The following is a 50,191-nucleotide window of genomic DNA, read 5'->3' on the forward strand; positions in this document are numbered from 1 at the left end:
ATTTTTATTCTCCATCCGCCCTGCAGAAATTTTTGTGGAATACAGTGCCCGGAGCCGGAGCGTTAAGAAACCATTGCTGTTTGAGATCCGCGTTTCCCAGCGGATCGAGTTCAATGGTTTTAGCGGAGGTGGAGGAAACGCCACAAAAATTTCTCCGCCGGCGATTTTTTTGGTTCGTTTTTTCATCGATGAAAAAATGAACAAGGAAAGATGATTAAGAAGCCTGAATATGAAACAGGAGACGATTTCCCCAACCGAGTTATCCCTTTTGACTTGACCCAAAAGAACCAAAAATTAAAGGCGATAAATGGGCCAAACACTGCAGACTGCAATTTTTGCAACCCGCTTTCCTCTAACAGAAATCTTCCCGGTTAGCTTTGTGAAGTAGCCCGGTTGATATCATCGACCGCGAACGGCTTTGATCCCGCACGATTGAAACGGTCCATACATAAATATTAAAAAATTTTAATATTATAGTTGCATTTTAATTGTAGTTCACGCATATTTTAAATGCGTTTTACGTTGGTCGATTAACAAAATCTAACATTAAGGGCAGGGCTTTTAAAATTGTAGTATATTTGTAAATTGAAAAATGTAACATCTATAAACGCGCATGCTCTTGTAGCATGTAGTTGAAACAGAGTACAACGGTCGAATATCGGCTATTACCAAACAGAGTTTAACCTCTAATAAAAACAAAACCTAAGGAGATAGAATCATGGGTCAACAACAACTCTTACTTATAATCCTCGTAACCATTATCGTGGGTATCGCCACGGTCGTGGCCATTAACACCTTCTCAAGCGCTGCAGATAGTGCGAATCTGGATGCCGTTCGTCAGGACATAGCTTCCATTGCTGCTTCTGCTCAAGGCTACTACATGAAGCCAGATATGCTTGGTGGTGGTGGTAAAGATTTTACTGATATGACGTTTGAGAACCTTGCATTTGCTGGTACCATTGTGGATGGAACACCCACTCAAGCTTACAATGAAAATGGTACTTATGTTTTGAGTGGAGGTGCGCAGGGACAAATAACTATCACCGCATATCCTTCAAGCCAATATGGAGCAAATGATACTCCACCTGTTACCAATACTTCAGATCCAATTTCGGCAACTATAATGCCGGATCAGTTAAGCTATTAGTACTTAATTAGCTGAAGGAATACTTAGTGTAAGGGTTTTCATGCTGAATAAAAGTATGAAAACCCTTTTTTATTTCTATTGTTTATGCTTATAAAAAAACGATTTAAATGGAATAGTTTTTACATCTGGATAATTATAGTGGTATTAGTAACTAGTTTTTCAATCACTAATGTCAGCTATTTCAATCAAAAAAAAATAGCACAAAGTGTTATTCTGTGCTTTAGTTCCATTCTCTTCGTCTATTTTCTCTATAAAACAAAACTTGTTGGACTAAACAGTAGGGTCTGGGTTGGGTTAACCATAATTTTAGTTTTTGGGACAGTCTCTTCAACATTAGCACCACTACCACAATGGGCTTTCCTGCAAGTGGGATGGTATCTATTGATAGGCCAATTATTATTCCTGTGTAGTTATCTATACCAAGAGGACAAAGAGCACTATATAAGAGTTGTACTAATCGGCCTAATCGCATTATGTGTGCTTTATTTGACAAGAGTATATGCCGATTATATAACAGGATTACTTAATGACAACTGGACCACCTGGCCAGAACAAAACAGGATTGAACTGCGCAAAAATGGAGTTCTTTTAAACCCTAGTGCGTACCTGGGATTTAATCACGTCCGGTTCTTTAACCATATCCAAACCTGGACGTTACCGTTGCTTGCGTTTGCTTACCTCTATTTCAAGGATAGAATTATTCCGGGACTACAGTACCTGTTACTGTTTTTTATCAGTTCTTGGTGGATGCTTGTTTTTGCAGCGGACGCAAGAGGCACCATGGTGGCTTCAACTTTGGGCTTGTTAACTATTGTTATTCTATTTAGAAAGAGATGTATTCCTGTTGCCAAAGTCTACCTGATAACAGCTGCAGCTGGGCTGGTACTCTATTTGTCTCTTTTTCTACTACCCCAAAATGGGGGGAGAGAAATATTGTCAAGGTTCGGAGACAGTGGCAGGCTGGATGTTTGGTGGTTTACCATTGAGCAAATTATGAAACATCCCTTTTTGGGGCTGGGGCCGATGCATTTTTCTTATATGGGAATTAATCCCCCGTGGTCAACGCCCCACAATTTTATTTTACAAACTGCGGCGGAATGGGGTATACCGGCTGTTATCTTAGCTACGGTGCTGGTTACAGCAGGTTTAGTTAAATTCATCAAACAAAGTCTTCATTTGTCTGAAAATGAAATGGATCCGCGATGGTTGATGTGGCGAATTGCGCTCATCGCTTCTATTACCGCTGCTTTAGCTCATTCAATGGTCTCCGGGATATTTAATTCATCACTCAGTCAACTGTTATTTACTATCATCGGGGGCGCAATTATTGGGGAATATTTTCTCTGTTCAAATAGGGAACTATTCAGAGAACGAACAAGGATTTCCTATATGACAATTATTATTATTGGTCTATTAGGGATAAATACGGTATTTGTGGGATACAGAGTGGCTTCAGATATCCCTCGTCTTAACGAACGAAAGAAGGAATTTTTCGAAAAGTTTGATACCCCATTCAAGTTATATCCACGTTTTTGGCATCAGGGCATGATTTATGAAGATACCGCCGATCTTAATAAAGATGAACCCCAACATAACTGAAATTGAAAATTCTAATTAAACCTGGATTAAATCCTGCTAATAATACTGGTTATTAAAATACAATTGAATATTATTTAGTAGATGATCTCTTAAACGTGAAGACTTATGGGTCAACAACAAATTCTGTTAGTAATCCTGGTTACGGTAATTGTGGCTGTTGCTACCATTATTGCCATTGATACGTTGCAGGAATCACGGAAAAGCGCCAACGAGGATGCCGTACAGCAGGATATATTGCTGATTCTCGGCGAAGCCCAGGCGTACTATTTCCGGAATGCTTCCCTGCAGGGAGGCGGCCGCAGTTTTGACAATATCGGGATCGGGGATATCAGCATCGGAGACTCTACGGCAAATGGCACATACGCCGTATCCGGTAGTGGAAATACGCTGACCGTGGAGGGCACCGGCACAGATGAAGGGGTATTCCTGCGGGCCATCGCCGAGCTGCAGGGCGATGATTTCCAGGTACAGTGGGAGTATGAAGAGTAAGCGGCATACTCTTGGTGGTTATGAGGCATCATATAATGTGAAACAGGAGATTATTTCCCAAAAATACTTGCGACAAATTCGGGATAAACAGCCCTCTCCTTTCAGGGAAAGCACTTTTTATTTGTAACAAAGCCATTTTCTTTGCATCATATCATATAATAAATCTACAATTAAACCTTAGAACGGTTATTATTGGTGAGCAGTGGGGTATCCTCTCGGTACTGTGAGTTGGCACGGGTTGGCAGAACTTTCAACCTGTAACCTTCAACATACAACCTGCAACCTTCAACCGATTTACAATCTTACAGATGGCACAATTCAGACTTAAGGCAACATCCGCCCAGGGCAAGATGATTAAAACGGAGTTTGAGGCCGACTCCAAAAAGGAAGCAGAAAAAAAAGTTGATAAAATCTCCCGCAACAACGGCCTGAAGGTCCACTCCATCGACAAGAAGGAGACCTATATCTACAAGGTCAAGAAGGGAGCAAACAAAGAGGTAAAGGGGGAACAGGAGGCCTACAGCAAGGAGGAACTGGAGAAGGCGCTGGTCAAGCTGGGCTACAAGGTCATAAGCATCAATAAAAAGTGGTTTGACTGGAAGGGCGGCGTTCCCCAGAAAGAGGTGGTGACGTTTATAAGACTCTCGGCCGACCTGTTGAAACAGCAGCTCAGCTTTGATGAAATTCTCAACCTGCTTCAGGAAGATACCCAGAACAAGCGGATGAAGGAGGTCATCCGGCAGATCCAGAAAGACCTCAAGGATGGGAAAGAGGGATCGGAGGTATACGGCAAGCATGAGGATGTATTCGGCAAATTTGCCGCCTACATGCTGAGCGTGGCGTCCACCAGTGGTAACATGGCGCAGGTGTTTGAAAGTACGGCCAAGTTCCTTGAGCGGGATGCCGAGTTTAAAAAGAATTTACGCCGCTCGCTCATGATGCCCACAATCACCGTGATTGCCGTTATCGGGGTGGTCCTGTTTTACGTGGGCTATATATTCCCCGAAATGGCGGGCGTATTCCTGGAGATGGATATCAACCTGGAGCAGCAGGCCCCGATGACGGCCGCCACGCTCGACTGGAGCGCGTGGCTGCAGAATAACTGGCTCCTGATCACCCTGGCGCATATCCTCCCGATTGCCGGTTTTGTCTATTTTATCAAGACGCCCAAAGGCAAGCTGCTGCTCGACAAGCACATCACCAAGCTGCCCGTGATGGGAGACCTGATGCACAAGACGAGTATTGAGATATTTTCACGGGTGTTCTATACCCTCTACAGCGGGTCCGGGCAAAATATTGAAGTGATCAAAGTGGCGGCGGAGGCGTGCCGCAACAAGTACATGGAAAAGCAGATAAAAGAGGTGGCCATCAAGATGATGCTGAAGGAGGGTGCCGGTCTGATCGAGTCGCTCAAGGCGACGGGGGTGTTCACTAATACCGCCATCAGCCGTTTTAAGCTGGGGGCCGAATCGGGGGCTCTCCGGGAAAATGCCCAGCAGCTGGCCGAGTATTATGAGATACAGACCACCTATAAGATGGAGTCTGTCATCGATCTGATCAGCCTGTTTGTCAACCTCTTCATTATGGTTGCGTTGATTGCCATTACCATCGTATCATCCGAGTCGGCATTGATTAAGCCGCAGTCAGGCATGTAAGAGGAACCTGAAACGATCTGTGCCTCTATTTTGCAGTCAAAAGATATTGACCATTCAATTATTCGGCAGGTATGGCCGGCTCTGCTTTAAAAATGGAATTTTGGATTTGTTAATGAACCATCAATGGGCAAGGTAAACACCCGCAGACATATCGGCAATATTCTGCTTAACCGCGGAGTCATAGACGAGGAGCAGCTGAATATTGCCAATTCCATCCTCGAGGAAGAGCCGGATTCAACCAACCGGCGGCTGGGACAGATTTTGTACCAGGACCTGGGACTGGATCGCCACCAGGTGATGAAGGAAATTGCCAGTATCTACGCCTTTGACGAGGTTTTTGAAGGAGTTCAAAGAATAGAACCCGACGTCATAGAGGAGATCAAGGAAAATATTGAGCAGCTTCCGCAGGAGATCATCGATGAGCTTGTCCACCAAAAGGCGGTGCCCCTGCAAAAAGATCAAAATGAGTTGACGATTGCAGCGGCCGATCCCTCCGATCCAACCCTTTCGAATATTATTTCGCGGCTGAATTTCAAGCATTTCGAAATTTTTTATTGCCGCTACGAACTTGTTGAGCAGATCCTGACCGAGGTCTACGAGCAGAAAAACGAATTCCTGGACCTGCTGGAAGAGATTGAATATGAAGAGCCCGACCTGCAGGAGTCCGACGAGGACCAGATCGACGAGGAGGAGATCGACGCGGAGATCAACCAGAGCATGCTCAACTCCCTGGTGGAGGGGATGCTCGTTGAGGCTGTGCGGCAGGGAGTCAGCGATATCCATATCGTGCCCACCGGTGCCGCATCAACCGACATCCGGTTCAGGATCGACGGAAAGCTGCAGATGTGGCATGAGCAGAAAAATGTGAAGCCGGAGGCGATATCCGCCGTGGTAAAAGACAAAACCAGGAATGTGGACCGTTTTGAACGGGACGCCTCCCAGGATGGATTTATCCAGCGCGTGGTTGACAACCACAGCATCCGGTACCGGGTTTCCATCATGCCGATGGTGGGAAAACAGTTTGAACGGAAATTTGAATCTATCGTAATCCGGATTCTGGATGATCGAAAAGTGATTACCGATCTCGAAAAACTCGGCCTGCAGACCAAGGCGAAAGAGGATTTTGTAAAAGCGATCGAAAAACCGTCCGGTATTGTCATTGTAACGGGTCCCACGGGCAGCGGTAAGTCCACCACCCTGGTTGCGGCGCTTTACTACGTGATCGACCCGGCTGTAAATGTACTTACGGTAGAGGACCCGGTGGAATACCTGATAGAGGGAGCCCGACAGCTGAAGCTCAGCAACCACATGACGTTTGACCAGGCGATGCGCGGTATTTTGCGGCACGACCCCGATATTGTGTTGGTCGGTGAGATACGGGACCTTAAGACGGCCGAAATCGCTATCAAGCTCGCGAACACCGGGCACCTTACCTTTTCAACCCTGCACACGAACGACGCCCCCAGTGCCATCTCCCGGCTCTACAAGATGGGCGTGGAGCCTTTTTTGATTGCCAATGCCGTAAACCTGATTATGGCACAGCGATTGGTACGGAGACTGTGCAGCAAATGTAAAGAGGAGTATGAGCCCCATCCCGAGACCGCAAAAGGGATCGGGTTTACCGAAGAGGAGATCCAGCAGACCACGTTTTATCGCGCAGTGGGATGCAATGAATGCAACGACATCGGCTACAAGGGCCGGGCGGCTATCATGGAGGCGCTCTATTTTGACAAGGAGATCCGCAGCATGATCCTGGAATCCGGCAGCGAAATCGACGAAATGGGCATAAAGGAATACGCGATGAGCCAGGGTATGCTGAGCCTGCGTGGTTCCGGGCGCGAGCGGATCAAGTCGGGGATTACAAGCATAGAAGAGGTCATGGCGATAACAATAGAAGATTGAGAAAACCTGGGCAGATGAAGCTGCGATGTTATATCGGCACCCCGGAAAGAAATACCCCGGGTTTTATCATGGAAACCGCATAAGTGCCAATATTATATTACATTAATGAAACCAAATTTAATTGATAAAATTGATCCGAATAGTTTTACTATTACAAAAGATGCGTGGTTATTTAACAAAGGCTTGCATAACCAGAGCCATAATCCATCCTGAGTTGTAAAATAGGGGTCAATTTAAAGAGCGAATATTATGATTGAAGATGGTCAAACCGAACGTGATGTTACGCCTGAGTACATCCGTAGATTTTTAAAGGAACCTCCCTTACTGCTGAGGAATTTTCATTACGAAGATACGATGGAGTTTTTAAACCTGGGGGTCGAAGAGCGATTTCTGCAGGATGATGTCATCATCAATGAATCCGAGTATGTGAATTCAGCCTACCTGATAGCAGAGGGGAAAGTGACTATCTGGAAAGATAATATACAGCTGGCGGTACTTTCGGAAGGAAACTTTTTGGGAGAAACATTTCTGTTCAGCAAAAACAACCGGATGGCCAAAGTGGTTTCGGAGGGGGAAAGCCTGCTGCTGCAATTCAAACGGTATGACGCTTTGAACTTCTTCCGTAAAAAACCTGAAAAACTCTTCAATATTTTCACCCGCAACATCATTGAAATTCAGCAAAAAAAGATTAGCAACATGAATGTCCAGCTGCTGAAGCTAAAAAAACGGCTGCTGAATGACGCAGGCTGGTAATCTCCTTACCGGCTGGAGTCTTGCCGGGCATCTCTTTTATATGCACTCATTTATTAAAACGATTTAACTTTTTTTATCGATTTTAAACAGTAACCTTTCTGAGTCGGGAAATTCCCTTAAAAAGGGTTGAACATTAGAGTTTTTTAATATTGTTCTTTTTTTCTATACTAGAGCGTACTCTTTTGAAAAACTGTCTGTAAATGAAAGTGTTCAATTTTACAATTTTTAGATACATCATCTTGTATTAACAAATATCGTTGGTTGTTTCGTAACCACATTTTGTTAAAACATTTCTTCAGACTGAAAACGGTATAACAAATAATAATCTATGGGACAGGCTATTGGTACAAATCGTCTGACAGAACTCATTCAACCGATGGCGCGGCAACTGTCGAAGACCGCAAAGGGACTGGAACGGCACCAGGAGATCGGGCGGATTATTGAAGACCAGCCCGATGAAAAGCGGTTGATCCTCGGCAACATCCTGGATGATTATCTGCTGGAGATGAATGACAATGAGGCCTCCGACATCGATCTTGGCGGACCGGGCTGTGGAGGGCAGATCTGGTACAGGATTCACGGCGACAAATCTCCGTCCGATAAAATTGACGCTCGGCTTGAGCTGGTCGAAACCGATTTTCTGCTGCACAACGCCATCATGCCGAGTCAGCGCAAACATCTGCTGGAAAACAAGAACCTCGATTTCTCCTACTCTATTGAGATAAGTGAGGATGTGAGCCAGCGCTTCAGGGCCGACATGTATTTTGACCTGGAGCACCTGGCATTAAACATGCGCAAGATTGAAAATGAAATTCGTCCTTTCAGGGGATTGAACCTTCACCCGGAAATAGCCAAGGCCCTCAGCCTGAAATATTACAAATATGGATTAACGCTCGTTACGGGAATTACGGGCTCGGGAAAATCCTCCACGCTTGACACGATCATCGATGCGAACAACCGCAGCATCGACTCGCATATTGTTATTATCGCCTCTCCGGTCGAATTGATCCATAAGCCGATCCGGTCGGTTGTCAGGCATCGCGAGGTGGGCAGGGATGTCGCCTCTTTCAAGGAGGGAGCGGTTCAGGCGCTTCGCCAGGATCCCGATATCATTGTGGTGGGAGAGCTCCGGGATCCCGAAACAATCATGACCACGCTTGAAATCACCGATTCCGGTCACAAAACATTTGGCACCCTCCACACCTCCTCGGCGATGGAGAGCATCGAACGGATTTTGGGCGAAGTGCCACCCAACGAGCAGAACCGGGTCCGCACCCGGCTCGCAGATGTGCTCACATGCGTGATCAGCCAGAAACTGATTCCCAGCCTGGATGGGAAGCGGGTGCTGGCCAAGGAGATTCTGCTGGTAAACAGTTCCGTAAAGGCGGCTATACGAAACAACAACGTCAACGAGATCTATCAGATGCTGATGGAGGGCGGTGACAAGGGGATGAATACCATGGAACAGGACCTTAAACGGCTATATGACGAAGGTAAAATTTCCAGGGAGGAAGCGATCAACAATGCAAATAACAAAAAGCGTTTGCTGCAGCTTCTTTCAGACAATGAGCTCTAAATTAAATAAAATGCAAATATTCTAACGGCGGCTCAATGTTCGGGAGCAAAGTATACACAGGTATCGTAATTGAAGGCAGCCAGTTAAAAATTGCCCGGGTTAAATCCGAGAAGGGCAAGGTACGCCTGGTTAAACTGGACAAGATCGGCTTGATTGACGAGCTGAAACCGGGAGGGTACGATTCCTCTGAAGGTCCGGAGGGCGGCGATTTTGAAGAAGATCAGGATGCCGATTCCATTTTTGGGCTGGGAGAACTTGAGGGGGATGGCGGCGAGGAGGAGCTTGAGGAGATCAACCTCGACGACATGGATGAGGAACCCGTGGAGGATGATGATATGCTGTCGCTGGACATGGTGGAAGAGGCCGACAGCGGCACGCGGTCAAATGAAGTGCTCCTGTATGAGACATTGACGGAGATCGACCCGGACAACCTCCGGCTGGGACTCAATGTGGAGGCCGGTGATACCATTTTCCAGATTATCAGGGATACCAATTTCAACGAAGTCAAGAAAAAAGACCTGATTGCCGATCTTGAAGAAAAACTTGAATCCATTTACGGGACCCCGAAATCGTCTGATCGATACGATTACGAGATAAGGGAGAACGGGTCGCTGCTGCTGGCTTCGACGGAGGAAGATCCCAAGCTGCTGGAGCTGGTGAACGAAACCCGCGAGCTGTATGGGGGCAAGCTTTTTATTGATGATATACTTCCGGACGAGGTCAGCCTCGTCGGCCTTGTAAAAGCGAACTATGAGCTGCAACCCGACCAGATAACCGGCATTATCCAGTTCGGTCCGGAGAGATGCCGTCTTATCTTTATGAATGGAGAGGAGGTCTGGCTGGTTTCGCCCATCATTAATGAAGGAACCAAAAACCGGGGATTCCTGAATACGATATTCAGCAAAATCCTGTTTCAGCTCGATACCGGTGAGGTCCCCAACCTGGATCGCCTGATACTGGCAAATAATACGTTGGGTACGGAGGCGACTGATTTTTTTAAGAAGAATTTCCCGGATGTAAGTGTAGAGAATTTTCGGTTCGAAAGCAGCAAATTTGATTATGGGGATCAGGACCCGGTAAGTGCCGACGCGTTTACCACGGCAATAGGTGTTGCCTGGGCCGCCTCGGGGGTTGACAGGGAGCATTTTCCCGATATTTCGCTGCTGCCTGGGTATGTCCTGGAGCGCCAGAAAATATTCAAGCTCCAGTGGCACGGCATTATGCTCCTTTTTCTCATATTCATGGCACCGGTCACGCTTAATTATTTTTACCAGCAAAATGCCCGGCAAATTCAGACGATGGAAAGTGATCTGACCCGGATCAACAGCCAGATCGAACAGGTAACACCCACTGTAAATGCCGCAAACAAGTTGAGCGACCAGCTGGCCATACTACGGGAAGAACTGGTATTGCTGGACACCCTCAGTCGCGGAACGCGCGAGTGGACCCGCAAGCTGCAGATCCTGAACAACGGGATGAGCGAGAATGTACAGGCGACCTGGTTTACGGGCATGCAGAACAACCAGGATGGTACCTCCCTGAATGGATATGCGCTGTATAGAAATCAAATACCGGACATCGTGGATATTTTTGCCGATGCAACGCTACTGAATGTCAGCATCGAGGAGATCCGGGAACAGGAGGTCTATCGGTTCTCCATCAGGATCAAAGAGTTCTCGGACGATAAAACCCAGTTTTCTCCACCGAGACCGGAAGACTTAAAAACAATATTGGGCAAATAGTTATCCACTGATCTATGTCATACGCATTACGGAATACACTAATTTTGTCGCTGGTTTTTTTGCTGATTACCGGTGGGGGATGGGCGTACATCGAATTTTTGCAAAAGCCCGAACTGGAGCGTCTGCAGGGGGAGATTACCGAAAAACGAACAGAACTCTCCAACAAGCAGCAAACTGCCAATCAATACGACATGCTCTCGGAACAGTACGAGAATGCCCAGTACTACATAAAAAACTATGACAAAGGGCTCTATTTCAGCAGTAATGAGGACAAGGTATTTGATTTCATCAACCAGCTAAACAGCGGACCCGCGGTGACCGACTTCTCATTTACATTTGTCGACTCAACAAGCCAGGGGCAGTTCGGGATCATCAATATGCAGATATCCGGGAGCGGATTTTATCGGAACGTGGTGAACTTTATCCGGAGAATTGAGCTGAGTAAACCGATCAACAAGATCGCCAATCTGAATATTTCACCGATCAATAACCTGGAGTCGTACGGACGTGTCAATTTTAACTTTGCGCTGGCAAGTTATTACAGCCGCAGCAGCATTGTTGACGCCACGGAACTAACGATATCGAATTCGATACTGGAATCTGTTTACAATCCATTTTATCCATTTATACGGGAAATTGAGCCCAATGAAGAGAACTTAATTGACATCGAAAGCAGCAGCCTGGTGGCATTGAGTTCAAACGCGGTGTTTGTCATTGATCAAAATGGAAGCATGCAAAAATTACAGGTGGGAGACAGGGTGTACCTGGGCAGGCTGGAAACGGTTAACATTCAACAACAATCGGCAATATTTGAGCTGAATAAAGGCGGCATCATAGAGCATGTAACTTTGGAGGTACAACAATGAACTTTAAAAACAGAACAATCTTGAGGTTATTAATATTTCCACTCCTTCTATTTTTTATGCAGCCGCACAACAGCCTGGCTTTGCAGGGGCAGGACCGGATTCCCCGGGAGTATACCAACCCGGACGAGGTTGTCACCTTTGACCGCAACACCCCGTTTCAACGGGCGATAGATGTGATCAACCAGTTTGCCCAGGAAAGGCTCAATAAAGTGATCATCGACAGGACGGGTACGGAGGGATCAATCGGCATATCTGTGCCGCCGATGCACTGGAGAGATGCCCTCGACCTGCTATTGCGGGTAAAAGACCTGGTTTTGATAGAGCAGGATGAGATTTTTGAGATCGTTCCCTATCAGGAGCCCGCCCAAGACCAGGGCCAGACCGCCCAGGGCGGAAATGTGGCTGTGCAAGCAGGACAGGGACAGCAGGGCGATGGTCCCGTAGCCACCATCGACAGCCGGGAGGTACGAATTAATGCGATCTTCTTCGAAGGCAGTCGCCGTGCGCTACAGGAAATTGGGGTAGACTGGTCTACACTGACCGAAAATGTACCTGCTAATCTGGGTAACTTTGTTGGCCAAAACCAGGGCGGTGGCGGTGGTGGAGGCGGCGGAGGCGGCCAGGGTGGAGGAGGCTCTGGAGAGCTTCCGGCCACTTCCGGCTTTGAGGACCAGTTCGTCTCTGTCAACTCCAAAGGGGCTCAAAATGTTTCTCAAAATGTGTTTAATGCCCTTATAAATTTTGGGCAGGTCGGGAATTCGGGCATCGAAGTTCAGGCCCTGTTCAGCGCCTTTGAGGCAGACAACCTGGGAGAGATCCTTGCGTCTCCGTCTGTCAAGGTGATGGACCGGCAGGAGGGGCGTATCCAGGTAGGACAAGATTTTTCTATTAAACAGCGTGATTTTGCAGGTAACGTTACGGACCAGTTCTTCAGCGTGGGTACGATCCTTACCGTTACCCCCACAATTATAGAAGAAAACGACACCACCGTTATCCATCTCGATATCCAGGCGGAGCGTTCTTCGGCCCAACCAGATCCCGTCAGCACCATTGTCAACAAGCAAACGGCCGAGACGCAGGCTATCCTCGTGGATGGGGAAGCGACCGCCATTGCGGGCCTTTATCGATCAGAAGTGGCGGAGGTGCGCCGCGGCGTTCCCATACTCAAGGATCTACCGCCCTGGCTGTTTGGACTGCGCTACCTGTTTGGTTTTAATTCCAAGGATTATCAGATGCGTGAACTGGTAATACTGGTACAGGCGGAAATTGAACCTACCATTGCTGAACGCTATGGTCGTGAAAATGCAAACAAATTTGATGTGCTCCACGAGGAACGGGAACGGATACGTAATGAAATCGAACGAAAAGACCAATACAGCCCGACCCGGATTGAGCAGCTAAACGCCGATGACGAGGATGAGGCCGAGGGGTCCGAAACAGAGCTTCCTGAAGAAACGATCCCTGAACAGGAAGAGCAGAATTCCCAAGAAGAAGAGGAGATGCCCGGACAGAAATCCCGTGAAGAAGAAACAGATGAGTATCTTGATCCTGAAATGGAGGCAAAACCTGTACCGCTGAACCTGGGAACGGAGCAAGAAAACAAGAACGAGGAGCAGTCTGAAGCCGGGGAAAGTCCTGTGGACGGAGACGGTGCGGAAAGTAGCCGGGCAGAGGCCGTAGAACCGGAACCGGCTGCCGATTCAACAGACGAGATTGCGGAGCCGGAGGGAGAGCAAGATACACGCCTTGATCCCCAGGGAGGATCGGCGGGGAACTACAACTACTTTATTGTTGCCGCCTCCTTTTTAAACAGGGAAAATGCCGTTGAATTTCAACAGGAGCTGCGGGAACAGGGCTACGATGCCGTGGTGGTAGAGGATCCCGATTCCAGTTACCATTTTGTAGCCTACAGCGGGCATCAAACCCTTGAGGAGGCCAAGGCGGAGCTTAATACGATCTGGGAGCGCCACAACGCTGATGCCTGGATTTTTAATGCGAGGTAAGAGTTTTAAGGGCTTGTTCAAATCGAGATTCCAGCTTTTTTCCCAGGTATTGGGATACCTTTATTAAGAGGGCTTTGCAAAACCCTCAATTCCTCGTTCTGAGGGAGTTGTACTCCCGTTTAAAGGTTAATAAGGTCGGTGGTACAACCACCTCCCAACAAAATAGCAGGTTCTGCAAAGGTCCCTCAAAAAAAGCAGGTGTCTCTTTTGGCTTGATTCAAAAGGAACCACAAAAAAGGCGGGGGATGGGGCATCCACTGCAACCTGCATCAGGCGTGGAAACCCGTTGGGACGTGACATGGTCGTGGATCTTGCTTCGGCCTCCGCGCTCCATTTAAGGCCGGAGACAGGTTGTTTTTTGTTGTTCCCCTCTTCAGTCAGAACTTCTGCCTGATGGGGCATGATGCTATTAGCTCGTTCATACGATCATCATCTTAAAATGGCCAGATCATCGGGATGGCAATCGTCGCAATAATCCAGAAGATAATATTGAGGGGAAGCCCCACCTTGGTAAAGTCTGTGAACTTGTAACTACCCGTGCCGTAGACAAGCGTATTGGTCTGATATCCAAAGGGAGTTATAAAACTGAGCGAGGCTGCATACGTAACGGCAAACAGAAACGGTTCCGCATTGACCCCGAGGGAGTCGGCTGTCTGGATGGCAATGGGGGCTAAAAGTGCGGCCGAGGCGTTGTTGGACATCACGGCGGTGATCCCCATGGTGAGCAGGAAGAAGCCCGACAATATAGCCCTTGGACCAAGCACGGATAACAGGCTGATCATCCCGTCGGCCAGCAGGGCTGCCGCCCCGGTTTTGTCCATGGCGGTTCCCAGTGGAATCACCCCGGCAAGCAGCAGTATCACTTTCCAATTCACCGCCTGGTAGGCCTCATCTGCGGAAAGGCAGCCGGTTAAAATCATGCATATCACCCCGGCGATTGCGCTCACCACGATCGGCAGGTAACCGAGGGCTGCCGAAAGAACCACCGCTGCAAGGATCGCCAGCGCTTTATACGTTTTTTCGGTTCTGTAGCGGTACACGCCCACTTCCGAGGCCAGCACGAAAGAGGGATCGGTATCGATCTGTTTTACGCGATCTTTGCTCATGTTCAGAAGCAGGGAGTCGCCCCCCGAAATGACCACTTTTTCGAGATCTTCGTGCATCAGTTCGCCGCGATGGCGGATGGCGAGCGGGACTGCTCCAAATCGGTCGTAAAAGTCGATTTCTCCCAGTGTTTCCCCGACCAGCGATGAATCCGGTGCGACGGCCGCCTCAACAAGGGCGTCGCGACTCTGTTCCAGGTCTACGTCCACCCATTTTTTGGGAGGCTTCAGAGAAATATCCTCCCGTTGCAGCAGCTTGTTGATCTCTTCCGCACTGCCGCGTATGCGAAGGATGTCGCCGGCCTTCAGGTACACTTCCGAACGCTGGGCCGATGAGTCTCTTCCGGGCTTAAATATTCGAAGCACATCTAGATCCAGGTGGGCCGTCAGCTCCTGTTCATCCAAAACGGTTCCCACCAGGTCAGAGCCTGGTTCGAGCACCACATCGGTGAGATATCCCTGCATCTTGTAGCCTGAGGTCAGCTCCTCGTTTTTTCGCCGGTTGGGAATCATCTTGATGCCGATCGTAAAAAGATAGATGAACCCGGCTGACAAAAAGAGAATTCCACCGGGAGTGAATTCAAACATGGCAAGCGGCTCAAGACCACGGTCCTCGGCAATAGAACTTACCAATATATTGGTGGAGGTGCCGATGAGCGTGCAAATACCTCCCATGATCCCGGCAAATGAGAGCGGCATCAGCAGTTTTGAGGGGCTGACATCAATTCTGGAGGCGATATCAATGAATACGGGAATGAAGATTACCACGACCGCCGTATTGTTGATAAAGGAGGAAGAGATGCTGACAAACAGGAGCATCCCGAGAAAACCCAGCCAGAAATTATCTTCCATCTGCCGGGTGAAAAAATCCCCGACTTTATTCAAAATCCCGGTACGGCGGAGCCCCTCGCTGAGCACAAACATGGCGGCAACAGTGAGCGTGGCGGGATTGCTGAAGCCGGAAAGGCCTTCTGAAGGGGTAAGTATGCCCGTAACCAGCAACAGGCACATGATAATTATTGCGGCAATATCAAAAGAGACATATTCTGAACTAAAAAGAAAAAGGGCAATTGCCAACAGGGAAAAAACAAATAATATTTCAAAACTCATATTTGGTTATTTGCTTGTTACCAGTTGCACACCGATGTAACAGGAAAATAGGAGTTAAAATTTATATACTCTCAAGCGTTTTATATTCAGGTTATTAGTTCATCTCCCTCAAGTGAATAATAGCTCTTCATCAGGTTGGCTGTAAGGCATGAATGGACCGGCAAAACCCCGATAATATCCCCCACATGTAGTTTTTTCATGAGTGGTGGGCTGCATTTCAGAATGCCGTGTTCCTGGGAAAGGTTCTTTATAAAAGCATTTTCAACGGGCTGGGACCATCTGTTGTTTTCTTCCAGCAGAACGGGAAGCCCGTATATGGTTTGACGATCCCATTCCAGTGTTTCTTTTGACAAGTGGACGGCACCCCCGTGAATAACGCATTCATTGCGCTGAGGATATGTCGCAACCACCGGCGCCGCCAACGCCACTGCAATATCTTCGATGGTACAGGCACCTGCTTGTACCTGCATCAGGTCGTAAAACACAAAGTTGCCCGGGCTGATCTCATCGATTTCCCCGAAATCATCGGCCACGGTGCATCCCGGGGTATCTCCAATACAGCAGGTCAGGTTGTTGAAACGATTTTTAAGGCGCTGTACCTGTAACACAACATCGGCGTATATCGCCTTGATTTCATTTTTGGAACGGGCAGAGTAGGTGTGACCGGGATGCGAGTAAAAGCCTTTGAGCGTCAGCAAATCGGAGTGTTTTATGAAACGGATCAACCGCGCTATGGAGTCTGTTTGTCCGGGCCTGAATCCGGACCGTTCACCTCCGGTATCAATTTCGATATAGACCTGGGCTGGTTCAGTCAGATGCTCCCTCAAAAACCGGACCGATTCGATATTTGCCACCAGCAGGCTAATGGCATTGATCTTCGCGGCCAGGGTATTGATGGAGTCAATTTCACGAATATTCACCGGGAACGCGACGGTGATATCCCTCCAGCCGTGATCGGCAAACAGGTGACCCATCTTGAATGACGAGACGGTGATGGCATCGATTCCAAACTCCCGGAACCACTCTCCGATAACCGGCGACTGGTGGGTCTTTACATGCGGTTTGAAGGCTAATCCGTGATTCCCGGCCTTTTCTGCCATACGCCTGATGTTTGTCTTACATTTTTGGGGATCGATAAGTAAAGTCGGTGAGCTGATCATGAGAATTCAAATGTTAAAAGAAGTTTTTTGGTAATGGGGATAAAGTCGTCCGACTTTATCCCGTTTTATGGTCGGTGGAATCAGGGGCATGCTCATGAATGTATGAGATTAGGTGCTCGGCGTCTTCTTTTGTTAGGGCAAGCGCCCTGCCGTGGACCTCTACCAGGGTTAATGGCCGGTCTGAGTCTGCCGGCATAAATTTAATATTCAGATCCCCCGGAAAAAAACCGGTTCCGAAAAATTGGGTGTTCGGTTCCGTATATACCGTTTCGATGTTGCCAAGTTTAAAAATGTCGCGGCTGACGACCCGATCTTTCCTCAAATAGGTAAGAATCAGCTCTCCGTTTTCAGTAGAGCATTCGATGGTGTGCTTGCCCTGCATCACTTTCAGACCGCTTAATACCGTACCCGCCAGCAGTCCAAATGCGATTAAACGGAGTACGCCTTCCCACACTACATCCTCGGCAACATGATAGGCACCCAGAAACAGCAGTGTACCCAAGGCCAGGGCGGAGGTTATCTGAATCCAGTAACCGGAGTATTTTTCTTTAATAATCATCTGAAAAGTAATTGAGGTGCAGCTGTCAATAAATTGGAGACACGGGATAGTTAAAAAAAACGGTTATATTAAAATGGGAATTTCACCCGCAGCCAACGTAATGCAAGGTACTTGACGTGGGGCTGCAAAGTTTTCACGTCACCGGCGGTTTTGCAAACCCTCTGGTAAATTAAACAACTGCAATGGATAAAATCACGGTACAAATTGATTGATTTTTATTGAAGTATTAGCTTGGTTTATAAAACATATAAAGAGGATATTATGGCGAAGAAGAAAAAAGGGACCAAGAAGAAGGAGATGTCAGAGGGCACTGCAATTGCAGTTGTGGTACTTGGATTGACTGTGGGAGGAATTGCAGTATATTATATATTGACGTGGCTGATCAGCCTGTTTTTCCCTAATCTGCTCAATTAGTATATACTTTACAGGGGCCTTTGCAGGACCTGCTATGTTGTTGGGAGTAGCTGTACTACCGGCCTTTGGGACCTTTAAACAGGAGTACAACGCCCTTAAAACGAGGAATTGAAGGTTTTGCAAAGCCCTCTGTTAATTATTTTCTATTTCTTTGCTGGATGCTTAAAACGAACAAGAGCCCTTCACAATATGCTCATTAACCAGTATGCGGGGGGGATATTAAACTGCAGTTCAACGCCGGTCTACAATATGTTGCGCCGGTGTTGAACTCGACGTCACTGTGAAATTAATTGCAAAACTCATTTGACAGGTCTGAATTTATGAACACAAATCCGGAAAATACGCGAACCGATAGGTCACTGCCGGCCCTCTGTTGGATTATTGCACTTCTTGTCGTTGTAATACCGTTGAGTTCGTGTAGCAGTGAATCGAATGATTCCGCCAGGTCTTCCCAGCATACTCCGCAAGAGCAATCATCGGGGGAATCGTCGCCGGATGAGCTTAATGCCCAGCAGTTGAGGACGGCTGCGCTTGAGGGAGAGATCGGGAAGGTACGCGCGGCGATAGAGGAGGGGATTGATGTGAATGCCTCCGATCAACGCGGCCGTACCGCCCTTATGCTGGCGGCCTTTAATGGACACACAGAAGTATCCCGGATTCTGCTGGAGGCGGGCGCCCGGGTGGAGGATAAAAATACGGAGGGGCGAACACCTCTGATCTTTGCTGCCAGTGGACCGTATGCTGAGACGGTTGAGCTTTTACTGGAGTGGGAGGCCGATCCCAATACCGCTGACCAGGTAGAAGGCTGGTCCGCTCTTATGTTTGCAGCAGCAGGAGGGCATGAGGAGGTAGTCAGTACCCTGCTGGAATATGATGCCGACACACAGCTGAAAGACAAGGATGGGGACACCGCCATAAAATTTGCCCGGGACAACAATCACCCGGAGGTGGTGTCACTTCTGGAGGAGAATAACACGCAGTAAATATCAGGAAGAGACCGGGGGGCTGTGTTTCTTTATGAAAGCCGGAATATGTTGATAGCGCACTCAAAGAGTTAATGTGAGGGGACGCCACAAAAATAAAAAATGAGTATCACTGTTTGGATGATCTCCGGATTTTGTTAAGTTCCCCGAAATCTGTTTATTAAGTTTATCTAACAAAAACAGGGAGGAATGGAACAAACACTCATATTTTGAGTTACAGGGAATGTAAACCTGAACATCACTTCTTGTCCTGTTATGGATATTACATCCTTTGATGATGACGACGTGCTTACCGATTATCTCACTGATTACCTGGATGGTAATTTAGACGCCACTGAAGTGGAGGTATTTGAAGAATACCTGGATCAAAATAAGCGAGAAAAGGAATTTACCTGTAAAGCCCGGAAGGGAAAACAAGCACTAAATTGGCTGGTAAAGCAGATGAATAATTATGAGAACATAGAATATAAACTGGCGACACAAATTGCTCTCGAAAAATTAAGGTCTGGTAAATCTGATACGATAAATCAGTAGGTAGAACGGCTGATTTATTCATTGACAGAGGGACTTGCCAACCTGTTCTTCATTTAAATTGTGCTCTCAGTATCTGGATGCGGCTGGTTTCATTCGCCAAAAGAGGGGAAGTATGCCGGAAGTTAAGTGTGGAATAGGTCCACCGATTGACTAACTTCCGCAGGAGTTTGGGATTTGTTTTGTTCGCACAAAGAAGGAATATTTTTGCCTGGGGAGCGGCTTTAATATTTTTGAGGAAGCCGTAACTCACGAACCAATTTCTTGGTGAGAAAAGCAGGTTTTAGTACTCCAACAACTGATTGATCTTTTCTTTCAGCCTGTGAGAAGCGAGATATCCCTCCTCCAGTCTCTTGTTGAAGGGGATGGGAGTGTCCAGGGAACCGCAGCGGATGAGGGGGGCATCCAGGTGTTCAAAGCACTGTTCATTGATCAGGGCTGAAAGCTCACTCATCGGTCCCAGGGTCAAGGAGGGCTCCTGTAGCAGCAAGGCTTTATTTGTTTTGATTATTGATGTCCTGACCGTTTCAAGATCAAGTGGATAGAGACATCGCAGATCTACAATTTCCAGTTCAACGCCCTTTCGTTCATACTCTTCGGCTATCTCGTATGCCCAGTGCACGCCCATCCCATAGGTTATAATGCTGGCGCTCGTCCCTTCTCTGCATATTGCGGCACTGCCGAGCTCTTCAGGTTGGCAGTGGTCATAAATTGTGGATTTAAGACTTCTGTAGAGCTTTTTATGCTCAAAAAAGAGAACGGGATTGGGATCCATCAGCGCACTGTAGAGTAGGTTTTGGGCATCTTGCACGGAGGACGGCACCACGATTTTCAGGCCGGCGTGCTGCATAAACCAGCCTTCCGGCGACTGCGAATGAAACGGCCCCGATCCCACGCCGGCACCGTGTGGAGCACGAATCGTAACATTGAGCGGTGGAGTCCATCGATAACGGGATTTTGCCAGATTATTGATCACCTGGTTAAAACCGCAGGATATAAAATCAGCGAACTGCATTTCAACGACCGGTTTGAAACCTTCCAGCGCCAACCCTATCGCCGTGCCCACTGCGCCTGATTCCATGGTCGGGGTATTGCGAATGCGCTCTTTGCCAAACTGTTCTACAAATCCCTCCGTTACCTTGAAGACGCCCCCGTATTCGGCAATATCCTGCCCAAGCATAATATAGGAGTCATCCTCCAGGAACGCCTGCCGAAGGGCGTTGCTTACAGCATCGACAAACCGTTGTTCAGATTGGGTTGCTCCTGGTTTAGCAGGGGAGGGAATTTCAGCCGAAGTAAAAACAGCAGCGGTCTCCTTCTCTTCATCAAATACGGGGTCATCCGCATTGAGAGCACGCTCCAGCTCATCCTCAAATAGTTGATCCACCTGGTCTGCAACAGCTGAAAATTCCTCTTCCGTGGTAACCAGTTTCTTGTTTTTTATCCATTTTTTCAGCTGGAGGATCGGGTCGCGCCGTTTCCATTCCTCAAACAGCTCATCAGGTATATAGGAGGTGCCCGAGGCCTCTTCATGTCCCCGCATGCGAAAGGTCTTGGCCTCTATCAGTACCGGCTGACCACGCAAGGCGGTTTTCCGGGCATCGGCCATTTCATCCATTACGTTAAAAATATTATTTCCGTCGATTTTGAGTCCCGCCAGTCCATAACCGATCGCCCGGTTCAACAAGTGCTGGCAGGCGTACTGTTCCGAGGTGGGGGTGGAGAGGGCGTACCCGTTGTTTTCGATCACAAAGATGACCGGAAGTTCCCAGACCGCCGCCAGGTTCAGGGCCTCGTGGAAGTCACCCTCACTGGTGGCGCCGTCGCCGCAAAAACTACAGACAACGGAACCGGTCTCTTTCATCCGTGATGCCAGAGCCAGCCCGTCCGCAACGGGCAGCGTGGCGGCCAGGTGTGAAATCATCCCCACAATCCGGTTGTCGAGGCTTCCAAAATGAAACGAGCGGTCTCGCCCATTAGTGAACCCGTCCGCCTTGCCGAGCAGCTGACAAAACAGCCTGTACAGATCGACCCCCCGCGTGGTAAACAATCCCAGGTTCCGGTGCATCGGCAGCAGATAATCTTCATCGCTGAGCGAGGCTGCCGCTCCTACGGAGATCGCCTCCTGCCCGATCCCTGAAAACCATTTGCTTATCTTTCCCTGCCGCAGAAGATTGATCATCCGCTCCTCAATACGCCGGGGCAGCAGCAGTTTTTTGTACAGTTCGACGGCCTCTTCTTTTGAAATATTTTTTGTGGGATGGATCATTTATTTAACAAAAAATTTCAGTAATTTGGATGCTGTTGGTCGGATCCGGTGGATCGACATATTCTGTTGTGATTCCGTGCTAATATGACCAGAATGATGAACAAACGAAATGCGGTCATTGAATTATATATCGGCTGCATCTGTTGCGGGGCATAGCGTATTATACATAAATTAGAAATTACAGAAACGTTACAACTGTTTGCGGCGGCAACTTCAGTGAAATGTTGAGAATAGCATTTCGGGAAGTTTTCAGTCGCATTTTTCATTTAGGGCACCTGCAGTGCACAACTTGAAAAGAATTTATTGTTAGATGGAAGCACTTGGTCGACAAATACTTGTTGAATATTATGATTGTGACGCAGAAAAGCTTAATGATGTCGATTTTATTGAGTCGGCATTCATTGAGGCTACGAAAGCCTCCAAAGCCACGATTATTACACACAATTTCCATAAATTCAGTCCCCATGGGGTCAGCGGTGTTATAGTTATTGCTGAATCCCATGTGGCCATTCATACCTGGCCGGAATACAAATACGCGGCTGTCGATATTTTCACATGTGGCGAAACGATCGATCCATGGATAATCCAGGAACACCTGAAGAATTCACTGGAGTCCCAAAACACGTCAAGCATGGAAATGAAGCGGGGGATGTTCAGGGTCAATCCCGGTGAGCGTCTCCTTTTTAAACCCAAATCCACACTTACAGAAAATTAACGGTTGTAATGAAAAAATCTTCACAGATGCAGGTTTCGCCACAGCTGATGGTTGACACGCCCAATATTTTTTGCCTGGTCAGGGGGGCATCGGAGGGGCGCACGCGGCTCAATGCGTTTGATAATGCCCTGCTGAACGCCGGCGTGGGCGATACCAACCTGATGCGCATGAGCAGTATTTTGCCGCCGGGAGCTGAGCAGTGTGCGATCCGTGATATGGATCTCCCGAAAGGTGGACTCATTCCGCTCGCCTATGCCACGATAGACTCTACCACACCCGGCCGCTTTATTTCTTCCGCCATTGCTGTCGGCATTCCTGAAGACCGCTCTGAACCGGGGGTGATCATGGAGTTTGAGGACCACAGCAAGCTGGAAAATGTGGAGGCTATCGCGCGCCAGATGGTGGTCGATGCGTTTGATTACCGGAAACGGAAGCTGAAAGAGATCAAATCGATCGGCATTGAGCACCAGGTCGAAACGTGTGGGGCCACGTTTGCTGCGGCTGTCTTGTGGTATGAGTAGTATGAGTAACAGAAAACTTGTCCAAAAAAACACTCTGATGCCCCGCTTTGTACCACGGGTGGGCTTCGAGTGACTGCTCGTCATTTCGTAAGAATTCTATAAATCCTAAAAAGACCGTTTGACGGATGACCACCTACAACGAGTATTACCATAAAAAGACCGGTTTAACAGTCGGGGTTAAGAATGTGCTTTTCTCGGAGCAGTCCGAATATCAGAAAGTGGAGGTGCTGGAAACCGACACCTGGGGCAATATGATGACGATCGACGGGATGGTCATGCTCTCGGAGAAGGATGAGTTTGTGTACCACGAGATGTTGAGTCATGTCGGGCTGTTTTCTCACCCGAAACCGGAACGGGTCCTGATAGTCGGCGGCGGCGATGGAGGCACGGCCCGCGAAGTGCTGCGGCACGACTCGGTTGTACAGGTCGATTTGGTGGAGATCGACAAGGTGGTGGTGCGCGCCTCAAAAAGATTTCTCCCGGAGGTGGGAGACTGGCAGAATCCCAGATTGAATGTCCTGTTTGAAGATGGCATACAGTTTGTCAACGGCGTCAAACTCCCGTATGATGTCATCATAATTGATGGCTCGGATCCGGTGGGACCGGCACAGGGACTGTTTGAGCATAACTTCCTCCGGTCGTGCCACAATGCATTGGCCGAAGATGGAGTGCTGGTCGCCCAAACCGAAAGCCCGTGGGTTAAATCCTATCACAGCAGCATAAAAAACGTATTCACCGCACTGGATGCTATGTTTGAGGTCTCAAAGATGTACCTGGCCTATATCCCACTCTACCCGGCGGGGATGTGGTCGTTTAGCTTCGGCAGTAAAGGTGTTGATCCGCTGACAGGGGATACAGTGCGACGGGTGGAAAAGGGCGTACGCCAGTTTGGGGAAAGGTTGAAATACTATAACAAGGATGTTCACATCGGCAGTTTTGCCCTGCCGAATTTTGTGCAGGATATTATCAGCTAAAAATAGTCATGCGTGGGAATAAAGAGGCGGTTTTGAACGATACCTTTTTAACCCAATATTTCTTTAAATAGACCTCAAATTACGACTCAAATCCTGCCTCTGAGTTGTGGAATTGTCGAACGCATCGTATTTATGTTCTTTATTCTTTAGTCAGAAAAGGGCAGTACGTTGCTTTATTATCCAGGTTCTTTTGCACAAATTAGCTGGCTCATGGAGCTTACAGATAAATATGTACTGGTGACCGGTGCCTCAAGGGGGATCGGCAAGAGTATATCCGCCAAGCTGTTGCAGGCGGGGGCAACCGTCACAGGTACGGCCCGCCGCTCCCCCTTTCCGGAAACGCTTGCACGGCACAGTGCATTTGAAGGTCTGCATGTAGATCTGGAGGATGAGGTTGAAACAGCCCGAATCCTTAAACCACTGTTTCAGCAAAGGCCGGCTCCGAATGTACTGGTTAACAACGCAGGTATTTTTGAAGATGCCGATTTGGGTTCGGATGACGACCGCTGGCTGCAGAACTGGGACAGGACGTGCCAGGTTAATTTGCGAGCACCCGCTTTGCTCTCAAAATGGGCGGTAAACTGCTGGATAAAACAGGGGGAGGGAGTGCTGGTCAATATAGCTTCGCGGGCGGCTTACCGGGGAGATACGCAGGAATACGCGGCATACGCGGCCTCGAAAGGGGGGCTGGTGGCCTTTACCAAAAGTATTGCACGCGACTACGGCACCAGAGGGATCGTCGCCTACTCTGTGGCTCCCGGATTTACAAAGACAGATATGGCCGCCGACTCGATTGAGATTTACGGGGAAGATTACCTGAAGGAGGGGATGGCCTTCGATGAGATAACATCCCCGGAAGAGGTAGCCGAGCTGGTCACGTTTTTGGCCTCCGGCAAAGTGAAACATATGACCGGCTCAACATTCCATATAAATGGTGGTTCCTACATGATCTGAATTATTTAATTATACCTAATAAAAGGTGCGGCGAACTGGCGGACCGTGCAGCACTTACTTTACGTAGCAAAATCGATATACAACTATGAGTGACTATAACTGGATTGAAACTTCTCAACCCGATTTCCGATTGCGTTTTGCCAATGAAAGAGACATCCCCTTGATCCATGCTTTTATAAAGGATCTCGCCGATTATGAGAATCTGGAGGACGAGGTCGTTTCCACAGAGGAGTTGTTGCGCCAAAACCTGTTCGGAGATCGATCGTACGCCGAGGTTATCCTCGGATTTGAAGAAGACCGGCCCGCCGGATTTGCCCTGTTTTTCCATAACTTTTCCACATTCGTGGGGAAACCGGGCATCTATCTTGAAGATCTCTACGTAAAAAAAGAGATGCGCGGCAATGGGTATGGCAAAGTATTTTTGAGATACCTGGCCCGGCTGGCCAATCACCGCGACTGCGGTCGGCTGGAATGGGCCGTCCAGGAATGGAATGAGCGTGCAATCGGTTTTTACGAGAGCCTGGGAGCACGCCAAAAAGAGGAGTGGACGGTCTACCAGCTTGCCGGATCCAGGCTGAAACAGCTGGGTAACTCTTTCGACAATCACCGTTAGGACGGGTAGCAGATGGATATAAAAGAACGCAAAAAGGATCATGTGGATCTGACCGTTTCGGGTGGAATGGGATACGACCGGACGGCGGGTTTTGAGCAGTTCGACTTCAGGCACAACGCCCTGCCGGAGGTGGATATCAGGGAGGTCAGCACCGAGGCCCGGCTGCTGGGACGTACGTTTTCATTTCCCCTGTTTATCTCCTCCATGACCGGAGGCTATACCGACGCAGGAGCCGTGAACGCCATTATCGCCGAATTTTGCGAAGCGTACAATCTGCCGTTTGGAGTCGGGAGCCAGCGGGCCATGCTGGAAAACCCGGATCAAAAAAGCACCTTTTCCATCGTGCGTGAAAAAGCCCCCAACGCATTTATCGCCTCGAATATAGGAGGGGCGCAGCTGGTGGGGGGGCTGCCGGCCCACAAGCTTGAACTTATGATCGATACCATCGAAGCGGATGCGGTGATCGTGCATTTGAACCCCCTGCAGGAGCTTATGCAGCCAGAAGGAGATCGAAATTTTAAAGGTGTTGAGTCGGGTATCGCTCAACTGGTGAAGGACAGCGCGGTTCCTGTAATTGTAAAAGAAACGGGAGCGGGAATTTCAGCCGAGGTGGCCGAGAGATTGCTGGACTGTGGCGTTTCGGTCATCGATATCGCCGGGGCAGGGGGAACGAGCTGGGCAAAGGTTGAAAATGAACGGGCTTCCAACAAAACTCCGGATGAAGCATTTAACGAGTGGGGTATTCCAACCCTCGGGTGCCTGCTGGAGGTGCGCACACTGAAAGAGCAATACGACTTTGAACTGATCGCTTCAGGGGGCGTACGAAGCAGCTTTGATCTAATAAAATCGGTGTGTCTGGGAGCCGATTTCGGGGCTGCGGCCCAGCCGATCATACAGAGCGTCGTAAATGGAGGCTATCAAGGGATTGAGGCGCTTTACAAAAAATGGCAATATCAGGCCAAAGTCATCCTTACCTTGGTGGGGGCCGAAACGATTGAATCACTCTCGGGAGAAAATATTATTCATTCCTGAAACGGTTCTTACATCCTTCCTTAAATTCATTATATTTGCATCTAAAAAATCAGGTAAACCGAGTTTTTTTGGAAAGCACGCTGAAGCATCAAAATTTAACGACGTTGATTAACCGGGAGTTGACCCAGCTCGCGCTTCCGGAAGAACCATCCCAACTCTATGATCCGGTTCGGTATACGCTGAACCTGGGAGGCAAGCGAACCCGGCCCTTGTTTACGCTGATCAGTTGTGGCATGTGCAATGGCGACCCGGAGGAGGCGGTACCAGCGGCCCTTGCGATCGAACTTCTTCACAATTTTACGCTCTTGCACGACGATATTATGGATGCGGCCGATACCCGCCGCGGGGAACTGAGTGTATTTAAAAAATGGGATTCCTCCACGGCCATCTTGTCCGGCGATGTAATGTATGCGTACGCCTTCAAGCAGTTGCAGTATTATGGGGGGGGCGACCTATACTCGAAACAGCAGTATGCAACGATCATGGATATTTTCCTGGAGAGCGCGGAAACCGTTTGTGAAGGCCAGGCGTTTGATCTGGAATACTCCGATCGCATCGACGTATCCATCGATGAATACTTAAAGATGATCCGGGGCAAAACGGCAGCGCTCATCAGTGGTTCGCTGATGCTGGGAGGCGCGGTGGCCGGTGTTGAACAGCGCGAACTGGAACGCCTGCGCGAAATTGGAAGGGAAACGGGGACTGCCTTCCAAATACAGGATGATCTGCTGGATGTAATAGCCGATCCTTCCAAGTTTGGTAAAACACCGGGTGGAGATATTATGGAAGGCAAGAAAACATATCTCTCGATTCTTGCGTTAGAGGAGGGGAACCAGAAGCAGCAGAAGTTTATACAAGAAGTATTATCGTCAAAGGATAATGCTGAAGAAGAGATCGTTGAAGTTATCCAGCTATACGAAGCGTTGGGTGTTGTCGAGAAAACAAAGAAGACGATTGAAAAACACTACACAAAAGCGGTCGCTCTGCTCGACCGGTTTCCGGATTCGGATTTTAAAGACGACTTAATAACCTATTTTAATAAACTGAAAAAAAGAGAATTTTGAATCTACTCAATATGAAAGTCAGATACACGCACTTCGCATTTATCGGCGCTGTCGCAGTAGCAATACTTTTTTCGGCCTGCTCAAAACAAAACTATATTCAGCGGGGCGATTCTCTTCCCGAAGCCTACAAAAAATCGATGCGGCTTTTTCAACTGGGGGATTATACCGAGGCGGTAGACGCGTTTGAGACGGTATTCAGCCTGGGCCGTGGTACCGAGTACGCCAGGAATGCGCAGTACTATCTCGCCGAATCCCATTTCAACAATGAAAATTACTTGTTGGCGGCTTCTGAATATGAACGCTATGCTTCCCTGTTTCCACGGTCTGAGCGCCGTGAAGAGGTCGACTTTAAAGAAGCCTATTGTTACTACGAACTGAGCCCCCGTTACAGGCTGGATCAAACATATACCCACCGTGCTATTGAAAAGTTTAATCTGTTTGAATCCAGGTATCCGGACTCCGAGCGCCTGCCTCAGATTGCCGAGTACGTGGACGAGATGCGGGCCAAACTGGCGCACAAAATGTATAACGCAGCTGATCTTTACATGCGGATCGACGAATATGAAGCGGCCGCAATCTATTACGGGCTCACCATCGATCAATACCCGGAAACAGCGTGGGCTGAGCAGGCACTTGTTGACCAGATCAATGCTTACAACACCTACGCGGCTAACAGTGTCAGTTCCAAGCAGCAGGAGCGGTACCAGAAAGCGGTGGAGAGCTATGAAAAATACCTGCAGCTGTTTCCACAGGGAGAACACCGCTCCCTGGCGGATGAATATGTGGATGAGGCTCGTGTAGCCCTGGCTCAGCTGGAAGATACCTCCTCTGAGGAAGATACTGCAAGCACACCTACTGCCAGCATAAATGAGCGCTAACCATGCCTGATCGCATCGGCTTGTTCGGCGGGACGTTCGACCCGGTTCACGCGGGTCACGTCGCGATCGTGGAATCTTTTCTCGAAAGCGGTCTCATCGATGAGCTCTGGGTGATACCGGCTCCCACGCCGCCCCATAAAACAGATCAACACATCACCAGCTTCGAACACCGAAAAAGGATGCTGGAACAGGCGTTTGACCATATAAAAGGGGTTCGGATCACAGATATTGAGGAGAGACTGCCACAGCCGTCCTATACGATTCACACCATTCAATATCTAAAACAAAAGTATCCTGAAAAGAAATTTTACCTGTGTATCGGAGAAGATTCGCTTGCGGATTTTTCCTCATGGTACAAGCCCGAAAAAATTGTACAAATCTGCGACCTGCTGGTGGCTGAACGCCCTGACAGCAACTCGCGGGATCAGCAAAATAATTTCCTGGAAAATGCCCGATTTGTTAAACATACGCCAGTGGATATCTCCTCGACCGAGCTGCGGGAACGGTTGAAAGAAGACGGGAAAAGCCTGGAAAAGGACCTGCCGCCGGATGTATTAAGCTACATCCGCGATAATGACCTGTACAACGATTAGGATCGAGTGATGAAGAGAAATACTTTTCTGAAGTTTATGGGGCTCTCGGGGCTTTCGGGGCTTGCAGCCGGCTTTTCTCCGGGATTGTTGTCGGGTCTGCAGAAGCCATATATCAAACCACCCCGGCTTTCCAAAGGGGATACGATCGGCTTAATCAGCCCCGGATTTATCATCCCGGAAAGGGACCGGTACGGCGAGATACAGGAGACGCTCCAAAATCTTGGCTTTGAGATTCAAGTAGGGAAACACGCCCTCAACAGGCATGGCTACTTTGCGGGAAAGGACCGGGAAAGGGCAAGTGACCTGAACAGGATGTTCCGGGATCCCGGGATCGATGCCATTATACCTTTTCGCGGAGGATGGGGCTCCAACCGGATACTGCAATATATCGATTTTGATGCAATTGGGGAGAACCCCAAACCCCTAATCGGATTTAGTGATATTACAACGCTGTTGCTCTCGATATACGCCAAAACAGGGCTGGTAACATTCCACGGTCCGGTGGGAAAGTCGGAGTGGACCGACTTTACGTATCGTCATTTTCGCACGGCGGTGATGCAGTGTGAGGGATTTTCACTTCAAAATCCGGCTGTTCAACCGAGTATTCCAATTCGAACGGGCAGGGCAGAGGGACCACTGCTCGGGGGAAACCTTTCGGTGCTGACCTCGATGCTCGGTTCTGAATATCTGCCTGACTTTGAAGGTGCTATTTTATTCCTGGAAGATGTTGGAGAGGATGTATACCGTATTGATCGCATGCTGACGCAGCTTAAACTCAACGGCATTTTTGACCAGATCGGGGGCCTGGTATTTGGTCAGTGCACAAACTGTACCCCGGGGAATAGCTACAGCTTTTCGCTTGAGGAGATACTGGATGACCATATTCTGCCCCTGAACATTCCTGCCTGCAGGGGAGCGATGATCGGTCATATCGATAACATGTTTACCCTTCCTGTGGGGCTCCCTGCCACATTAGACGCCGGTTCGGGGATGATTACGTTTAATGAGCCTGCCGTTGGATAACGTCCGGCAATTCAATTTTTAGCTGCATTTCGCCAGCGTTAAAAGGACCGTTGCAGAATCTACCATTTTGCCGGGAGGTAAGGTTGTACCGCCGTCCTTGTTACCCCTTTAAACGGGAGTGCAACTCCCTCACAACGGCGAATTGAGAATTTTGCATAATCCTCTTATAATTAATTATTTCTAATGTTTTATTTATATGATATTTTACATATATCATATAAATAAAATAGTGTGAAAGGAATGACGGCTTCCGACCAGTACTATGCTGCAAAAAAATAATGCGGCTCTTGCGTTGTTATAATCGGGTTTTCACCCTGTTAGCGAGGTGACACTTTCTCAGTACGTGTTCATACGCACGGTTCAATGTTGTTTAGCCTGGGACTCCAGGCGTCCATTCCATTCGCAGCAAAACGAAAGACTTGGCACCAGTTCTTTAAAAATGAAGTAAAACGGCTTGGGATAATAAAATGAAAAAAATAAATATTTTAATCGCTGAAGACAACAGGATCAACCAGGTGGTGACGCAGAAAATACTTGAACGTGAAGGTTTCTCCGTTTCTGTAGTTGAAACAGGATTGGAAGCGGTAAAAGCTGTTAAAAACAACCGGTATGATGTCGTATTAATGGATATCCAGATGCCGGAGATGAACGGCTATGAGGCCACAGCTGAAATTCGAAAACAGCAACAGGGAGACGATGAGAGCCCTGTTATTATCGCACTGACTGCAAGTGGAATGGAGACCGAAAAGAAGGCCTGCATGGATGCCGGAATGGATGGATACCTGAGCAAGCCGATCAACAAAAACAAGTTAATCAAAACATTAATGGAGCTGGAAGGCGATATATTTCACATGGCCTGAGAGTAGAGAGGTTGAAAGTCGTTGGCCAATATCACTCTGCCTCAGGGTAACGCCACATATTTTCGCAGGATCCATTCGGCCCCGAGCAATATGATGACGATAACAAACCAAAAAGGGTGCTGATTCGGATAAAAAAGCTGCGTTTCAACATGTTGCTGCTCCTCCATCAGTCCGCGATCATCCATGTCTTGCCAGAGAGTATGGGCCTCCTGGTAGGTATAAAACTGCCCGCCGGTTTCCCCGGCGATTTGACGAAGAAGCTCATCATTCCGAACGGTATTTACATACTCAATATTTGAGCCACTCACGGAAAACTCTCCGCTCTGCGTATCTATGGTTCGATTGCCCTTTTTGGCAGTGGCTTCGAATTCATAGATCCCCTCTGGAAGAGCTCCTATCTCCAGCTGGTATTGGCCACCGCCCGTATTTTCCATGTTGTAGAGCCTGGATTCCACCTGCTCACCGGTTAACGTCAGGGTTATCACCCCTTCATTTTCGACCTCACCACTTTCATTGGTCAGGAAGGCATTAAATGATACCGGCTCGTTTCCGGTAAAATTTTTTTGGTCAGGTTGTATTTTGAGTCTCCGGTTGTCAGGTTGGGTGGCGGTCCAGCTCACGGTATTGAATATTAGATTTTCAATAAATTCCCGGGCCTGTGGATTAGTACTCTGGGCAATTCGATACCATCCAAAAGCGTTCAGCTGGGCCCGACGCAGATTCCCGACCTGCTGCAGGGCTACCAGCGGTTCACCGGTCGCTGTTCCCTGGAACCGGCTGTTGTAAAGCACGGTTGAACCCGGTGATAAATTCAATCCCCGGATGGGGCTGTAGATAGTCGGGAGACGGTCGTAGGAAACCTCCGGGAGTTCCATGACGGGGTGCTCGGAGGCCTCCACAGCAGCGGCCAGGTTCACTTCCACAGCACTGTTGTTGTCGGGGTTGGATATCGGGAGCACGGACTCGGAAGAGGGCAGGTTTTCGAGCCGAGTTCCGGGTGTTGGGAATATAACTGCAGGCACAGAATCCATGATATTTTCTACGCGGGAGGCCAGCTGTGATGAGATCCCCCGTCCGGGATAGCCGTGCAGAATCACTAAATCAAGAGTATCGGCATCGATGTTGAGATCGCCGCTGATAAACCGGTTCCCGCCCAGCCAGGTGCGGGTGCTCAGCTGTGAATTTTCATCCTGCATCAGCAGGGTACGAACCATCCGTACATCCGGGTGGATTTCGAACGCGAGGCTTAGAATACGCTGCCTGTCATCAAGGACCTCGATGGAAAACGGCTGGACGTTGTTGGCTTCCGTCCATTCATTCTCTTTGGGCGGAATCGCTATCTCGAATTGCTGCAATCCTTCCTCCTTCAGCTGAAGATCAAAAGCGATTGTATGTGATGAAATGGAGCTCGTCGGTGTTACTGTTTCTGACTGAAGGACCTCTCCATCTGATATGAGCTGTACCTGGAATGGCTCTCCCCCGAAACCCTGGTTCAGCAGGGTCACCTCGACAGGATGAGCAGAGTTAAGATAGCCCGTGGCATTGGTTACGATGTTCTGCACCACCAGGTCTTGAAGTCGGCTGGTGTCGCCCAGGGCAACAGTAAAAACCGGGATATCCAGCTCCCGGGATAAAAAGACGGGATTTTGTCCCTGGTTAAAGATTCCATCGGTAAACAGCACGGCGGCACGGGCATCACGCTGATTGTTCCTTATGATTTCAAGGCTTTGGTTGAGGTTGGTCTTGCTCCCGTCAAATGAGAGGCTGTCCGGATGGCTGAGAACTACTTGGTCACCGAATGAAAAGAAGCGGAAATCAAGGCGATCTATAGCCTGAAAGTTCAGGTCCGCAATGGTCCGCCGGTAGTCCCCGGTTCCCTCGTAGTCGCCCTTGTTGATTGAAACGCTGGCAGAATTGTCGAACATCACCAATACTTCCGGATTGTTATACTGTGTCAGTTCGGACCGGAACAGCGGGTTCAGCAGTAGCAGGAGCAACAGCAGAAATGTAAGCCCCCGGAGCGTGATGAGTCCATATCGATACAACGGCCGAATCGCCTTGAAATCCTTATAAGACCACCAGGCGATGCCCAGCGTTGCGGCGATGAGCAGCAGGTAAACCCAGCTGGGTAGTCCCGATTGGAAGCCTTGAAAGACAAAATCCACAATGTTGTTCTGTTAGGCCGTTTCGATCAGTTTGTCAATAAGCTTGTCGGTGGTTAAGCCTTCAGCCTCGGCGGCGTAGTTATTGATGATGCGATGGCGTAATACCGGTTTGGCAAGGGCCTGGATGTCTTCTTCCGTCACGTTAAACCGCCCGTTCATCAGCGCACGTGCCTTCCCGCCCAGGATCAGGAATTGAGAAGCCCTGGGTCCGGCTCCCCAGCTCAGATATTTGTTCACAAAATCGGGGGCAATATCAGAGGTCGGTCTTGACATCGTGACCATCCGGACCGCATAGTTGAGCACGCTTTCGGGAACAGGAACCTCCAGCACCAGTTCCTGTAGTTCCTGAATCTGGGAAGACTCCAATACTGATTCGACCTGCACATCCTGGGGTGCCGTGGTTTGGCTTACGATATCCATCTCCTCATCCAGGGAGGGGTAGTCGAGCCAGAGATTAAACATAAAACGATCCAGCTGGGCCTCGGGCAGGGGATAGGTTCCTTCCTGTTCGATGGGGTTTTGAGTAGCCAGCACAAAAAAGGGGCGGTCCAGGTCGTACGTATTTCCAGCGGCTGTTACATGGTATTCCTGCATCCCCTCCAGCAGGGCGGCCTGTGTTTTGGGAGGGGTCCGGTTGATCTCATCGGCCAAAATGATGTTGGCGAAGATTGGCCCTTTCACGAACTTAAACGTCTTGCCCCCGGTCTGCCGGTCCTCCTCCACAATTTCGGTGCCGGTGATATCGCCCGGCATCAGGTCGGGGGTGAACTGAATGCGACTGAAAGAAAGATTGAGGGTTTGGGCGACGGTTCGAATCAACAACGTTTTGGCCAGGCCGGGAACTCCCACGAGTACGCAATGTCCCCGTGAAAAAAGGCATACCAGCAGTTGATCAATAATCGTTTTTTGCCCGACTACCACCTTGCCAATCTGATGTTTAATATTTTCAACTGATTCCTGGAAGAAATCGACCGCCTCAACAGGTTCATCTGGAATGGGTTTCATGAAGTAATAATTATCGGGTTTGCTGTGCTATTTGTTCTGGGACCGGAATTTTGTATTCGATATACACTTCATCGCGCAAGTCGTTGATCCATTCGCGCATCATCCGGTACTGTTTCTCCTGCAGGGCGATGTTTTTAATCTGTTCATAATCTTGTTCCAGGTTGGCTACGTGTTCCGGCACGCGCCGGTCGAGACGGACAATCCGGTAGGCGGTTCGAGCATTGTTGCCACTCCCGGTGTTGAACTGCTTCGGCTCCGATATCTGTCCCTCCTCGTCGAGCAGCAGCACAATTCGGTACATCGCCGGGTCGAGCTGCGAGAGCGGTATCAGCCGATTGCCGGTTTGAGGATCCAGCATGCGTCCCCCTTGGGGGGCGGTTTGGGGATCGTCGGAGTGCTTGCGCGCCATCTCCGCAAAGGTAATGTCCGGATTCGTGAGTACGCTGTCTCGTATTGCGTTCAGCGTATTGACAGCCGCCTGCGTATCATAGCTCTCCTCGTCTATGCTGATCAAAATATGGTTGGTGTCAATCTGGTCGCCACTGCGCTTGTTGAGCCGGATCACGTGAAATCCGAACGAGGTTTCCACCACTTCGGAGATTTCACCTGGTTGCAGGGCCGAGGCGGCGGCCGAGTAGGCTGACACAAGGTCGTTAAGGGGCATCATCGGCAGTTTTCCGCCGTTGGAGGCCGAGGGACCATCGCTGTGGCGACGCGCCAGTTCTTCAATACTTTTGCCGTGGTTCAAGACCGAGTCGCGCAGCTGTTCGGCCAGCTGGCGGGCGGCCTGCTTGGCATCATCCAGCGGAGGAGGAATTTTTACGATCTGGGAAAGAGCGACCTGTTCCGGAATCGTGGGGAGAGAGTCCTGCGGGATACGTTCGAAATACTGTTTTACCTCGGGCCGGGTAATATCCACTTCCTGCATCTTTTGCTGCCGGTATTTCTGGACGATCATCTCCTCGCGGTAGTCCTGGCGCAGGTCCGCCCGCAACTGTACAATACTTTTTCCCATCTGTTGCTCAACGGCGGCTTCGCTGCCCAGCTGTTGAACCACGCGGTCGATCCGCTGATTAATATTTTGATCCACCTGCTCATCAGTAATGGTTACGGAGTCTTCTCGGGCCTTGTCGAGGAGCACGTAACGCTCTACTATGTTTTCCAGCACCGAAAACCAGAGCTCCTCACTGAATTCCACTTCACGCTCCTGCGACTGCCGACGAAGCTGCAGCATGTAGTCGGCTACCTGCTGGTCAACCTCCGACTTGAGGATCGCGTGATTATTAACCACCGCAACAATACGGTCCAGGTTTTTTGAGGAGTCATTATTCAAATTTTGCTGGGCCGTTGCCGCAGATGTTAAAAAGAGGCAACCGGCAATAGCTGAAAAAATGAAGAAAATATGGCGGGAAAAATTATTCATTGGATTCTGAGGATAAAAGCGTGTCGGGTTCAGTTGTTTCTGCGTTTATATTGGATTCTAAAACGTTGTACCGTTCAATTTCATTATTCGACTGCGCGTTAAGATAAAGATTCTTTACATAGGAATTGAAATGTCGTCTTCGTTTCTCAATACGCAGCCATTCCTTGATCTGATCCATCAGCCAGTCGAGGTCGGGATGGCCACCCGCCGGTCGTGTTTCCATGAGCTGGATAAAGTGATAATCCCCATTTACACGACGTATGGGGGATATTTCAGTGATACCAATGCGCTGGAGCAGCGTATTCATCACGGTGTTGTCGGCAAGGGCCATGGAGATCGGCCAAAATTTTTCTGACTCCTGGATGCGCGCCTCTCCATTTTTGGAATATGTTCGGGCCACTTCCGGCCATTCTATGCCGCGCATCAGGTCGTCTTTTGCGGATTGTGCGTCCTGATGGGTATTGGTAACAACATGGCGGAACCGGACATACCGTTCATCGAGCACCAGCTGGTCTTTGTACTGTTGATAGTAGTTTCGGGCTTCCTCATCGGTAATTTCCAGGTCCTGTTCGTGTTCAGCCATTACATAGTCCTTTAGTCCCTGCACCAGTACCTCTTCCCGGAGGCGTTCAAGCCGGTTGCGGATCTCCCTGTTCTCGTTGACTCCCAGTCGCTGCGCCTCCTGCAGAATAACCTGCCGGCGAATCCAGTCCTCCCTGTAGCGATGCAGGGCCGAAAGGCTGTCCTCTTTTAACAGGAATTCCGGGGCCCGCTCCGCTGCTTCATCAATTGTGAGTACTGTATTTCCAACCCGGGCCAGCTGACCTTCACTCGAGGTTTGTACCCGTTGCTGGCAGCCCGCCAGTAAAACGGGAATGAGTATCGTCAACAGAAACACATAATTGTTTGTCACCTTCAACATAAACAGTAATTTAATTTAGTAGAGCATTCCTGCAATGGTGGCTGTCATCAGGTTTGCCATGCTGCCAGCGACGACCGCCTTGATGCCAAAACGTGCAAGATCTGATTTTCGGTTGGGTGCCAGTCCCCCGATGCCGCCGATCTGTATCGCAATAGAAGAAAAATTTGCGAATCCACAAAGAGCAAATGTGGCCATGGTCGTGGTTTTCTGTGTGAGTGATGCCGTTTCGACCAGCTCGGCGAGCTGGGTATACGCTACAAATTCATTCAGTACAATTTTGGTCCCCAGCAGTGATCCCATATTTACCGCATCGGCCCACGGGACCCCGACAATATATGCTACCGGGGAAATCAGCCATCCCAGGATTGTTTCAATACGCAGGGCGCCGCCGGGTATCATGCTGTTGATGCCGGTGAGCTGCCCGATCTCCTCCAGGAAGTAATTCCCCATAGCAAGTAACGCGATGAACGCCAATAACATTGCCCCCACGTTGCCTGCCAGTTTGAGTCCGGTAGCGGCCCCGCTCGCCGCCGCATCAATGCCGTTGGCATCAGGTCGTTCAATATCCATTTTTACCTCGCCGCTGGTTTCGGGTTCGCCGGTTTCCGGGTATAAAATTTTGGCGATGACCAGGGCAGCGGGGGCAGCCATAAGGCTGGCACCCAGTAGCTGTTCTGCGAACATCAGGCGGCCGACATCCAGTGCCACTCCCTGGGCCTGGGCGTAGGAGTCCCCCAGCATCTGGACGTAGGCGGCCATCACTCCGCCGGCGATGGTGGCCATGCCCCCCGTCATTACCGCCAGCAGCTCAGACTGGGTCATCCGCGAGATAAACGGTTTGACCACCAGCGGCGCTTCGGTCTGTCCCACAAATATGTTGGATACGACAGAAAGTGATTCTGCCCCCGATGTGCCCATCAATTTCTGCATGCCTTTGGCCATATATTCAACCAGCCGCTGTAAAATCCCGTAGTGGTAAAGAACCGCCGTAAGGGAAGCGAAGAATACGATGGTCGGCAGCACCTGGAAGGCAAAAAAGTTGCCCAGGCTTCCCTCCGTGCCGGGGCTTTTGGCCAGGTCACCGAAAATAAATATGGCTCCCTCGGTAGTAAAATCCAGGACGATGACAAAAAACGAGGAGAGCCAGCTAAAAAATGCCTTGGGCCACCCGAGAGGAGACCATGCCGAGGCGAGGGCGTCTCCTTTCAAAATAAAAACAGCCAGTAAAAACTGAATGCCGAGTCCCGTGCCCACCAGGCGCCAGTTCACCCGCCTTCGATTATTGCTGGCGGCCCAGGCCAGCACAATGATCGCCGCCATGCCAATGATGCCTCGGAGGATGTCACTCATCTGAATCAGCGTTTTTCTGAGATTCGGTTTCATTCCGGGTTCTCTCAGCCTCGGTTTTAAGGGGTTGTATCGGCTTTCCCCGCCGTTTGTCAACGGGCGGACGAAAACAATGCCGGGCGCGCGGCTCATACGCCTCCGACTCTCCGACCAGCATGCGATCTTTATTTTCCACGATTCGTTGGGAATAGTGGGCCATTACGCCGCTTTCTGAGCAGACGGCGTGCAGTTTCGTTACATATTCAGCGATCGCCAGCAGCTGGGGCATTGGCTCGAACGGGTTGCCTTCATAATCCATGTCGAGCCCGGCAACGATGACCCGCTTGCCATCATTGGCCAGTGACTTGGCAACCTGGATGATCCTGTTGTCAAAAAACTGGGCTTCATCAACACAGATGACATCCGATTCTCCGGTCAGCAGCACCATCTGGTCGGCCGTATCTACCACCAGTCCGGGCAGGGCAGACTCATCATGCGAGACAATCTCTTTGTCGCTGTAACGGTTGTCGACGGCCGGCTTTACGATGACCACCCGCTGGCCCGCAATGTGTGCTCGTTTGGCTCTGCGGATAAGCTCCTCGGTCTTTCCACTGAACATTCCCCCGCAAATCACTTCAATCCAGCCGACATTGCTGGGAATTATGGATGGTTCGTAAAGCATCGAACTTGTTGTTGGTTGTTGTAAGGATCGGGATAAAATGTGGCAATTGGCCTTGAATATATCTGTGTGCAGGCTAAAAAGAAAAAATGAATGCCCGCGGTTTGAGCGGTTAACGGGAGGAACTCCGGGGTTGCCCGCAAACAAAGCGGGAACGGCCAGAGCAGGAAGTTACTGGAGTAGTCCGGTTGAAATTTCAACCCTGTAAAGTGTAAAAGAGCTTTTATCCTGTTGTAACATATTGTTACTTTAGGTTCCTGAATAACACACCTTTTGTAAAATGATTTGAAAAACCAGGGATTTTGCCTGAGTTCAAACTCTGAGCGAATTCAAAGCCAAAGATTATATCCTGCAACGTAAGGATATCGGGCTCGTGAAAATACTGACTTGGGCATCATAACGGTTTTGCAAAGTCCTCTGAAAATAAACATTTATGCTCACATTCTATCGCGGATCTAAACTGGAGCTTCTGGCTGATGAGATGATGGAACTCTATACTGAAGAGCCGCTCCGGGATCCCCTTGCGCAGGAGATTGTGATTGTTCAAAACCACGGAATGGCACGGTGGCTGTCGACCCGTATGGCCCGCAGCACCGGAATTGCGGCCAACCTGAAGTTTGAATTTCCGGCGGAACGCGTATGGAGCCTGTATCGCTGCATGGGGACAGATATTCCCAAAGATCTCCCGTCTGACCGCGAGCCGATGACCTGGGCGCTCTACCAGTTGCTCGGGGAGCTGCCAAAGCAGTCGCCATACCTGGCTGTATGGCATTATATGCGCGAAAATAACGGTGAGTGGAATCCCCTAAAAGCGTGGAAACTGGCAAATCGTATTGGCGACCTGTTTGACCAGTATTTGGTGTACCGCCCCCAGATGCTACTGCAATGGGAGAAAAATGAACATATTGGCCTTGGCGCCCCGGAAGCCTGGCAGGCCGCACTTTGGCGGGGCCTCAAAAATCGTTGGATGGAGATATTCACGGAACTTGAGTGGAACCATCGTGCGGAAATTCATGAAACATTTATGAAGCGGATGGAAACCGGGGTTCTGCCTTCAGATTCGCTGCCGGAGCGAATAACCCTATTCGGACTTTCCAGCCTGCCTGAATCCTCCATTGAACTGTTTGTTACACTCTCGGAGATCGTCGATATTCGGTGGTTTTGGATGAATCCGCTAGTGGAAAATACGCCTGGCATGCTGAGGGATTCCTGGGGTACTGAGGGAATGGAGTTTTTGGAACTTTTTCAAAAATATTCTACCCGGAATAATATACCTGTGAACGAGGTGGTCATAGAAAATGACAGGGGGGAGGGGCCGGTCGTCCCAAAATATCAAACGATGGATCTTTTCGATCAAAAAGGGGGGACTTTTTTCAATTTCGGACAATCGGATATCAGTATTCAGATCCACTCCTGCCACAGCCCGCTTCGCGAGATAGAGGTTCTTTATATGAATATACTGGATCTTTTTGAGCAAAATGCCGACCTGGAGCCCGATGATATCCTGATTCTTTGTCCCGATATCCAGACCTACGCCCCCTTTATCCAGGCGGTATTCGGGACTCCCGGCGACGCACTGCCGAATATTCCGTATCACATTGTTGATGACCAGACCGGGACCCGGAAGGAGCTTTTTAACACGTTTTCGAAGCTGCTGAATCTGCTTGAGAGCAGGTTTAAGGTAACGGAAGTGCTGGACCTGCTTTCGGCCCGGCCGGTCCGCCAGCGGTTTGATATAACGGAAGATGAGCTGGAGCGGATACAGCGCTGGGTGAAGGAGACCAGGGTGCGGTGGGGGCTCAGCGGCGATGACAAGAAAAAGGCTGACCTTCCGGGAACGGCCCGATTTACCTGGATTTCCGGGCTTGATCGGATGTTGCTGGGCTTTGCTTCCCGGATGGATGAGGAGATATTTGAGGGCGTATTCCCGTACAATCGGATTGAGAGCAGCGAGGATGCCACGTTGCTGGGAAAATTTTCCCGCTTTCTGAATGAGATAAATAATGCTCGAAGTAATACGCGTGAGAAATTGGAGCCCAAAGAGTGGTCAATGCTAATCAATACCTGGATTGAGACATTTTTGCCAGCTGATGAGGAGTATTACCGGGCTTTCCAGGGGGTAAAGTCGCTGGTCTCCGGCATGAGGGAGTCGACGGAGCTGGGCGGATACCGGCAAGAGCTGAACTTCAGGGTAGTCCTGGACTATCTTGAAAATAAATTAACGGGCGAAGCCGCCCGGGGCGGTTATTTCGGGCATGGCGTTATATTCAGCGGGGTGGACCAGATGCGAAATATTCCTTCAAGGGTGATCGGGATGATCGGGATGAATAACGAGGCTTTTCCGAGAAACAAGGTTTCCCCCGACTTTGACCTGATTGCTCACAATCCCCAGAAAGGGGATCGCCTGCAGAGAAATGACGATCGCTATCTTTTCCTTGAGATAATGCGGTCTGCCAGGGAACTATTGTACCTGAGTTACGTGGGCCAGAGCAATCGTGACGACTCCAGCCGCCCGCCTTCTGTGATGATAAGCGAACTGCTGGATTACCTGCAGCAGAGGCAGGAGATGAAACGGCGGGAGATTATCACGGAACATCCGCTGCAAGCTTTCAGTGACCGTTATTTTGCTGAATCGAGCGATCTTTTTTCCTATTCTCCTACAGCATATAAAGTAAACACTCAGCTTTCCAGCCGTAAAACCCGGGGGGAAGTCCCCCTGCTCGGGGAGGATAAAAATCTTAATGAAGCTGATGCCACCTTTAAGCAGGTATCGATTCAGGATTTAGCCCGGTTTTACGCACATCCCGCGCGGTATCTGGCGGAACAGCGGCTGGGTATCCGGTTCCGGGACGAGGAGGTTATTTCAGATGATCGAGAACCTTTCCAGCTGGATGGCCTGGAGGGATACAAGCTGGGTAAAGAGCTTCTGATGCGCTGGCTCAACAACAAGGATATCAAGGCATTTGAACCGATTGCCAAGGCGCGCGGCCTGCTGCCCGAGGGGTGGCCGGGGCACCTGGAATTTGTGGAGAAGGTTGAGGAGGTTTCGGAATTCAGTTTGGCCGCCGGCAGGTTACTTGACAAGCCCAGGCTTGACCGGGTGGAAGTGAGCCTGGAGTTCGGGGATTTTCACCTGACCGGGGTGCTCGATTCCCTTCATGCCAACTACCAGATTTTTATCCGGTACGGCAGCCTGCGGCCGAAAGATTTAATTCAGCTGTGGATTTACCACCTGGTGCTGTTGCAGGTAAAGGGCCTTGACCACAGCTACGAGAGCCTGCTGTTGACGAAAAAGAATGCCAGGCCGGGATTCAATCTCTATGGTGGGGTGGAACACGCCCGGGACCGGCTGGATTCACTGATCCGACGGTACTGGGGAGGCCTGCACCAGAAGATGCCGCTGTTTGCAGATTCCTCATTTACCTTTGCCCATGAAATGGTGATCAACGGAAAGGATCACGATGAAGCTATAAGCAAGGCAAAAAAACAGTGGGAAAACAGCTGGAATCCTGCCCGAAGTGAGAAAGAGGATCCTTATAATAAAATTCTGTTTACAAATCGCTATTCCATTGACTGCCAGGAGTTTAAGGACCTTTCTCTCGAAATATGGAAGCCGGCGCTGGAATCACTAAAACAGGAGAATATTTTTGACTGAGCTACACCCGTTTTCCATATCACTGAAGGGGCAACACCTGGTGGAAGCCAGTGCCGGAACCGGGAAAACCTATAATATCACCTCGCTTTTTATTCGCAGTATTTTGGAAAAGGAGACAGCGGTGGATGAGATCCTCGTTTTAACCTATACCAAGGCGGCTACGGCTGAACTCAAAGAGCGTATTATGTCCCGGCTGCGAGACTCGGTACAGGTGCTAAGCAGGGGAGAGGCACCAGAAGGCGATGAATTTTTGGTACAGCTCCTGGACTATATTGAGAAACGGGACAAGGCCGTGAAGCTGCTGGAGAAGGCATTACATAATTTTGATGAGGCATCCATCTTTACGATTCACAGTTTTTGCCAGCGAGCGCTCCAGGAACAATCATTTTTAAGCGGGATTACGTTCGACACCGAACTGGTGGCCGACGATACCGAACTGGTCCAGGAGGTCGTCGACGACTGGTGGAGAAACCTGGTGGAAGAGTCTGAGAGCACCCTGCACCAACGTATTTGGCTGAACATTCTGAGAGAGGAAGGCTACCTGCCGGACAAGCTTGCAACCATTGTTGCTGCCGGACTGGGAAAACCCTACCTGAAACTCAGCGTGGATGTAACTGCCGAAGCCACACGACCGGAAGAACTTGAAGAGCTCAAGCAGCTTTTTGAAAAACTGAAAGATAACTGGCTTGGGAATCAGGGGGATATCCAGAAACTGTTGCTCTCAGATGCGATGGATGGAAGAAAGTACCAATCCCGGTATCTCGATCCCTGGATGGAAGCGATAACCGAATGGCTGGAGAAAGAACTTCCCTCACTTGCATTCCCGGATAAACTGGATCGCTTTTCTATCGACTATATCCGTGAGTACGGCACAAAAAAGGGGGAATCGCCCCCGCAGCACCCTTTCTTTTACTGCGTAAAAGCGTTTATTGAGCAGGCCGATCGGGTTCGGAGCTGGATTCCCGAGTTTAAGAAAGAGATGATCAACTACGGCCGGAGCGGTGTTCGGGAGCGCAAGCAGTCTGCTGGCGTAATGGGATATGACGACCTGCTGGTATTGCTGCAGGAGGCCCTGAACCGAGTTCCCACCGGTACGACGTTAGCGTCATTTCTCCGGGAAAAATTTCCGGTCGCCCTGGTTGATGAGTTCCAGGACACCGATCCTATCCAGTACAATATATTGGAAACCATCTATCCCGCGGACTCCCCGGATACCGCCTTGTTCCTGGTCGGCGATCCCAAGCAGTCGATCTACAGTTTTCGCGGCGCCGATGTTTTTTCCTACCTCAATGCCCGTAACGGGGTACCGGAAAACCAGCAATACAGCCTGGATCGTAATTTTCGGTCAGATCCGGATCTTATAGGGGCGGTCAATGCGCTGTTTGACCAAGAGTCTCCATTCTGGGTAGACGATATTTCATTTGCCCCGGTGCAGGCAGCTGATATTGAGGTGAAGCCCTTTATCCAAGAGGGAAAGAAACCGCCGCTGCTGCAGTTTTCTGAATCAGAGCATGTTAATCCAGGTGAGCAAGTAAATAAAGGGGAAGCCCGCGAACGTGCAGCCGGGGTGACAGCGGAGTCGATATCGAGACTGTTGAACAGGGGCCAGTCGGGCGGCGCCACCATCGGGGAGAACCCGGTTCGCCCGAAGGATATCGCGATCCTGGTTCGTACTCACCGACAGGCCGACCTGATACGGGAGAAGCTGGAGCAGAGGAGTATCAAATGCGTTCAGTACAGTGAAAAAAGTGTTTTTGAAACCGGGGAAGCCCGCAACATAGAGCTGTTGTTAAAGGCGGTGGCCGAGCCTCGAAATGACGAGCTCGTTCGGACCGTACTGGCTACTGGACTATTTGAGTACGACGCTCACGACCTGCTTCGATTTAAAGAGGATGAACAGGCGTGGACAGAAAATGTATCCCGGTTTTCGGAATGGAACCGGATCTGGCTCGAACGGGGTTTCTCCTCGATGTTTCGGTCATTTCTCCTGGATGCCGAGGTTGAGCAGCATCTTGTGGGACTTGAACAGGGGGAGCGGAAGTTGACGAACACGCTTCAGCTCGGCGAGCTGTTGCAGGCAAGAGAGCAGGAACACCAGGAGGGGATGTTTGAGCTGGTCAAATGGCTCTCCCGGAAAAGGAGGGAGCCTGATAATAGAATTGAGGAGGAACAGCTGCGGCTGGAAAGCGATGAGGAGCTGGTTCGTATCGTCACCATGCACCGGAGCAAGGGATTGGAATATCCCATCGTGTATTGTCCTTTTTTGTGGGATGGAGCCCACTTTTCAGATAAAGGCGACCCCTTTCTCTACCACGACAGCGAAGACCGGCACCAGGCGGCAATCGATCTGAATGAAAAAGGGAATCCGGCCCGCCGCCGGCACCGGTTGGAGGCCGCGAGGGAAGAGCTCTCTGAAAGTCTCCGCCTGGCGTATGTTGCATTGACAAGGGCCAAGCAGCATTGCCGGATTGTTTATGAATCGGCCAGCGGCATTGAATTTTCGCCACTGGGCTACCTGTTGCTCGGGAAAGAGGAGATTGATCAGCAACTGGTGGCCAAGATCGGTACTGCCGAAAATTCGTCCTCTCTTCCCCCGGAAAAATTACGCAAGGCGCTGGAGTCACTGCTTGCAGAACATAGCAATCTCTTTGCCCGCGAAGTAATTAACGACCAGAGTTACACCGAATTCAGGGCCGCCGAAAGCGACGATAAATCACGAAGCTGCCGGCAACTGACCGCCGCAAAAGCTGTTCAGTCGCGTTCGATCGTGTCCAGCTTTTCTTCCATCATGCATCCTTCTTCCGACAGAGGGGATGAAGATCCGGACGACGAGTTTTTCCTCCCGGAAGAGCGCGGGATTACGGACGACGACCCGGAGCGTACCATATTCACCTTTCCCAAAGGCCCCCAGGCCGGCACCTGCGTGCATACCATCTTTGAAGATCTGCGGTTCGCCGGTGGGGAGGACCTAGATGAGGTGATAGCCTATAACCTCGACCAGTTCGGATTTGAGCCGGAGTGGCTTCCGGTTGTAAAACGGATGGTGCAAACGGTACTTCAGAAGCCGCTGAAAGAGGGACTATCCCTGAATCGATTGGAGGAAAAAAAGCTGCTCAAGGAGATGGAGTTCTATTTTGACTTGCGGTCGTTCCCGAGAGATGCGCTTGTGAACATTATTCGCGGCAGGCGTGCCGGTCCGGCAACAGTGATTAACGAAGGATTTATGAAGGGATATATCGATCTGGTCTTTGCCTTTGACGGCCAATTTTTTATTGCCGACTATAAAACAAATTATCTGGGAGATGCGCTCCGGGATTATACGCCCGGAATACTCAGGGAAGAGATGAATTTGGCGGGATATGACGTGCAATACCATATCTACGCGGTTGCGCTGCACCGTTACCTGGAACAACGGGTTCCGAACTATGCGTACGAAACTCATTTTGGAGGGGTCTTCTACCTGTTTGTCCGTGGCATGACAGGGGGGGCAGATCGAAACGGAATCTTTTATGACAAGCCGGACCTGCAGAAAATCCGGCAACTGGACCAACTTTTTAGAATGGAGGCCGGGAAATGACTGAACTGATGACACAACTTGCGGCGGCACGCGATCGGGGAGAGCTCTCTGAAATTTCATACCAGTTTTGCCTGTTCCTTCATCGTATTGACCCGGAATGCAGTGACGAGATGCTCCTGGCCGGATGCCTGGCATCCCAGCGGGTGGAGAATGGCGATGTATGTGTAAAACTTGCCGATGAAGCGGAAACGAGCCTTTTTGGCAACAACAGCTTTGATGGAGTAGCGACCCCAAAACTGGAAGATTGGGTCTCCAGGCTAAAACAGAGCAAATCGGTCGGCATGCCGGGAGAAGCCCGACCCCTGATCCTGGACCGGAACCACAGGCTTTACCTGCATAAGTATTGGACCTATGAAGCGTTGCTGGCCGATCAGCTTCGGACTCGGGCCGTCGAGGATGAAAAGTCGGTAAACATGGAAAAACTACAAGTTGAACTTGAGAAGCTATTCAGTTTTGATTCTGCCGAAACAGAAACGGATTGGCAAAAAGTAGCAGCCTGGACCGCTTTCCGAAAGAAATTTGTGGTGATTTCCGGCGGTCCGGGAACGGGAAAAACCACGACGGTGGTCAAGATTTTGTTGTTGATGGCACGTCTTGGTCATCTCAAGCACGTGGCGATGGCCGCACCGACAGGCAAGGCGGCTTCAAGGCTGATGGAATCGGTCAACAACACGCTGAACCGTTTTCAGCCGGGAGAGCAGGCTTTATCAATGTTGCCGGACCAGGCATATACAATACACAAGCTGCTGGGAGCGCGCCGTCATGGATCGGAGTTCAAATACAACAGGGACAATCCATTGCCTTACAATCTGGTGGTTATTGACGAGGCCTCGATGATCGACCTGGCTCTGATGGTCAAGCTTGTGGAGGCGCTGCCGGCCCACGCCAGGCTGATCTTGCTCGGAGACAAAGACCAGTTGGCTTCGGTGGAGGCGGGAGCTGTTATGGGCAGCATCTGTGCGGATACTGACAACCGGTTTTCGACATCATTCCTGGAAGATGCACGCCAGGTGGGTCTAAAGATTCCGGACCGCTGTCGCCATCCTGATCCAAAGCCCCTGACCGATCATATTGTGCTGCTGGAGAAAAGCTACCGTTTTGGAAAGGCGAGCGGAATTGGTCGGCTGGCATCATCGATCCTGAGCGGGAATACAGGAAAAGTGTCAGCAATTCTTGACGACCCGGAGTTGCAGGATGTAACGCTTAAGGAGTTCCGGGATTTACGGTCGTTTAAGGAGATTCTTTCAGAAACGTTGACCCCTGGATTCTTGAGCTTGTTCACTGAAACAGAGATTGAAAAGGCCCTGAACGCTATTGACAATCTTGGGGTATTGTGCGTGCACCGCAGGGGACCACAGGGTGCTGAGCAGATCAATCGGGTGGTAGAACAGGTGCTTCGTGAACAAAATGTAATTCCCGCTGCCTCTGAGTGGTATGCGGGCAAGCGGGTTATGGTTACCCGCAATGATTATTCCCTGGGACTTCGCAATGGGGAGCTGGGGATTACGCTCAAAGATGAAAATGGTGATCTCAAAGTCTATTTTCCTGAAAGTGGGGGCACATACCGATCCTTTTACCCTTCTCGTCTCTCTGCTATTGAAACAGCCTACGCAACTACAGTACACAAAAGCCAGGGGTCGGAGTTTAATACCATCGCCGTGATTCTGCCTCCCCGTGTTTCACAAGTTTCGTCAAGAGAAATGCTCTATACGGCTGTGACCCGATCTCGAGAGCGGTGCACAATTATTGGGGATAAACAGGTACTGGAAGGAACCGTAAAGCGAAAAATTGACCGCTCATCAGGATTGAAGGATCGTCTGTGGAAGACCGGACAGCAGGGAGCCCTTTCCTGACTGTCCACCACTCACGCCAGGGTCTTGTGATTTCACCATTCATTACTAATTCCCAACCGTTTATTGTTGTTCACACAAAAAAGAACACTCCTTGCTCGCAAAAGGGTTTCGTGACTTTTTGAGGATACCAAATTAAACCCCTGAACCGCATCTCATAAAAACTATGAAACAAATTCTGCTCTTGGTTTTATAAATAGTCTCAAATAAATCGCAACTAACTAGTTGAGGTATGAGACATCTACAGACACAATCACTAATTGTACTTTTAGCATTAACTTTACTTGGGACCGCTTGTGATAACAACACGAGTACCACTGGTCCGGGAGAGGAAACCGCAACCGTTGAGGGAAAGGTGGAAGATGACGGCTCACAAAACAAAGCCAAGTCCTCTGCATTTTCCGAAACAGCCGCATCGGTGGAAGGCGCTACTGTTACAGCTGCCAGGATTACCGCTGACGGCAGCCTTGAAACAATTTCCGGAGCTGAAACAGAAACCAGCGCGGAAGGGGAATTTTCCCTTAATATCGATACGGAAGCTGCAGCCGGTTCCGGTCAACAGATCCTGATTTTGGCTGAACAAAACAGTCAACAGTGGAAGGCATTTCTAACGGCTCAGCTTGAAAGTGGATCCACGGTACAGGTTCAGCCGTTAACCGAAGAATCCTCTGCCGAGGCAGACGTCCTTACCGAGTTGATAGCAGAAGGACATACTGATCTTGTTTCAAAGGCTGATATTGAGGCGTATATCGGGAGCCGGGTCTCTTCTGAGATCAGGAATAATACCGGGGCGGCTTCCAGCTTTGCCGAAGCACTGGTCGCTGAAGCACAAGCTCGAGCAGAGTTTTTTGCCGGGCAATCTGCCAGCCTCACCCAGGAACAGAAACAGCAGGTGATGGAGGCAAAGAATGAAGCACAGGTTCAGCTTGAAAGTGAGCTTCACGCTGCTACCACTGCAGAACAGCGGGAAGCGGCAATGGAGACGTTCGCAGAGGCCATTGTAAGTGCACACGCAGATGCGGATATCGACGCTGGTATCTACGCCATGGCCAGGGAGATGTCGGGACGCGTGTTGGTCAAGCACAGCAGCGAACTCTCTGCTGAAGCTGCTTCCGAAGTGCGAACAAACGTCGCCTTGCTGACTTCCCACGCCATCGATGCCGCTGTACAAACCCGGATGGAAACAGCTGATGTTGCCGAATCAAATATCCAGTTGGCGGCAGATGCGGCATTGGCGCTGCGAAGTGACATCAAGGCAACCAGCGGGGCGACAAAAGAGGATATTGACGCTGCTTTTGATGCGTATAACGAGTCAATCGTCGATATTCTTTCTCAAGAGTTTTCTGCCAGCTCCGAAACAATCACGAACATACATCTTCAGATTAACCAGAGTAATGGAGCGAAAGCCTCCCTGGAGTCTTCGCTGGAAGCCACTATCGATACCCAGCTGATCGCAGATGCATATGCGACGTTCATATCCGAGGTGCGAACGATTGTTGAAGAAGCATTTTCGGCAGCATCTGAAGCTGAAGTCCAACTGGTGGCGGATGTCATGATCTTGGCAAATCTTGCCAACTAACTTTTAATAGGTGAACTACTGGTATCCCGAACAGATTTTTGTTCGGGATACCTTTTTTAGGGACAAAATGAACGCATTCACAAACAATTATTAATGTATTGTTTTCGTTTAGTTTTTGCTCTTAACCCGGATTATTCACGAAGTAGAACAAATTACGGCTTAAGCCAATGATATTATGATATCTAGCGGAAGCACCCGGTAGCTCAAATTTGGGTATCCTCACAAATAGCTGCGAAATTGGGCCGTGCACTTCGTTGAAGTAAACATGAGGTGCTCACTGTACATATGTACTATTCCGCGGTCATGTTTCCTTCGCCTCGTGCACAACCAAATTTCTTGGTGAATAATCCGGGTTAGGTGGTTATCCGTGGAAAAATAGTGTAGATATGTTACCGAAGGATGGAATAATAATTACGTAATTTATCTTATTGAATTTAATTACAAAACATTGTTATTTATATACTTACAGTAGAACAAAAGTGGAATCTGACGTTTAAAAGACAGGGCTTTAGGGAGAAATTGACCTTTTTGTTAATGCAGGTGCCCGAGGTATTATACATGCGGGCAAAAAAAATTCTGATTTTCAGAAACATTTTTTAAAGAACTGCCTATAATTGAATGATGAGAACATCAGATCTCATTTTTGTTGTACCCCGAAAAAGCCAACGTAAAAGAAAAGGGCCGGTTGATAGCCGGTCCTTTTCATTTTACAGAGGGCTTTGAAAAATCCTAAATTCCTCGTTCTGAGGAAGTTTTACTCCCGTTTAAGTTCACAAAGGTCGGTGGTACAGTTGCCGCGCAACAAAATGGCAGGTTATGGATAGGTCCCAATAACTAGGGCATCCTCATAACCATATTAATTCATTGGTTACCAATGAATTAGAGTATTTTTAATGACAATTGCATGCAGGGAATTTCCCTT

39 protein-coding genes are annotated in these 50,191 nt (G+C 49.4%); 29 read left to right on the forward strand and 10 right to left on the reverse strand.

Features of this window, described 5'->3' with window-relative positions:
* From ACG2F4_RS15810 to ACG2F4_RS15860, 11 genes are all read left to right on the forward strand, one after another.
* The coding region (locus ACG2F4_RS15810) for a hypothetical protein (protein ID WP_395261855.1) at positions 1-214 on the forward strand (214 nt) is incomplete at its 5' end.
* Positions 215-718: 504 nt separating this feature from the next.
* Positions 719-1,147: a hypothetical protein gene (locus tag ACG2F4_RS15815; protein WP_395261856.1), complete on the forward strand. Its 429-nt coding sequence runs from the start codon at positions 719-721 to the stop codon at positions 1,145-1,147.
* Between the two features lie 138 nt (positions 1,148-1,285).
* Positions 1,286-2,746, forward strand: a complete 1,461-nt coding sequence (locus tag ACG2F4_RS15820) for an O-antigen ligase family protein (RefSeq protein ID WP_395261857.1) — start codon at positions 1,286-1,288, stop codon at positions 2,744-2,746.
* Between the two features lie 105 nt (positions 2,747-2,851).
* Positions 2,852-3,235 carry a hypothetical protein gene (locus ACG2F4_RS15825; RefSeq protein ID WP_395261858.1) on the forward strand — a complete coding sequence of 128 codons (384 nt, stop codon included), beginning with the start codon at positions 2,852-2,854 and terminating at the stop codon, positions 3,233-3,235.
* A gap of 308 nt (positions 3,236-3,543) precedes the next feature.
* The gene (locus ACG2F4_RS15830) at positions 3,544-4,890 is read left to right on the forward strand and encodes a type II secretion system F family protein (RefSeq protein ID WP_395261859.1); all 1,347 of its coding nucleotides are present in this window, start codon (positions 3,544-3,546) and stop codon (positions 4,888-4,890) included.
* Between the two features lie 123 nt (positions 4,891-5,013).
* Positions 5,014-6,792, forward strand: coding sequence for a GspE/PulE family protein (locus tag ACG2F4_RS15835; RefSeq protein ID WP_395261860.1), 1,779 nt, complete (start codon positions 5,014-5,016; stop codon positions 6,790-6,792).
* A 249-nt stretch (positions 6,793-7,041) separates the two neighbouring features.
* Positions 7,042-7,545: a Crp/Fnr family transcriptional regulator gene (locus ACG2F4_RS15840; protein ID WP_395261861.1), complete on the forward strand. Its 504-nt coding sequence runs from the start codon at positions 7,042-7,044 to the stop codon at positions 7,543-7,545.
* A 328-nt stretch (positions 7,546-7,873) separates the two neighbouring features.
* Positions 7,874-9,121 (forward strand): type IV pilus twitching motility protein PilT, encoded by a 1,248-nt coding sequence (locus tag ACG2F4_RS15845; protein WP_395261862.1) that lies wholly within the window; start codon positions 7,874-7,876, stop codon positions 9,119-9,121.
* Between the two features lie 35 nt (positions 9,122-9,156).
* Positions 9,157-10,863 carry a PilN domain-containing protein gene (locus tag ACG2F4_RS15850; protein ID WP_395261863.1) on the forward strand — a complete coding sequence of 569 codons (1,707 nt, stop codon included), beginning with the start codon at positions 9,157-9,159 and terminating at the stop codon, positions 10,861-10,863.
* A 14-nt stretch (positions 10,864-10,877) separates the two neighbouring features.
* A complete protein-coding gene (locus ACG2F4_RS15855; RefSeq protein ID WP_395261864.1) occupies positions 10,878-11,729 on the forward strand; it encodes a hypothetical protein in 852 nt (283 codons plus the stop codon).
* A 20-nt stretch (positions 11,730-11,749) separates the two neighbouring features.
* Positions 11,750-13,732, forward strand: coding sequence for an SPOR domain-containing protein (locus ACG2F4_RS15860; RefSeq protein ID WP_395261865.1), 1,983 nt, complete (start codon positions 11,750-11,752; stop codon positions 13,730-13,732).
* Between the two features lie 434 nt (positions 13,733-14,166).
* On the opposite strand, the gene ACG2F4_RS15865 is transcribed toward ACG2F4_RS15860, so the two are convergent.
* The 3 genes from ACG2F4_RS15865 to ACG2F4_RS15875 all read right to left on the reverse strand — a co-directional run bounded on the left by ACG2F4_RS15865 (position 14,167) and on the right by ACG2F4_RS15875 (position 17,664).
* Entirely contained in the window at positions 14,167-15,945 is a 1,779-nt protein-coding gene (locus ACG2F4_RS15865) for an SLC13 family permease (RefSeq protein WP_395261866.1), read from the reverse strand.
* An 86-nt stretch (positions 15,946-16,031) separates the two neighbouring features.
* The gene (locus ACG2F4_RS15870; protein WP_395261867.1) at positions 16,032-17,105 is read right to left on the reverse strand and encodes an alanine racemase; all 1,074 of its coding nucleotides are present in this window, start codon (positions 17,103-17,105) and stop codon (positions 16,032-16,034) included.
* A 55-nt stretch (positions 17,106-17,160) separates the two neighbouring features.
* Positions 17,161-17,664, reverse strand: coding sequence for a hypothetical protein (locus tag ACG2F4_RS15875; protein ID WP_395261868.1), 504 nt, complete (start codon positions 17,662-17,664; stop codon positions 17,161-17,163).
* A 261-nt stretch (positions 17,665-17,925) separates the two neighbouring features.
* On the opposite strand from ACG2F4_RS15875, the gene ACG2F4_RS15880 reads away from it, so the two are divergent.
* The 3 genes from ACG2F4_RS15880 (at position 17,926) to ACG2F4_RS15890 (ending at position 19,595) form a co-directional block, all read left to right on the forward strand.
* Positions 17,926-18,078 (forward strand): hypothetical protein, encoded by a 153-nt coding sequence (locus ACG2F4_RS15880; RefSeq protein ID WP_395261869.1) that lies wholly within the window; start codon positions 17,926-17,928, stop codon positions 18,076-18,078.
* A gap of 320 nt (positions 18,079-18,398) precedes the next feature.
* The gene (locus ACG2F4_RS15885; RefSeq protein WP_395261870.1) at positions 18,399-19,061 is read left to right on the forward strand and encodes an ankyrin repeat domain-containing protein; all 663 of its coding nucleotides are present in this window, start codon (positions 18,399-18,401) and stop codon (positions 19,059-19,061) included.
* Positions 19,062-19,316: 255 nt separating this feature from the next.
* Entirely contained in the window at positions 19,317-19,595 is a 279-nt protein-coding gene (locus ACG2F4_RS15890) for a hypothetical protein (RefSeq protein ID WP_395261871.1), read from the forward strand.
* Between the two features lie 280 nt (positions 19,596-19,875).
* Here the strand turns inward: ACG2F4_RS15890 and ACG2F4_RS15895 are convergent, their stop codons facing one another.
* Positions 19,876-21,861 carry a thiamine pyrophosphate-dependent enzyme gene (locus ACG2F4_RS15895; protein WP_395261872.1) on the reverse strand — a complete coding sequence of 662 codons (1,986 nt, stop codon included), beginning with the start codon at positions 21,859-21,861 and terminating at the stop codon, positions 19,876-19,878.
* Positions 21,862-22,171: 310 nt separating this feature from the next.
* On the opposite strand from ACG2F4_RS15895, the gene speD reads away from it, so the two are divergent.
* The 11 genes from speD to ACG2F4_RS15950 all read left to right on the forward strand — a co-directional run bounded on the left by speD (position 22,172) and on the right by ACG2F4_RS15950 (position 31,088).
* The gene (gene speD / locus ACG2F4_RS15900; RefSeq protein WP_395261873.1) at positions 22,172-22,576 is read left to right on the forward strand and encodes an adenosylmethionine decarboxylase; all 405 of its coding nucleotides are present in this window, start codon (positions 22,172-22,174) and stop codon (positions 22,574-22,576) included.
* Between the two features lie 8 nt (positions 22,577-22,584).
* Positions 22,585-23,097 (forward strand): pyruvoyl-dependent arginine decarboxylase, encoded by a 513-nt coding sequence (locus ACG2F4_RS15905; RefSeq protein ID WP_395261874.1) that lies wholly within the window; start codon positions 22,585-22,587, stop codon positions 23,095-23,097.
* A 125-nt stretch (positions 23,098-23,222) separates the two neighbouring features.
* Complete coding sequence (gene speE, locus ACG2F4_RS15910) at positions 23,223-24,071, forward strand: polyamine aminopropyltransferase (RefSeq protein ID WP_395261875.1); 849 nt, start codon at positions 23,223-23,225, stop codon at positions 24,069-24,071.
* 210 nt (positions 24,072-24,281) lie between these two features.
* Positions 24,282-25,025 (forward strand): SDR family NAD(P)-dependent oxidoreductase, encoded by a 744-nt coding sequence (locus ACG2F4_RS15915; protein WP_395261876.1) that lies wholly within the window; start codon positions 24,282-24,284, stop codon positions 25,023-25,025.
* 85 nt (positions 25,026-25,110) lie between these two features.
* Positions 25,111-25,638 (forward strand): GNAT family N-acetyltransferase, encoded by a 528-nt coding sequence (locus ACG2F4_RS15920; protein ID WP_395261877.1) that lies wholly within the window; start codon positions 25,111-25,113, stop codon positions 25,636-25,638.
* 12 nt (positions 25,639-25,650) lie between these two features.
* Positions 25,651-26,670 carry a type 2 isopentenyl-diphosphate Delta-isomerase gene (gene fni / locus ACG2F4_RS15925; protein ID WP_395261878.1) on the forward strand — a complete coding sequence of 340 codons (1,020 nt, stop codon included), beginning with the start codon at positions 25,651-25,653 and terminating at the stop codon, positions 26,668-26,670.
* A 68-nt stretch (positions 26,671-26,738) separates the two neighbouring features.
* A complete protein-coding gene (locus ACG2F4_RS15930; RefSeq protein WP_395261879.1) occupies positions 26,739-27,734 on the forward strand; it encodes a polyprenyl synthetase family protein in 996 nt (331 codons plus the stop codon).
* An 11-nt stretch (positions 27,735-27,745) separates the two neighbouring features.
* Complete coding sequence (locus tag ACG2F4_RS15935) at positions 27,746-28,612, forward strand: outer membrane protein assembly factor BamD (protein ID WP_395261880.1); 867 nt, start codon at positions 27,746-27,748, stop codon at positions 28,610-28,612.
* A 2-nt stretch (positions 28,613-28,614) separates the two neighbouring features.
* Positions 28,615-29,205, forward strand: a complete 591-nt coding sequence (nadD, locus tag ACG2F4_RS15940) for a nicotinate (nicotinamide) nucleotide adenylyltransferase (protein ID WP_395261881.1) — start codon at positions 28,615-28,617, stop codon at positions 29,203-29,205.
* Between the two features lie 9 nt (positions 29,206-29,214).
* Complete coding sequence (locus tag ACG2F4_RS15945) at positions 29,215-30,228, forward strand: LD-carboxypeptidase (RefSeq protein ID WP_395261882.1); 1,014 nt, start codon at positions 29,215-29,217, stop codon at positions 30,226-30,228.
* A 467-nt stretch (positions 30,229-30,695) separates the two neighbouring features.
* Complete coding sequence (locus ACG2F4_RS15950) at positions 30,696-31,088, forward strand: response regulator (RefSeq protein ID WP_395261883.1); 393 nt, start codon at positions 30,696-30,698, stop codon at positions 31,086-31,088.
* 41 nt (positions 31,089-31,129) lie between these two features.
* Here ACG2F4_RS15950 and ACG2F4_RS15955 read toward each other — a convergent pair whose 3' ends face one another.
* The 6 genes from ACG2F4_RS15955 to ACG2F4_RS15980 are packed head-to-tail and all read right to left on the reverse strand — an operon-like array spanning position 31,130 to position 38,611.
* The gene (locus ACG2F4_RS15955; protein WP_395261884.1) at positions 31,130-33,253 is read right to left on the reverse strand and encodes a CARDB domain-containing protein; all 2,124 of its coding nucleotides are present in this window, start codon (positions 33,251-33,253) and stop codon (positions 31,130-31,132) included.
* A gap of 12 nt (positions 33,254-33,265) precedes the next feature.
* On the reverse strand, positions 33,266-34,258 hold the full coding sequence (locus ACG2F4_RS15960) for an AAA family ATPase (protein ID WP_395261885.1): 993 nt from the start codon (positions 34,256-34,258) through the stop codon (positions 33,266-33,268).
* Between the two features lie 10 nt (positions 34,259-34,268).
* On the reverse strand, positions 34,269-35,681 hold the full coding sequence (locus ACG2F4_RS15965) for a peptidylprolyl isomerase (protein WP_395261886.1): 1,413 nt from the start codon (positions 35,679-35,681) through the stop codon (positions 34,269-34,271).
* Positions 35,674-36,603 (reverse strand): peptidyl-prolyl cis-trans isomerase, encoded by a 930-nt coding sequence (locus tag ACG2F4_RS15970; RefSeq protein WP_395261887.1) that lies wholly within the window; start codon positions 36,601-36,603, stop codon positions 35,674-35,676. The genes ACG2F4_RS15965 and ACG2F4_RS15970 overlap by 8 nt, the downstream gene beginning before the upstream one ends.
* Before the next feature lie 15 nt (positions 36,604-36,618).
* Complete coding sequence (locus ACG2F4_RS15975) at positions 36,619-37,953, reverse strand: NupC/NupG family nucleoside CNT transporter (protein ID WP_395261888.1); 1,335 nt, start codon at positions 37,951-37,953, stop codon at positions 36,619-36,621.
* Positions 37,946-38,611, reverse strand: a complete 666-nt coding sequence (locus tag ACG2F4_RS15980) for a thymidine kinase (RefSeq protein WP_395261889.1) — start codon at positions 38,609-38,611, stop codon at positions 37,946-37,948. Before ACG2F4_RS15980 ends, ACG2F4_RS15975 begins: the two co-directional genes overlap by 8 nt.
* Positions 38,612-39,041: 430 nt before the next feature.
* Between ACG2F4_RS15980 and ACG2F4_RS15985 the strand changes: the two genes are divergently transcribed.
* The 4 genes from ACG2F4_RS15985 to ACG2F4_RS16000 all read left to right on the forward strand — a co-directional run bounded on the left by ACG2F4_RS15985 (position 39,042) and on the right by ACG2F4_RS16000 (position 49,269).
* The gene (locus ACG2F4_RS15985) at positions 39,042-42,263 is read left to right on the forward strand and encodes an exodeoxyribonuclease V subunit gamma (RefSeq protein ID WP_395261890.1); all 3,222 of its coding nucleotides are present in this window, start codon (positions 39,042-39,044) and stop codon (positions 42,261-42,263) included.
* Positions 42,256-45,840, forward strand: coding sequence for an exodeoxyribonuclease V subunit beta (gene recB, locus ACG2F4_RS15990; RefSeq protein WP_395261891.1), 3,585 nt, complete (start codon positions 42,256-42,258; stop codon positions 45,838-45,840). The genes ACG2F4_RS15985 and recB overlap by 8 nt, the downstream gene beginning before the upstream one ends.
* A gap of 8 nt (positions 45,841-45,848) precedes the next feature.
* Positions 45,849-47,693, forward strand: a complete 1,845-nt coding sequence (recD, locus tag ACG2F4_RS15995) for an exodeoxyribonuclease V subunit alpha (RefSeq protein WP_395261892.1) — start codon at positions 45,849-45,851, stop codon at positions 47,691-47,693.
* A gap of 229 nt (positions 47,694-47,922) precedes the next feature.
* Positions 47,923-49,269, forward strand: coding sequence for a hypothetical protein (locus ACG2F4_RS16000; RefSeq protein WP_395261893.1), 1,347 nt, complete (start codon positions 47,923-47,925; stop codon positions 49,267-49,269).
* The last annotated feature ends 922 nt before the right edge of the window (positions 49,270-50,191 follow it).

It is taken from the genome of Halalkalibaculum sp. DA3122 (assembly GCF_043951865.1).
Lineage (GTDB): Bacteria > Bacteroidota > Rhodothermia > Balneolales > Balneolaceae > JAMQKA01.

Bases quoted from the DNA above. Each gene is read 5' to 3' on its own strand.
- ACG2F4_RS15815 (WP_395261856.1), top strand. From the start codon at position 719: ATGGGTCAACAACAACTCTTACTTATAATCCTCGTAACCATTATCGTG.
- ACG2F4_RS15825 (WP_395261858.1), top strand. From the start codon at position 2,852: ATGGGTCAACAACAAATTCTGTTAGTAATCCTGGTTACGGTAATTGTG.
- ACG2F4_RS15830 (WP_395261859.1), top strand. From the start codon at position 3,544: ATGGCACAATTCAGACTTAAGGCAACATCCGCCCAGGGCAAGATGATT.
- ACG2F4_RS15835 (WP_395261860.1), top strand. From the start codon at position 5,014: ATGGGCAAGGTAAACACCCGCAGACATATCGGCAATATTCTGCTTAAC.
- ACG2F4_RS15840 (WP_395261861.1), top strand. From the start codon at position 7,042: ATGATTGAAGATGGTCAAACCGAACGTGATGTTACGCCTGAGTACATC.
- ACG2F4_RS15845 (WP_395261862.1), top strand. From the start codon at position 7,874: ATGGGACAGGCTATTGGTACAAATCGTCTGACAGAACTCATTCAACCG.
- ACG2F4_RS15850 (WP_395261863.1), top strand. From the start codon at position 9,157: ATGTTCGGGAGCAAAGTATACACAGGTATCGTAATTGAAGGCAGCCAG.
- ACG2F4_RS15855 (WP_395261864.1), top strand. From the start codon at position 10,878: ATGTCATACGCATTACGGAATACACTAATTTTGTCGCTGGTTTTTTTG.
- ACG2F4_RS15865 (WP_395261866.1), bottom strand. From the start codon at position 15,945: ATGAGTTTTGAAATATTATTTGTTTTTTCCCTGTTGGCAATTGCCCTT.
- ACG2F4_RS15870 (WP_395261867.1), bottom strand. From the start codon at position 17,105: ATGATCAGCTCACCGACTTTACTTATCGATCCCCAAAAATGTAAGACA.
- ACG2F4_RS15875 (WP_395261868.1), bottom strand. From the start codon at position 17,664: ATGATTATTAAAGAAAAATACTCCGGTTACTGGATTCAGATAACCTCC.
- ACG2F4_RS15880 (WP_395261869.1), top strand. From the start codon at position 17,926: ATGGCGAAGAAGAAAAAAGGGACCAAGAAGAAGGAGATGTCAGAGGGC.
- ACG2F4_RS15885 (WP_395261870.1), top strand. From the start codon at position 18,399: ATGAACACAAATCCGGAAAATACGCGAACCGATAGGTCACTGCCGGCC.
- ACG2F4_RS15890 (WP_395261871.1), top strand. From the start codon at position 19,317: ATGGATATTACATCCTTTGATGATGACGACGTGCTTACCGATTATCTC.
- ACG2F4_RS15895 (WP_395261872.1), bottom strand. From the start codon at position 21,861: ATGATCCATCCCACAAAAAATATTTCAAAAGAAGAGGCCGTCGAACTG.
- speD (WP_395261873.1), top strand. From the start codon at position 22,172: ATGGAAGCACTTGGTCGACAAATACTTGTTGAATATTATGATTGTGAC.
- ACG2F4_RS15905 (WP_395261874.1), top strand. From the start codon at position 22,585: ATGAAAAAATCTTCACAGATGCAGGTTTCGCCACAGCTGATGGTTGAC.
- speE (WP_395261875.1), top strand. From the start codon at position 23,223: ATGACCACCTACAACGAGTATTACCATAAAAAGACCGGTTTAACAGTC.
- ACG2F4_RS15915 (WP_395261876.1), top strand. From the start codon at position 24,282: ATGGAGCTTACAGATAAATATGTACTGGTGACCGGTGCCTCAAGGGGG.
- ACG2F4_RS15920 (WP_395261877.1), top strand. From the start codon at position 25,111: ATGAGTGACTATAACTGGATTGAAACTTCTCAACCCGATTTCCGATTG.
- fni (WP_395261878.1), top strand. From the start codon at position 25,651: ATGGATATAAAAGAACGCAAAAAGGATCATGTGGATCTGACCGTTTCG.
- ACG2F4_RS15935 (WP_395261880.1), top strand. From the start codon at position 27,746: ATGAAAGTCAGATACACGCACTTCGCATTTATCGGCGCTGTCGCAGTA.
- nadD (WP_395261881.1), top strand. From the start codon at position 28,615: ATGCCTGATCGCATCGGCTTGTTCGGCGGGACGTTCGACCCGGTTCAC.
- ACG2F4_RS15945 (WP_395261882.1), top strand. From the start codon at position 29,215: ATGAAGAGAAATACTTTTCTGAAGTTTATGGGGCTCTCGGGGCTTTCG.
- ACG2F4_RS15950 (WP_395261883.1), top strand. From the start codon at position 30,696: ATGAAAAAAATAAATATTTTAATCGCTGAAGACAACAGGATCAACCAG.
- ACG2F4_RS15960 (WP_395261885.1), bottom strand. From the start codon at position 34,258: ATGAAACCCATTCCAGATGAACCTGTTGAGGCGGTCGATTTCTTCCAG.
- ACG2F4_RS15965 (WP_395261886.1), bottom strand. From the start codon at position 35,681: ATGAATAATTTTTCCCGCCATATTTTCTTCATTTTTTCAGCTATTGCC.
- ACG2F4_RS15970 (WP_395261887.1), bottom strand. From the start codon at position 36,603: ATGTTGAAGGTGACAAACAATTATGTGTTTCTGTTGACGATACTCATT.
- ACG2F4_RS15975 (WP_395261888.1), bottom strand. From the start codon at position 37,953: ATGAGTGACATCCTCCGAGGCATCATTGGCATGGCGGCGATCATTGTG.
- ACG2F4_RS15980 (WP_395261889.1), bottom strand. From the start codon at position 38,611: ATGCTTTACGAACCATCCATAATTCCCAGCAATGTCGGCTGGATTGAA.
- ACG2F4_RS15985 (WP_395261890.1), top strand. From the start codon at position 39,042: ATGCTCACATTCTATCGCGGATCTAAACTGGAGCTTCTGGCTGATGAG.
- recD (WP_395261892.1), top strand. From the start codon at position 45,849: ATGACACAACTTGCGGCGGCACGCGATCGGGGAGAGCTCTCTGAAATT.
- ACG2F4_RS16000 (WP_395261893.1), top strand. From the start codon at position 47,923: ATGAGACATCTACAGACACAATCACTAATTGTACTTTTAGCATTAACT.